59 protein-coding genes and 1 tRNA gene (1 of these 60 running past the window's edge) are annotated in these 55733 nt (G+C 60.3%); 16 read left to right on the forward strand and 44 right to left on the reverse strand.

Annotation, left to right across the window (positions count from 1 at the left end):
• Positions 1–34 precede the first annotated feature (34 nt).
• The 21 genes from ACW9IN_RS10510 to trmJ form a co-directional block, all read right to left on the reverse strand.
• Positions 35–826 (reverse strand): amidohydrolase, encoded by a 792-nt coding sequence (locus ACW9IN_RS10510; protein WP_457365801.1) that lies wholly within the window; start codon positions 824–826, stop codon positions 35–37.
• Positions 814–1962 carry a pyridoxal phosphate-dependent aminotransferase gene (locus ACW9IN_RS10515; RefSeq protein WP_457365802.1) on the reverse strand — a complete coding sequence of 383 codons (1149 nt, stop codon included), beginning with the start codon at positions 1960–1962 and terminating at the stop codon, positions 814–816. The genes ACW9IN_RS10510 and ACW9IN_RS10515 overlap by 13 nt, the downstream gene beginning before the upstream one ends.
• Positions 1963–2097: 135 nt before the next feature.
• Positions 2098–3570 carry a ribosome biogenesis GTPase Der gene (gene der / locus ACW9IN_RS10520; protein WP_457365803.1) on the reverse strand — a complete coding sequence of 491 codons (1473 nt, stop codon included), beginning with the start codon at positions 3568–3570 and terminating at the stop codon, positions 2098–2100.
• A gap of 139 nt (positions 3571–3709) precedes the next feature.
• A complete protein-coding gene (bamB, locus tag ACW9IN_RS10525; RefSeq protein ID WP_457365804.1) occupies positions 3710–4861 on the reverse strand; it encodes an outer membrane protein assembly factor BamB in 1152 nt (383 codons plus the stop codon).
• The gene (locus ACW9IN_RS10530; RefSeq protein WP_457365805.1) at positions 4854–5495 is read right to left on the reverse strand and encodes a YfgM family protein; all 642 of its coding nucleotides are present in this window, start codon (positions 5493–5495) and stop codon (positions 4854–4856) included. Before ACW9IN_RS10530 ends, bamB begins: the two co-directional genes overlap by 8 nt.
• Before the next feature lie 41 nt (positions 5496–5536).
• Positions 5537–6826 carry a histidine--tRNA ligase gene (gene hisS / locus ACW9IN_RS10535; protein ID WP_457365806.1) on the reverse strand — a complete coding sequence of 430 codons (1290 nt, stop codon included), beginning with the start codon at positions 6824–6826 and terminating at the stop codon, positions 5537–5539.
• 21 nt (positions 6827–6847) lie between these two features.
• Positions 6848–7957 (reverse strand): flavodoxin-dependent (E)-4-hydroxy-3-methylbut-2-enyl-diphosphate synthase, encoded by a 1110-nt coding sequence (ispG, locus tag ACW9IN_RS10540; protein ID WP_123715341.1) that lies wholly within the window; start codon positions 7955–7957, stop codon positions 6848–6850.
• A gap of 2 nt (positions 7958–7959) precedes the next feature.
• Positions 7960–8955 (reverse strand): RodZ domain-containing protein, encoded by a 996-nt coding sequence (locus ACW9IN_RS10545; RefSeq protein WP_457365807.1) that lies wholly within the window; start codon positions 8953–8955, stop codon positions 7960–7962.
• On the reverse strand, positions 8955–9713 hold the full coding sequence (pilW, locus tag ACW9IN_RS10550; protein ID WP_457365808.1) for a type IV pilus biogenesis/stability protein PilW: 759 nt from the start codon (positions 9711–9713) through the stop codon (positions 8955–8957). Before pilW ends, ACW9IN_RS10545 begins: the two co-directional genes overlap by 1 nt.
• 12 nt (positions 9714–9725) lie before the next feature.
• Entirely contained in the window at positions 9726–10874 is a 1149-nt protein-coding gene (gene rlmN, locus ACW9IN_RS10555; RefSeq protein ID WP_457365809.1) for a 23S rRNA (adenine(2503)-C(2))-methyltransferase RlmN, read from the reverse strand.
• 29 nt (positions 10875–10903) lie between these two features.
• The gene (gene ndk, locus ACW9IN_RS10560) at positions 10904–11329 is read right to left on the reverse strand and encodes a nucleoside-diphosphate kinase (protein WP_008092560.1); all 426 of its coding nucleotides are present in this window, start codon (positions 11327–11329) and stop codon (positions 10904–10906) included.
• A gap of 91 nt (positions 11330–11420) precedes the next feature.
• On the reverse strand, positions 11421–11621 hold the full coding sequence (iscX, locus tag ACW9IN_RS10565) for a Fe-S cluster assembly protein IscX (protein WP_060754320.1): 201 nt from the start codon (positions 11619–11621) through the stop codon (positions 11421–11423).
• Positions 11622–11635: 14 nt separating this feature from the next.
• The gene (fdx, locus tag ACW9IN_RS10570; protein ID WP_017736823.1) at positions 11636–11977 is read right to left on the reverse strand and encodes an ISC system 2Fe-2S type ferredoxin; all 342 of its coding nucleotides are present in this window, start codon (positions 11975–11977) and stop codon (positions 11636–11638) included.
• Between the two features lie 3 nt (positions 11978–11980).
• The gene (gene hscA, locus ACW9IN_RS10575) at positions 11981–13843 is read right to left on the reverse strand and encodes a Fe-S protein assembly chaperone HscA (protein WP_457365810.1); all 1863 of its coding nucleotides are present in this window, start codon (positions 13841–13843) and stop codon (positions 11981–11983) included.
• A gap of 53 nt (positions 13844–13896) precedes the next feature.
• A complete protein-coding gene (gene hscB, locus ACW9IN_RS10580) occupies positions 13897–14418 on the reverse strand; it encodes a co-chaperone HscB (protein ID WP_457365811.1) in 522 nt (173 codons plus the stop codon).
• 8 nt (positions 14419–14426) lie between these two features.
• Positions 14427–14750, reverse strand: a complete 324-nt coding sequence (gene iscA / locus ACW9IN_RS10585; protein ID WP_003175963.1) for an iron-sulfur cluster assembly protein IscA — start codon at positions 14748–14750, stop codon at positions 14427–14429.
• Positions 14751–14778: 28 nt separating this feature from the next.
• The gene (iscU, locus tag ACW9IN_RS10590; protein WP_010207899.1) at positions 14779–15165 is read right to left on the reverse strand and encodes a Fe-S cluster assembly scaffold IscU; all 387 of its coding nucleotides are present in this window, start codon (positions 15163–15165) and stop codon (positions 14779–14781) included.
• A 99-nt stretch (positions 15166–15264) separates the two neighbouring features.
• Positions 15265–16479, reverse strand: a complete 1215-nt coding sequence (locus tag ACW9IN_RS10595; protein ID WP_016971998.1) for an IscS subfamily cysteine desulfurase — start codon at positions 16477–16479, stop codon at positions 15265–15267.
• Positions 16480–16529: 50 nt separating this feature from the next.
• A complete protein-coding gene (gene iscR / locus ACW9IN_RS10600; RefSeq protein WP_457365812.1) occupies positions 16530–17021 on the reverse strand; it encodes a Fe-S cluster assembly transcriptional regulator IscR in 492 nt (163 codons plus the stop codon).
• Positions 17022–17260: 239 nt separating this feature from the next.
• Positions 17261–18046, reverse strand: a complete 786-nt coding sequence (gene cysE / locus ACW9IN_RS10605; protein WP_457365813.1) for a serine O-acetyltransferase — start codon at positions 18044–18046, stop codon at positions 17261–17263.
• A gap of 2 nt (positions 18047–18048) precedes the next feature.
• Positions 18049–18819: a tRNA (cytosine(32)/uridine(32)-2'-O)-methyltransferase TrmJ gene (gene trmJ / locus ACW9IN_RS10610; RefSeq protein ID WP_457365814.1), complete on the reverse strand. Its 771-nt coding sequence runs from the start codon at positions 18817–18819 to the stop codon at positions 18049–18051.
• A gap of 145 nt (positions 18820–18964) precedes the next feature.
• On the opposite strand from trmJ, the gene suhB reads away from it, so the two are divergent.
• Complete coding sequence (suhB, locus tag ACW9IN_RS10615) at positions 18965–19780, forward strand: type III secretion system regulator SuhB (RefSeq protein WP_457365815.1); 816 nt, start codon at positions 18965–18967, stop codon at positions 19778–19780.
• Between the two features lie 124 nt (positions 19781–19904).
• Here suhB and ACW9IN_RS10620 read toward each other — a convergent pair whose 3' ends face one another.
• From ACW9IN_RS10620 to queA, 6 genes are all read right to left on the reverse strand, one after another.
• A complete protein-coding gene (locus ACW9IN_RS10620; protein WP_457365816.1) occupies positions 19905–20447 on the reverse strand; it encodes a glycine zipper 2TM domain-containing protein in 543 nt (180 codons plus the stop codon).
• A gap of 123 nt (positions 20448–20570) precedes the next feature.
• Positions 20571–21485 (reverse strand): protein translocase subunit SecF, encoded by a 915-nt coding sequence (secF, locus tag ACW9IN_RS10625; protein WP_457365817.1) that lies wholly within the window; start codon positions 21483–21485, stop codon positions 20571–20573.
• A 9-nt stretch (positions 21486–21494) separates the two neighbouring features.
• Entirely contained in the window at positions 21495–23363 is a 1869-nt protein-coding gene (gene secD / locus ACW9IN_RS10630) for a protein translocase subunit SecD (RefSeq protein ID WP_457365818.1), read from the reverse strand.
• Positions 23364–23426: 63 nt separating this feature from the next.
• The gene (yajC, locus tag ACW9IN_RS10635) at positions 23427–23765 is read right to left on the reverse strand and encodes a preprotein translocase subunit YajC (RefSeq protein ID WP_003175975.1); all 339 of its coding nucleotides are present in this window, start codon (positions 23763–23765) and stop codon (positions 23427–23429) included.
• 43 nt (positions 23766–23808) lie between these two features.
• Positions 23809–24924 (reverse strand): tRNA guanosine(34) transglycosylase Tgt, encoded by a 1116-nt coding sequence (tgt, locus tag ACW9IN_RS10640; RefSeq protein WP_010565220.1) that lies wholly within the window; start codon positions 24922–24924, stop codon positions 23809–23811.
• Between the two features lie 5 nt (positions 24925–24929).
• Entirely contained in the window at positions 24930–25979 is a 1050-nt protein-coding gene (queA, locus tag ACW9IN_RS10645) for a tRNA preQ1(34) S-adenosylmethionine ribosyltransferase-isomerase QueA (RefSeq protein ID WP_457365819.1), read from the reverse strand.
• Between the two features lie 108 nt (positions 25980–26087).
• Between queA and ACW9IN_RS10650 the strand changes: the two genes are divergently transcribed.
• Positions 26088–26172 (forward strand) — tRNA-Leu (locus ACW9IN_RS10650).
• An 83-nt stretch (positions 26173–26255) separates the two neighbouring features.
• The gene (locus ACW9IN_RS10655; protein WP_457365820.1) at positions 26256–26585 is read left to right on the forward strand and encodes a hypothetical protein; all 330 of its coding nucleotides are present in this window, start codon (positions 26256–26258) and stop codon (positions 26583–26585) included.
• Positions 26586–26592: 7 nt separating this feature from the next.
• Here ACW9IN_RS10655 and ACW9IN_RS10660 read toward each other — a convergent pair whose 3' ends face one another.
• Entirely contained in the window at positions 26593–27228 is a 636-nt protein-coding gene (locus tag ACW9IN_RS10660; protein WP_457365821.1) for a LysE family translocator, read from the reverse strand.
• 276 nt (positions 27229–27504) lie between these two features.
• Between ACW9IN_RS10660 and ACW9IN_RS10665 the strand changes: the two genes are divergently transcribed.
• Entirely contained in the window at positions 27505–28668 is a 1164-nt protein-coding gene (locus ACW9IN_RS10665) for an S-type pyocin domain-containing protein (RefSeq protein WP_457365822.1), read from the forward strand.
• A 15-nt stretch (positions 28669–28683) separates the two neighbouring features.
• A complete protein-coding gene (locus ACW9IN_RS10670; protein ID WP_457365823.1) occupies positions 28684–28971 on the forward strand; it encodes a colicin E3-like toxin immunity protein in 288 nt (95 codons plus the stop codon).
• 85 nt (positions 28972–29056) lie between these two features.
• On the opposite strand, the gene ACW9IN_RS10675 is transcribed toward ACW9IN_RS10670, so the two are convergent.
• Positions 29057–29431 (reverse strand): c-type cytochrome, encoded by a 375-nt coding sequence (locus ACW9IN_RS10675; protein WP_457365824.1) that lies wholly within the window; start codon positions 29429–29431, stop codon positions 29057–29059.
• 41 nt (positions 29432–29472) lie between these two features.
• On the reverse strand, positions 29473–30414 hold the full coding sequence (locus ACW9IN_RS10680) for a phosphoribosyltransferase family protein (RefSeq protein ID WP_457365825.1): 942 nt from the start codon (positions 30412–30414) through the stop codon (positions 29473–29475).
• Between the two features lie 244 nt (positions 30415–30658).
• Here ACW9IN_RS10680 and ACW9IN_RS10685 point away from each other — a divergent pair, with 244 nt between their 5' ends.
• The 3 genes from ACW9IN_RS10685 (at position 30659) to ACW9IN_RS10695 (ending at position 34082) form a co-directional block, all read left to right on the forward strand.
• On the forward strand, positions 30659–31033 hold the full coding sequence (locus tag ACW9IN_RS10685) for a response regulator (RefSeq protein WP_457365826.1): 375 nt from the start codon (positions 30659–30661) through the stop codon (positions 31031–31033).
• Between the two features lie 194 nt (positions 31034–31227).
• Positions 31228–31842, forward strand: coding sequence for a biliverdin-producing heme oxygenase (locus ACW9IN_RS10690; RefSeq protein ID WP_457365827.1), 615 nt, complete (start codon positions 31228–31230; stop codon positions 31840–31842).
• Positions 31839–34082 carry an ATP-binding protein gene (locus ACW9IN_RS10695; RefSeq protein WP_457365828.1) on the forward strand — a complete coding sequence of 748 codons (2244 nt, stop codon included), beginning with the start codon at positions 31839–31841 and terminating at the stop codon, positions 34080–34082. The genes ACW9IN_RS10690 and ACW9IN_RS10695 overlap by 4 nt, the downstream gene beginning before the upstream one ends.
• Before the next feature lie 53 nt (positions 34083–34135).
• Here ACW9IN_RS10695 and ACW9IN_RS10700 read toward each other — a convergent pair whose 3' ends face one another.
• Entirely contained in the window at positions 34136–35455 is a 1320-nt protein-coding gene (locus ACW9IN_RS10700; protein WP_457365829.1) for a HAMP domain-containing sensor histidine kinase, read from the reverse strand.
• A complete protein-coding gene (locus ACW9IN_RS10705) occupies positions 35452–36162 on the reverse strand; it encodes a response regulator (protein WP_457365830.1) in 711 nt (236 codons plus the stop codon). Before ACW9IN_RS10705 ends, ACW9IN_RS10700 begins: the two co-directional genes overlap by 4 nt.
• 164 nt (positions 36163–36326) lie before the next feature.
• Between ACW9IN_RS10705 and ACW9IN_RS10710 the strand changes: the two genes are divergently transcribed.
• The 3 genes from ACW9IN_RS10710 (at position 36327) to ACW9IN_RS10720 (ending at position 40602) form a co-directional block, all read left to right on the forward strand.
• Entirely contained in the window at positions 36327–37115 is a 789-nt protein-coding gene (locus ACW9IN_RS10710) for an MlaA family lipoprotein (RefSeq protein WP_457365831.1), read from the forward strand.
• 463 nt (positions 37116–37578) lie between these two features.
• Positions 37579–39468, forward strand: a complete 1890-nt coding sequence (locus ACW9IN_RS10715; protein ID WP_457365832.1) for an alkaline phosphatase D family protein — start codon at positions 37579–37581, stop codon at positions 39466–39468.
• Positions 39469–39588: 120 nt separating this feature from the next.
• Complete coding sequence (locus tag ACW9IN_RS10720; RefSeq protein WP_457365833.1) at positions 39589–40602, forward strand: diguanylate cyclase; 1014 nt, start codon at positions 39589–39591, stop codon at positions 40600–40602.
• Positions 40603–40613: 11 nt separating this feature from the next.
• On the opposite strand, the gene ACW9IN_RS10725 is transcribed toward ACW9IN_RS10720, so the two are convergent.
• Complete coding sequence (locus ACW9IN_RS10725; protein ID WP_457365834.1) at positions 40614–41642, reverse strand: amino acid ABC transporter substrate-binding protein; 1029 nt, start codon at positions 41640–41642, stop codon at positions 40614–40616.
• A 143-nt stretch (positions 41643–41785) separates the two neighbouring features.
• Here ACW9IN_RS10725 and ACW9IN_RS10730 point away from each other — a divergent pair, with 143 nt between their 5' ends.
• The 5 genes from ACW9IN_RS10730 (at position 41786) to ACW9IN_RS10750 (ending at position 45470) form a co-directional block, all read left to right on the forward strand.
• On the forward strand, positions 41786–42685 hold the full coding sequence (locus tag ACW9IN_RS10730) for a LysR substrate-binding domain-containing protein (RefSeq protein WP_457365835.1): 900 nt from the start codon (positions 41786–41788) through the stop codon (positions 42683–42685).
• Between the two features lie 83 nt (positions 42686–42768).
• Positions 42769–44019: a 2-aminoadipate transaminase gene (locus tag ACW9IN_RS10735; RefSeq protein ID WP_457365836.1), complete on the forward strand. Its 1251-nt coding sequence runs from the start codon at positions 42769–42771 to the stop codon at positions 44017–44019.
• A 146-nt stretch (positions 44020–44165) separates the two neighbouring features.
• Positions 44166–44420, forward strand: a complete 255-nt coding sequence (locus ACW9IN_RS10740) for a type II toxin-antitoxin system prevent-host-death family antitoxin (RefSeq protein ID WP_457365837.1) — start codon at positions 44166–44168, stop codon at positions 44418–44420.
• A complete protein-coding gene (locus ACW9IN_RS10745) occupies positions 44417–44671 on the forward strand; it encodes a Txe/YoeB family addiction module toxin (RefSeq protein ID WP_135309690.1) in 255 nt (84 codons plus the stop codon). The genes ACW9IN_RS10740 and ACW9IN_RS10745 overlap by 4 nt, the downstream gene beginning before the upstream one ends.
• 82 nt (positions 44672–44753) lie before the next feature.
• Entirely contained in the window at positions 44754–45470 is a 717-nt protein-coding gene (locus tag ACW9IN_RS10750; RefSeq protein WP_457365838.1) for a hypothetical protein, read from the forward strand.
• 10 nt (positions 45471–45480) lie between these two features.
• On the opposite strand, the gene ACW9IN_RS10755 is transcribed toward ACW9IN_RS10750, so the two are convergent.
• From ACW9IN_RS10755 to cyoB, 11 genes are all read right to left on the reverse strand, one after another.
• The gene (locus ACW9IN_RS10755; protein WP_457365839.1) at positions 45481–46599 is read right to left on the reverse strand and encodes an aminotransferase class V-fold PLP-dependent enzyme; all 1119 of its coding nucleotides are present in this window, start codon (positions 46597–46599) and stop codon (positions 45481–45483) included.
• Between the two features lies 1 nt (position 46600).
• Complete coding sequence (locus ACW9IN_RS10760; RefSeq protein WP_457365840.1) at positions 46601–47806, reverse strand: MFS transporter; 1206 nt, start codon at positions 47804–47806, stop codon at positions 46601–46603.
• Positions 47806–49056, reverse strand: coding sequence for an ATP-grasp domain-containing protein (locus ACW9IN_RS10765; RefSeq protein ID WP_457365841.1), 1251 nt, complete (start codon positions 49054–49056; stop codon positions 47806–47808). The genes ACW9IN_RS10760 and ACW9IN_RS10765 overlap by 1 nt, the downstream gene beginning before the upstream one ends.
• A 13-nt stretch (positions 49057–49069) precedes the next feature.
• Positions 49070–50041, reverse strand: a complete 972-nt coding sequence (locus ACW9IN_RS10770; protein ID WP_457365842.1) for a proline dehydrogenase family protein — start codon at positions 50039–50041, stop codon at positions 49070–49072.
• A gap of 3 nt (positions 50042–50044) precedes the next feature.
• Complete coding sequence (locus ACW9IN_RS10775; RefSeq protein WP_457365843.1) at positions 50045–51115, reverse strand: fatty acid desaturase; 1071 nt, start codon at positions 51113–51115, stop codon at positions 50045–50047.
• A 254-nt stretch (positions 51116–51369) separates the two neighbouring features.
• On the reverse strand, positions 51370–52077 hold the full coding sequence (locus ACW9IN_RS10780; RefSeq protein ID WP_457365844.1) for a LuxR C-terminal-related transcriptional regulator: 708 nt from the start codon (positions 52075–52077) through the stop codon (positions 51370–51372).
• A 197-nt stretch (positions 52078–52274) separates the two neighbouring features.
• Positions 52275–53360, reverse strand: coding sequence for a pyoverdine biosynthesis transaminase PtaA (ptaA, locus tag ACW9IN_RS10785; RefSeq protein ID WP_457365845.1), 1086 nt, complete (start codon positions 53358–53360; stop codon positions 52275–52277).
• A 144-nt stretch (positions 53361–53504) separates the two neighbouring features.
• On the reverse strand, positions 53505–54392 hold the full coding sequence (cyoE, locus tag ACW9IN_RS10790) for a heme o synthase (RefSeq protein WP_457365846.1): 888 nt from the start codon (positions 54390–54392) through the stop codon (positions 53505–53507).
• An 11-nt stretch (positions 54393–54403) separates the two neighbouring features.
• Positions 54404–54745: a cytochrome o ubiquinol oxidase subunit IV gene (gene cyoD / locus ACW9IN_RS10795; protein ID WP_457365847.1), complete on the reverse strand. Its 342-nt coding sequence runs from the start codon at positions 54743–54745 to the stop codon at positions 54404–54406.
• Positions 54745–55371: a cytochrome o ubiquinol oxidase subunit III gene (locus ACW9IN_RS10800; RefSeq protein ID WP_058426759.1), complete on the reverse strand. Its 627-nt coding sequence runs from the start codon at positions 55369–55371 to the stop codon at positions 54745–54747. Before ACW9IN_RS10800 ends, cyoD begins: the two co-directional genes overlap by 1 nt.
• Before the next feature lie 3 nt (positions 55372–55374).
• Positions 55375–55733: the end of a cytochrome o ubiquinol oxidase subunit I gene (gene cyoB / locus ACW9IN_RS10805; RefSeq protein WP_457365848.1), read on the reverse strand. 1660 nt of this gene lie beyond the right edge of the window; only the last 359 of its 2019 coding nucleotides appear in the window; the start codon falls outside the window, past its right edge; its stop codon occupies positions 55375–55377.

Here is a 55733-nt window from a genome sequence, read left to right on the forward strand (position 1 = left end):
CTGTGGGAGCGGGCTTGCTCGCGAAAGCGGTGCGTCAGACAAACTGAAAGCTGTCGGCATCCAGGTTCGCCGGAAACCGGGTGCGATACGCCGCCAACTCGGCCGCATCCAGGCTCACCTGAAACACCCCGTCCGCCTCCCCCGCACTCAACAACGTCTCGCCCTGAAAATCCAGCACCTGGCTGTCACCCGTGTAGGCAAAGCCTTTGCCGTCCGTGCCGATCCGGTTCACCGCTGCCACATAGCACAGGTTCTCGATGGCCCGTGCCGGCAACAGCCGGTTCCAGTGCTGGCGCCGAGCCCCCGGCCAGTTGGCGGTATACAACAGCAGGTCGGTGTCTTGGGCATCGCGACTCCACACCGGAAAGCGCAAGTCGTAGCAGATCAGCGGGCGAACACGCCAACCTTTCAGTTCGAACTGCACCTGACGCTCGCCCGGGGTGTAGTGATTGTGCTCACCCGCCATGCGGAACAGGTGGCGCTTGTCGTAATGCAGCACTTCCCCGTCCGGCCGTGCCCACAGCAAGCGGTTACGATGGCTGCCGTCGGCGGCCTGGATGATCACGCTGCCGGTGATTACCGCATCGTACTGTCGGGCTTGGGCCTGGAGCCAGTGATGGGTCGGACCGAACTCTTGTTCGGCAAGGGTCGCCGACTCCATGGAAAAACCGGTGGTGAACATTTCCGGCAACACGATCAGGTCGGCGCCACGGGCCTGCTCCAGCAGCAGCTCGAAATGCTCGAGGTTGGTCTGGCGGTCGTGCCAGGCCAGGGTGGTCTGGACCAGGGCAATGTTCAGGTTGGGCAACGCACTCAGATCACGCATAGTTTTTCCGCTGCCTGCTGCAGCGTCTCCTCGCGTTTGGCAAAACACAGGCGTACTAGACGCTGGCCTTGGGGCGGGCTCTGGTAGAACACCGAGACCGGAATGGTGGCAACGCCGTGTTCACGGGTCATCCACAGCGACATGGCGACGTCATCCAGGTCCGGGCGAATCTGCGAGTAATCCACCAGTTGGAAATAGGTACCGGCGACCCGTGTGAAGCTGAAACGCGACGGCGCCAACAGGTCGCAGAACAGGTCGCGCTTGGCCTGATAAAAGGCCGGCAGTTCATCCACGTGCTCGGGGTGTTCGGCCATGAAGTCCGCCAACGCGTATTGCAACGGCGTCACGCCGCAAAAATTGACGTATTGATGCACCTTGCGCAGCTCGGCAGTGAGCGCCGGCGGTGCGACGACATAGCCGGTTTTCCAGCCAGTAACGTGGTAGGTCTTGCCAAACGAGCTGACCACGAAAGCACGTTGATACAGCTCCTCGTGGGCGAGCACGCTGACATGCGGCACGCCGTCAAACACCAAGTGTTCGTAGACCTCATCGCTGACCAGGTAGATGTCGCGGTCACGGATCAGTTCGGCCAGTTGGTCCAGCTCCGCGCGGCTGATCAGCGCGCCGGTAGGGTTATGCGGCGAGTTCAGGATGATCATGCGTGTGCGTGGCGACAGCGCCGCCCTGATTTTTTCGAAGTCGAGGGCGAAGCCTTGCAGGCTCAATGGCACATGCACGCAACGACCACCGGCCAGCTCGACCGAAGGCTCGTAGCTGTCGTAGCTGGGGTCGAACACGATCACTTCGTCGCCCTGGCGAATCACCGCCTGGATCGCGCAGAAGATCGCTTCGGCGGCGCCCGGCGTGATGGTCACTTCAGTGTCTTGATTGACCGTGGCGTCATAGCTGCGGGCAATCTTGGCGGCCACCTGCTGGCGCAGTATCGGCAAACCGGTCATGGGCGCGTATTGGTTATGCCCCAGGGCGATATGCTTGCCCACGGCATCAAGCAACGCCTTAGGGCCATTGAAATCGGGAAAGCCTTGGGACAGGTTGAGCGCGCCGGTTTCGGCAGCGAGTTGCGACATGGTGGTGAAAATCGTGGTGCCGACATTCGGCAGCTTGCTGGTGATCATGGGAGCCCCCTTCGGGTGAGCTGCAAGTTTTAAGCTGCAAGTTGCAAGCAGGTCAAGGAGCAAACTGGCGCGCACAAAAAAGGGCTCCAAAGGAGCCCTCTCTTGCAGCATGTCGCTTACAACTCGAAGCTGCCGTTATCTCTTGTCCCGGCGCTTCTTGTCGGCCTTTTTGTGGTGACTCATCAAACGACGCTTCTTGTTCACCTGACGGTCAGTCAGTGTGTTCTTGTTGCCTTCGTACGGGTTGTCACTGCCCTTGAACTCGATGCGGATCGGCGTACCGACCAGCTTGAGGACACGGCGGTAGGTGTTTTCCAGGTAGCGCACGTAGGACTTGGGCACCTTCTCCACCTGGTTACCGTGGATCACGATAATCGGCGGGTTGGCGCCGCCCAGGTGGGCATACCGCAGTTTGATTCGGCGGCTGTTGACCATGGGCGGCGCATGCTCGCTCACCGCATCTTCGAGGATCTGGGTCAGGCGGCTGGTCGGCCAGCGGGTGACCGCCGACTTGAACGAGTTCTGCACCGACGCATAGAGGTTGCCCACACCGGTACCGTGCAGCGCCGAGATGAAGTGGATATCGGCGAACTCGACGAAGAACAACCGGCGTTGCAGTTCGACCTTCACGTAGTCGCGCTCGCTCGGGGTCATGCCGTCCCATTTGTTGATCGCGATCACCAGCGCCCGACCAGCCTCCAGGGCAAAGCCCAGCAGGTTGAGGTCGTGGTCCACCACGCCTTCGCGAGCATCCATCACGAAGATCACCACGTTGGCGTCTTTGATGGCCTGCAGGGTTTTCACCACGGAGAATTTTTCGACTTCTTCGTGGATCTTGCCGCGCTTGCGCACACCGGCGGTGTCGATCAGCGTGTACTTTTCCTCGTTGCGTTCGAACGGGATGTAAATGCTGTCGCGGGTGGTGCCGGGCTGGTCATAGACGATCACCCGCTCTTCACCAAGCATGCGGTTGACCAGGGTCGACTTGCCGACGTTGGGACGACCGATGATGGCGATCTTGATACCGTCTTTTTCACTCGGGCCAGGAATGCGCTTGGCTTCCTCGCCTTCGGCAACGATCTCTTCCTCTTCGCCTTCGGCTGGCTCTTCTTCGTCCTTGGGGAAGGTCTGCAGGGCGATTTCCAGCATCTGGTTGATGCCACGACCGTGAGCACCGGCAATCGGGATCGCGTCGCCCAGGCCCATCGGGCTGAATTCGGCACGGGCCAGTTCAGCGTCGATGTTGTCGATCTTGTTGGCCACGACGTAAGAGCGTTTGTTGCGCTTGCGCAGGTGCTCGCCAATCATCTGGTCGGCAGCGGTGTAGCCCGCGCGGGCATCTACCAGGAACAACACGACATCGGCTTCTTCAATGGCGAGCAGCGATTGCTCGGCCATCTTTTCGTCCATGCCATGCTCATCACCGGAAATACCGCCGGTGTCGATAATGATGTAGGAGCGCCCTTGCCACTTTGCCTCACCGTATTGGCGATCACGGGTCAGACCGGACAAGTCGCCGACAATGGCGTCGCGAGTCCTGGTCAGGCGGTTGAACAAGGTGGACTTGCCGACGTTGGGTCGGCCCACCAGGGCGATTACGGGAACCATGCGGCTCTCCACTTCGTTATTTCAGAAAATACAAAAGCCGCTGCAAGGCAGCGGCTGGTGCTCGGGGCAGCATAATCACATGCCGCATGCCCCGCCGAAGCGGGGCCGCCTGGGAGTTACCCCAAGCATAGTCAAACCTTTACTTGATGGTCAGGGCTTCCAGCTTGCCGCTGTTGCCAAACACATAAAGCATGTTACCCACCACCAGCGGACGCGCACGCAGGCCATCGCTGTCGATGCGTTCACGACCGACGAAGCGACCGTCTACCTGGCTCAGCAGGTGCAGGTAGCCTTCGAAGTCGCCCACCGCGACATAGCTGGAAAACACTTCCGGTGCCGACAGTTGACGGCGAGCCAGGGAATCGTTGCTCCACAATGCAGTGGTGGAACGCTCGTCGACACTTTCAACAGTACCGGATGCCAGGCTGACGTAGACGCTGCCGAACCCTTGGGCGACACCGGCGTAGCTGGAGGCATCACGCTGCCAGTTGATGCGGCCACTCTGCAGGTCCAGTGCCGCAACACGGCCTTGGTAGGTGGCTACGTAGAGGGTTTCACCCGACAGCAGCAAACCACCGTCGATGTCCACCACGCGGTCCAGTTCGGAGCGACCTTGCGGAATGGCCACACGGGTTTCCCAGGCCGGCACGCCGTTCTGGGTATCGAGGGCGACCACTTTACCGGTCGACAGACCCGCGACGGCCAGATTGTTGGTCACAACCGGACCACTGGTACCGCGCAGGGTCAGTACCGCAGGGGTGCTGTCGTACAACCAGCGTTGCTGGCCGGTGCTGGCATCCAGGCCGATCACGCGATCATCCTGGGTCTGCACCACCACCACGTCACCGTTGGTGGCAGGCGGAGCGAGTACTTCACTGGTCACGCGCGCGCGCCATTTCTCTTCACCTGTGCTGGAATCCAGCGCCACGACTTCGCCTTTCAGCGTGCCGAGCATCACCAGGCCATAACCCACGCCAACGGCGCCCGACACCGGCAGTTCAAGGTCTTTCTTCCATTTCACATCGCCGTTCATGCGATCCATGGAGATCACCACGCCGGTGACGTCAGCGGCCACAATGTTGTCACCGTCGATCGCCGGTACCAGCATGTTGTAGGTTTCGCCCTGACCGTCACCGATGGAGCGGCTCCACTGCTTTTGCAGGATCACTTCTTCCTTGAAGCTGGTCAGCTCGGCCGGAGGCAGTTCTTTTTTACTGTTGCTGCTGCAACCCGCGGCCAGAACGGCCAGAGCCAGCAATGCTGCATGTTTCCAACGGATCACGTCACGCATCCCCTTTGGCCAAGTCGTCCAGCTTGATTTGTAAGCCACCGACCGCCGCTTCATCCGACAGCGCCGCCTTGGCTTTCTTGTACGCAGCATTGGCTTCGTCGGTACGACCCAATTGGACCAACAGGTCGCCCTTGAGCTCTTCGCGAGTGGCTACAAATGCCTTGTCCGCATCGCCGTCGAGCAGTTTGAGTGCTTCGTCAGCCTTGTTCTGTGCCGCCAGTACCTGAGCCAGGCGTTGTCGTGCGATTTCACCCAGAGTCGGGTTGACCGGCTTGTCCGCAACCGCCTTCAGTTCAGCCGCGGCGTCATCCAGCTTGCCGGAGTCGACCGCGACTTTCGCGACGAACAGGCTGCCGTATTGGGCGTAGGTGCTGCCACCAAATTCGCTCTTCAGCTTGCCGGCCAGGTCTGCGACGTGCGCAGTGTCAGGCTTGCCGTCCGGGGTCAGCGTAGTTTCCAGCAATTGCTGATAGAGGATCGAGGCGCCCTGGGACTGGTTGGCCTGATACTTGTTCCAGGCCTGCCAGCCGAACACCACCACTAACGCCAGCAGACCGCCGGTCACCAGGGGCTTGCCGTTACGCTGCCACCAGTCCTTCAGTTCGGCCAACTGCTCATCATCAGTACTCGACACCCCAATACTCCTTAATCGCTAAATTCGGCTGTTCGACAGCTTCAACCCTGCACGACGCAGGTGGCCAAGTGCGCAGCGAGCGCATCAAAGGCAATGTTCTGTTGCTCACCCTGGCCACGCAGGGGTTTGAAACCTATCACTTGCTGGGCCAACTCGTCATCGCCGAGGATCAATGCGTACAGCGCACCGCTCTTGTCGGCTTTCTTGAACTGGCTCTTGAAACTGCCGGCTCCGGCATTGATCTGCAGACGCAGATTAGGCAATTGGTCACGTACTTTCTCGCTCAAGGCCAGGGCTGCCAGTTCGGCGGCCTCACCAAAAGCGCAGAGGTACACGTCCACCTGACGGGAGATCTCTTCGGGAACCTGCTCCAGGGTTTCCAGCAGCAGGATCAGCCGCTCGATGCCCATGGCAAAACCTACGCCTGTGGTCGGCTTGCCGCCCATCTGCTCGACCAGGCCGTCGTAGCGGCCACCAGCACACACGGTGCCCTGGGCGCCGAGCTTGTCGGTGACCCACTCGAACACGGTCTTGCTGTAGTAATCGAGGCCACGCACCAGTTTTGGATTGATTACGTACGGAATGCCTGCCGCGTCGAGACGCGCCTTGAGGCCCTCGAAGTGTGCACGGGATTCGTCGTCCAGGTAATCGGCCATTTTCGGCGCATCGACCAGGATCGCCTGGGTGTCGGCATTCTTGGTATCAAGGACACGCAACGGGTTGGTTTTCAGGCGGCGCTGGCTGTCTTCGTCCAGCTTGTCCAGATGGGCGCTCAGGTAGTCGACCAGGGCCACGCGGTAGCGGCCTCGGGATTCGCTGGTGCCCAGGCTGTTCAGTTCAAGCTTGACCGCATCGCGGATGCCCAGCAGGCCCCACAGGCGCCAGGTGAGCACGATCAATTCGGCGTCGATGTCCGGGCCATCGAGGTTGAACACTTCCAGGCCGATCTGGTGAAACTGGCGATAACGGCCTTTCTGCGGGCGTTCGTGGCGGAACATCGGGCCGATGTACCAAAGCTTCTGCGGCTGACCGCCCCCGGTGAGGCCATGTTCGAGCACCGCGCGCACGCATGCGGCGGTACCTTCCGGACGCAGGGTCAGGGAGTCGCCGTTGCGATCTTCAAAGGTGTACATCTCTTTTTCGACGATGTCGGTCACTTCACCGATGGAGCGTTTGAACAGCTCGGTGAACTCGACGATCGGCATGCGAATCTGCTTGTAACCGTAGTTATCCAGCAGGCGCGCGACAGTACCTTCGAAATAGCGCCACAGCGGCGTCTGTTCCGGCAGGATGTCGTTCATGCCACGAATGGCTTGCAGAGACTTGCTCACATCAAATCCTTAAATTCGTTCTTAGCCGCGCGCGATCAGCGCTGCGTCGGCGGCGACCTTTTCGGCGGCCTTCTCGCGGATCAACCTTTCGAGCTCATCCACCAGATTGTCATTCGTCAGTTTCTGCGACGGCTTGCCGTCGATGTAAATCAGGTTCGGTGTACCACCGGTCAGGCCTATATGGGCCTCTTTGGCCTCACCTGGTCCGTTGACCACGCAGCCGATCACCGCAACATCCAGCGGCACCAGCAGGTCCTCGAGGCGCCCTTCCAGTTCGTTCATGGTTTTCACCACGTCGAAGTTCTGCCGCGAGCAGCTCGGGCAGGCAATGAAGTTGATGCCACGGGAACGCAAATGCAGGGATTTGAGAATGTCGTAGCCGACTTTCACCTCCTCTACCGGGTCTGCCGCCAGGGAGATGCGGATAGTATCGCCAATTCCTTCGGCGAGCAGCATACCGAGACCCACCGCAGATTTCACCGTACCTGAGCGCAAACCACCTGCTTCGGTGATCCCCAGGTGCAGCGGTTGCACGATTTCCTTGGCCAACAGGCGATAGGCTTCGACGGCCATGAACACGTCGGAAGCCTTTACGCTGACCTTGAAGTCCTGGAAATTCAGCCGTTCAAGGTGTTCAACATGGCGCAACGCCGACTCGACCAGCGCTGCCGGGGTGGGCTCGCCGTACTTCTTTTGCAGGTCTTTTTCCAGGGAGCCGGCATTGACGCCGATGCGGATTGGAATACCCCGATCACGTGCCGCATCCACCACGGCACGCACCCGGTCTTCGCGACCGATGTTGCCCGGGTTGATGCGCAGGCAGTCAACGCCCAGCTCCGCGACGCGCAAGGCGATCCGGTAGTCGAAGTGGATGTCGGCCACCAGCGGCACCTTGACCAGTTGCTTGATACGACCAAAGGCCTCGGCCGCGTCCATGTCCGGCACGGATACACGCACGATGTCCACACCGGCCGCTTCCAGGCGGTTGATCTGGGCAACGGTGGCAGCCACATCATTGGTGTCGCTGTTGGTCATGCTCTGTACCGCGATGGGGGCATCGCCACCCACCGGCACCGAGCCGACCCAGATCTTGCGCGATACGCGACGTTTGATTGGAGATTCGCCGTGCATGACTATTGTCCCAGCTTCAGGCGAGCGGTCTCGCCAGTGGTGAACGGCGCCACGTCCACAGGCTGGCCGTTGTAGGCCACTTGCGCGCCACGGGCAAAGCCCAGACGCAGCGTCAGAGGAGGCTTGCCGCCCTGGTCAAGCGTATCTCCCTTACGCTTCAGACCGCTAAACAGCACTTTGCCATTGCCATCGGTGACCTGCGTCCAGCAGTCAGCGATGAAGGTGATCTGTACACGACCATCACCGGCGATCAACGCTGGAGTGGTGGGCGGCGAAATCGCAGGCGCCGCCGGGGTAGCCGGGGCCACAGGGGCTTGCGTGGCAGGCGCAGCAGGTGTGGCAGGCACATGGGCCTGAGCCTGCGGCGCTGCTGGCGTGGCTGGTGCGGCTGGAGCTGGAGCGGTCACCGCAGGCGCCGTTTCCGGCGCGGGTGTTTCGGCAGTGGCTGGCGCTTCGGACGCCGCTTGACCTTCGGCTACCGCCTGGTCTTCCGGCTCATCCAGTGGGTGAATCTGTGTGGTGCCGTCGGCGCTCTCGACCTCGACGTGCTCCATGGCGTTGCTGACCAGGTCCTTGGTACGCAAGGACGTCTGGTCTTGCCACCAGACAAAACCACCGCCGATCACGGCGATCAGCAGCAGCAGGCTGACAATGCGCAAAATGGTGTGGGAAACCCGTACCGGCTCTTCAATACGTCCCAGGCCATGCACATTGCTGCCCTGGGAGTCGGTGCCGGTGAACTGATCGAATTCCTGGACCAGCACGGCCTGGTCGATGCCCAGCAACTTGGCGTAGGCACGGATATAACCCCGGGCGAAGGTGTGCCCAGGCAGCTTGTCGAACGCGCCGGCTTCCAGGTTGGCCAGGGATGTGGCGGTCAGATTGAGCTTGAGGGCCACCTCTGCCAGGGACCATCCTTTGCTTTCACGGGCCTGACGCAAGGTCTCGCCTGGGTTTACGCGATTAGCTGCTACAACTTCCGGGTGCGCCGCTTTCATCATTGCTCCGACAGGTATTGCTGATATTCCGGCGTACCGGGATAGAGTCGTTCGAGTTGCTGGCCAAATCGTGCGGCCGTGTCGCGTTCTTCATGAACCGTCGCCAGGCGCACACCGAGCAATAGACTACGTGCATTTTGCCCGCTGAGCAGGCTAAAACGCTCGTAATAGTCACGTGCCGGCACATAATGCCTGTCTTCGTAGGACAACTCAGCCATTTCAAGCAATGCCCGTGGCTGGCGACTGTTCAGGTGCAGGGCTTTTTCCAGTTGCTGGCGCGCAACGTCGCGCTGGCCAAGGCGCACCGACGTCACACCGAGGTTCTCGAATACACGCGAGCGCTCAGGATAGAGCGTATCGGCGCTGGCCTGCTGGAAATAACGGGAAGCCTGGTCATAACGTTTCTGCTCGAACAGGAAGCTGCCGTAGTTGTTCAGCAGCCGAGGGTCGGCAGGCCGTGCGGCCAGGGCTTTATTGAAGTATCGATCGGCCAGTTCAGGCTCGGCCTGGGCCTGGAAGACCAAGGCCAGCGCGGCATTGGCGTCGGCATCGTCGCTGTCCAGCTCAAGAGCCTTTTTCAACGGTGCCTTGGCTTGCTCGCTCATGCCCTGGCGCAGGTAACCCAGGCCCAATTGCACATAGGCAACCCGCGCCTCGTCACGACCTTTGCCGGTTTGCAGGGGGCTCTCATGGCCCGATGAAACGCAACCGGTCGCAAGGCCGGTAACAAGCAAAAGCAGCGCAAGGCGCAAGGGCATAGAGATCCTCTCTCAGTTTCGGTTTGCAGCGCTTTGCGGCATGTCGTCAGCTGCGCTCAGTTCACGCACCGCGATATAACGCTCGCTGCGGCGGGTGCGATCCAGCACCTGCCCTACCAATTGGCCACAGGCCGCATCGATGTCCTCACCACGGGTGGTGCGCACGGTGACATTGAAGCCCGCCTGGTGCAGTTGATCCTGGAAACGGCGGATGGCGTTGTTGCTCGGCCGCTCGTAGCCAGAATGGGGAAACGGGTTGAACGGAATCAGGTTGATCTTGCACGGCACGTTCTTGAGCAGCTCGATCATCTCGACCGCGTGCTCGACTTTGTCGTTGATGTCCTTGAGCAAGGTGTATTCGATGGTCAGTACACGCTTTTCGCCCAGGGCCGACATGTAGCGCTGGCAGGAATCGAGGAGCATCTTAAGCGGATACTTCTTGTTGATCGGCACCAATTGGTTACGCAATGCGTCATTGGGTGCGTGCAGCGACAACGCCAGGGAGACGTCGATGTGCTTGGCCAATTCATCGATCATCGGAACCACGCCGGATGTCGACAGGGTCACGCGGCGCTTGGAGATGCCGTAGCCCAGGTCGTCCATCATCAGGCGCATGGCCGAAATGACGTTGTCGAAGTTCAGCAGCGGTTCCCCCATCCCCATCATCACCACGTTGGTGATGGCGCGGTCGATGGTGGCCGGAACGCTGCCGAAGGATTTATTGGCGATCCACACCTGGCCAATGACTTCGGCGGCGGTGAGGTTGCTGTTGAAGCCTTGCTTGCCGGTGGAGCAGAAACTGCAGTCCAGGGCACAGCCTGCCTGGGACGAAACGCACAAGGTGCCGCGCTTGCCCTGGGGAATGTAAACAGTCTCGACGCAGCTGCCGGACGCCACGCGCACCACCCACTTGCGGGTGCCGTCGCTGGAAATGTCCTCGCTGACCACTTCAGGACCACGAACCTCAGCGACAGCCTTGAGTTTTTCACGCAAGGCCTTGCTGACGTTCGTCATGGCATCGAAATCGTCGACGCCAAAGTGGTGAATCCATTTCATTACCTGACCGGCACGGAAACGCTTCTCCCCGATTGAGTCGAAGAATTTCTCCATTTCCGGCTGAGTCAGACCCAGCAGGTTGGTTTTTACAGTCGATGTCGTCATGGATTCACCCTCACTCTTTAAGCCGGTGCTTAGCGAGTGGTTACTTCAGTAGCTGCGAAGAAGTAAGCGATTTCGCGAGCAGCAGCGGCTTCGGAGTCCGAACCGTGTACGGCGTTGGCGTCGATGGACTCGGCGAAGTCAGCACGGATGGTGCCGGCAGCAGCTTCTTTAGGGTTGGTAGCGCCCATCAGCTCACGGTTCAGAGCAATGGCGTTTTCGCCTTCCAGAACCTGAACAACGACAGGACCGGAGGTCATGAAGGCAACCAGGTCACCGAAGAAACCGCGAGCGCTGTGCTCGGCGTAGAAGCCTTCGGCTTCAGCCTTGGACAGTTGCTTGATTTTGGAAGCTACGATTTTCAGGCCGGCTTCTTCAAAACGGGTAGTGATCTTGCCGATGACGTTTTTTGCAACAGCGTCAGGCTTGATGATGGAGAAAGTACGTTGAACAGCCATGGTGTAACTCCAGAAACGGTAATTTACGAAAAATTAAACCCGCGAATTATACGCGGGTTATTGGGTATTGCCTAACTGCGTAAGGGAGGCGTCAGTCCTGTTCTTCTTTCCAGGCAGTCTGGATAGCTTCCAAAACCTTTTCGCCGCCCCGGTCCCGCTCATCTTCAAACCCTGGCAACGCCATGACCATGTCACGCAAAGCGACAAAGTTCAGCGAATAAGGGTCCAGATCCGGATAACCATCAGCCAACAGAATGGCGATTTCTTGTACATCAACCCATTTCAGGCTCATGACATTTCCTTGAATCAATGCGGCGCTTCGGCTGCATGGTTGAGCGAATATTTCGGAATTTCCACGGTGATGTCTTCCGTCCCGACCTTTGCCTGACAGCTTAGGCGCGAATGCGCTTCCAGGCCCCAGGCGCGATCAAGAAAGTCCTCCTCCAGCTCGTCCGCCTCTTCCAGGGTATTGAACCCTTCGCGAATGATGCAGTGGCAGGTGGTGCAGGCGCAGACACCGCCGCAAGCGCTTTCGATCTCGATATGGTTGTCATGGGCGACTTCGAGGATGGACTTGCCGGTCTCAGCCTCCACGACCATACCGTCCGGGCAATGCTCGGCGTGTGGCAGAAAAATGACCTGCGGCATTAATTATTCCTCGATTTCATTCAGGTTGCGTCCCGCCAGGGCGGCTTTTACCGTCTGGTCCATACGGCGGGCGGCAAAGGCATCGGTCACTTGCGACAGACGCTTGGTCTGCTGCTCGATGGCATAACCATCGGTGCCTTTCATCAGTTCGGCCAGTTCCTGCATTTGCAGGTCAATGACCATGCGCTCTTCGGCGTCCAGCAAACGCTCGCCGTCGACCTCGAGGGCGCCCTGCACCGCTTCGATCAGACGCTGGGCATCGACCTGCTGCTCACGCAAGACACGGGCGACCTTGTCGTCACCGGCGTACTGGAACGAATCCTTGAGCATCTTGGCGATTTCGCCATCGGTGAGGCCATAGGACGGCTTGACCTGGATACTCGCTTCCACGCCCGAGCCCAGTTCGCGAGCAGCGACGTTGAGCAGGCCATCGGCGTCGACCTGGAAGGTCACGCGAATCTTTGCCGCCCCCGCGACCATGGCCGGAATACCACGCAATTCGAAGCGTGCCAGGGAGCGGCAGTCGCTGATCAGCTCGCGCTCGCCTTGCAGCACATGAATCATCATGGCCGTCTGGCCGTCTTTGTAAGTGGTGAAATCCTGGGCACGAGCGACCGGGATGGTGGTGTTGCGAGGAATCACCTTCTCCATCAGGCCGCCCATGGTTTCCAGCCCTAAAGACAATGGAATCACGTCGAGCAAAAGCAGTTCGCTACCGTCGCGTTTGTTACCGGCCAGGGTATCGGCCTGGATCGCAGCGCCAATGGCAACGACTTGATCCGGATCGATTTCGGTCAGTGGCTGACGGCCAAAGGCTTGAGCAACCGCTTCGCGAACACGCGGCACACGAGTCGAACCGCCGACCATCACCACGGCGCCGACGTCTTCCAGCTCGATACCGGAATCACGCACTGCACGGCGGCAGGCTTTCAGGCTGCGGGCCACCATCGGTTCGATCAATGCGTCGAAGGCGTCACGGCTCAACCGGGCAGACCAGTTGCCGTAGGAAACTTCTACAGAAGCAGCATCCGTCAGCGCTTCTTTGGCCGCACAGGCGGTTTGCAGCAGGTTACGCTGCGCGCCTGGATCCAGATCCGCCGACAATCCGGCGTTGCTGATGATCCAGCTCGCGATTGCATGATCGAAGTCATCACCACCCAAGGCACTATCGCCGCCGGTAGCAAGCACTTCGAAGACACCACCCGTCAGGCGCAGGATCGAAATATCAAAGGTACCGCCGCCCAGGTCGTAGATGGCGACCAGCCCCTCGGCGTGCTGGTCCAGGCCGTAGGCCACCGCCGCAGCGGTCGGCTCGTTGAGCAGGCGCAAGACGTTAAGGCCAGCGAGTCTTGCCGCGTCCTTGGTGGCCTGGCGCTGAGCGTCATCGAAGTAAGCCGGAACCGTGATCACCGCACCAACCAGTTCACCGCCCAACGTGCTTTCTGCGCGCTGGCGGAGCACCTTGAGGATATCGGCTGACACTTCCACCGGGCTTTTCGGGCCTTGGACAGTGTCGATGAACGGCATGTGGGATTCGCCGCCGACAAAGCGGTACGGCAGTTGGTCGCCCAATTGCTTGACGTCGGACAGACCACGACCCATCAAGCGCTTGACCGAAAGCACGGTATTCAAAGGGTCGGAAGACGCAGCCAGCTTGGCCGATTCACCGACTTCGGTGCGATCGGCGTGGTAGCGCACGGCGGATGGCAGGATCACCCGGCCATCCGCATCGGGAAGCGGCTCGGACAAGCCGCTGCGCAAAGCAGCAACCAGGGAATTGGTGGTGCCCAAGTCAATCCCGACCGCCAGGCGACGCTGGTGCGGTTGAGGGCTTTGGCCGGGTTCGGCGATTTGCAGTAGGGCCATGGTAATCAGGTCTTATCTGTCTATCAGGCGTGCATCACGGGCAGCACACGGGGTTAATCGTCGAGGCGCTCTTCTAGCTGGCGCACTTCGTAGGTGAGCTTGTCCAGGAACTGCATGCGCCGCATCAGGCGTTCGGCCTGTTCGCGTTGCGCCGCATCATCCCAACAGGCCGCGAAACTTTCGTTGAGCGCATCCTGGGCAGTTTTCAGACGACGCTTGAAGACCGCGACACCCGCCAGGTCGGCTTCGTCCTGCAAGTCCTCGAGCTCTTCACGCCACTGCATCTGCTGCATCAGGAAGTCCGGGTCATGCACCGTAACTTCCAGCGGCAACTCACCCCCTTTCATCGCCAGCAGATAGCGGGCGCGCTTGGGCGGGCTTTTCAGGGTCTGATAGGCTTCGTTGAGGCTGGCCGACTGCTCGAGCGCCAGGCGCTGCTCGCGCTCGGACGCATCAGTGAAGCGGTCCGGATGCACCCCACGCGCCAACTCTCGGTAGCGCGTGGCAAGCTGCTCGAGGTCCAGCCGAAAACTCGGCTGCAGCTCGAATAAAGCGAAATGACAAGGAGTACCCACGAATAGCCTCAGATGTTGAAGCTTTCGCCGCAGCCACATTCACCGCGCACGTTGGGGTTGTTGAACTTGAAGCCTTCGTTCAACCCTTCCTTGACGAAATCGAGTTCGGTGCCGTCCAGGTAGGTCAGGCTTTTAGGGTCGATGATCACCTTTTCGCCGTGACTTTCGAACACCTGGTCTTCCGCAACCACCTCGTCGACAAACTCCAGCACATAGGCAAGGCCGGAGCAGCCCGTGGTGCGCACACCCAGACGAATCCCCTCACCCTTACCGCGCCCATTCAGGGAGCGGCGAATGTGCTGCGCAGCCGCTTCTGTCATGCTGATAGCCATCGTTGACTCCTTACTCGTCGCCAAATGCTTAGATCAAGCCTTTCTTCTGCTTGTAGTCGCGAACGGCTGCCTTGATGGCGTCTTCAGCGAGTACGGAGCAGTGGATTTTCACCGGCGGCAGAGCCAGTTCTTCGGCCAGCTGGGTGTTGCTGATGGTGACAGCCTCATCCAGGGTCTTGCCTTTCATCCATTCGGTCGCCAGGGAGCTGGAGGCGATGGCCGAACCGCAGCCGTAGGTCTTGAACTTGGCGTCTTCGATAACACCGTTGTCGTTGACCTTGATCTGCAGGCGCATCACATCGCCGCACGCCGGGGCGCCGACCATGCCGGTGCCCACGTCTGGGTCTTCCGCGTCCATCTTGCCGACGTTACGCGGGTTTTCGTAGTGGTCGATGACCTTTTCGCTGTAAGCCATGGTACTGAATCCTCACTCATCAGGGCCGCTCTGGAACCCTGTAGAAACGCCTGCGTTTTCCGCCACGTTCCTACAGAGCCGGGGTGGCGGCTTCTATAGTTAGTGTGCCGCCCACTCGATCTTGGAAATATCGACACCGTCTTTGTACATGTCCCACAACGGCGACAGGACGCGCAGCTTGTTGACGGCCTCGCAGACTTTCTGCGCGGCGTAGTCGACTTGCTCTTCGGTGGTGAAACGGCCGAACGTAAAGCGGATCGAGCTGTGTGCCAGTTCGTCGTTGCGACCCAGGGCGCGCAGCACGTACGAAGGCTCAAGGGACGCCGAGGTGCAGGCCGAACCGGACGAAACCGCCAGATCCTTGAGCGCCATGATCAGCGACTCGCCTTCGACATAGTTGAAGCTCAAATTCAGGTTGTGCGGTACACGGGCGGTCATGCTGCCGTTGATGTACAGCTCTTCAAGGCCCTCGACCTGCTTGTAGAAGCGGTCGCTCAGGGCTTTGATACGAATATTTTCGGCGGCCATGTCTTCTTTGGCTACGCGGAAGGCTTCGCCCATGCCGACGATCTGGTGGGTCGCCAGGGTGCCGGAACGCATGCCGCGCTCGTGACCGCCACCGTGCATGGTGGCTTCGATGCGCACACGTGGCTTGCGGCTCACGTACAGGGCGCCGATGCCTTTAGGGCCGTAGGTCTTGTGGGCAGAGAACGACATCAGGTCGACTTTCAGTTTCGACAGATCGATATCGACCTTGCCGGTGGACTGGGCAGCGTCGACGTGCAGCAGGATACCCTTCGAACGAGTCAGTTCGCCGATGGCTGCGATGTCGTTGATGGTGCCGATTTCGTTGTTCACGTGAATGACGGAAACCAGGATGGTGTCTTCACGCAGGGCAGCTTCGATCATGGCCGGAGTGACGATACCGTCGGTGGTGGGCTCGAGGTAGGTAACCTCGAAACCTTCACGCTCCAGTTGACGCATGGTATCCAGGACCGCCTTGTGCTCGATCTTGGTAGTGATCAGGTGCTTGCCCTTGGTCGCATAGAAATGCGCCGCACCCTTGATTGCCAGGTTGTCGGACTCGGTGGCACCGGAGGTCCAGACGATTTCGCGCGGGTCTGCACCCACCAGATCTGCGACCTGGCGACGAGCATTCTCGACTGCTTCCTCGGCTTTCCAGCCAAATACGTGGGAACGGGAGGCCGGGTTGCCGAAGTTTCCGTCAACCAGCAGGCATTCGCTCATCTTCTGCGCAACACGCGGATCAACCGGGGTGGTCGCAGAGTAATCAAGGTAAATCGGCAATTTCATGGACTTTCTCCTAAATCAGGCTGGCTGGCGCGCCGTTAGCTCTTCGGCTGTCACTCGACGGCGGACGCTTCAATCTTGTCCAGACGCGGCGCCTTGGTGTTGCAACGGCGCTGGTCCTGACGCTGGGCTACTTCCTGCACCTCACGGCGAGTCACAAGATCAGCCAAGCTGATACCACTCAAAAACTCATGGATCTGCAGGCTCAAGTCACACCACAGGTGGTGCGTCAGGCAGGTGTCACCGGCATGGCAGTCACCCAGTCCCTGGCATTTGGTGGCATCGACGGACTCATTCACCGCATCGATGACCTGCGCCACCTGGATGCCCTTCATGTCACGGGACAATTGATAGCCGCCCCCCGGCCCCCGCACGCTGGAAACCAGATTGCTACGGCGCAATTTGGCAAACAGTTGCTCGAGATAGGACAGGGAAATGCCTTGGCGCTCGGAGATATCGGCCAGGGACACCGGCCCAGTTTGCGCGTGCAAGGCCAGGTCAAGCATGGCGGTCACCGCGTATCGGCCTTTTGTAGTCAGTCTCATGGACAAGTACCAAGGTGTTTCAGAATGGGAGCAAGTATGCGATTCCCGAGTATTTAAGTCAACTATAAGACCTAGTACTTTAGTCAGGATTACCCGTAAAAAGGCGCGCGAATAATAGCAGGATGGGGCGGGATCGAACAGGCGAGAGCGAGCTCAACAAAAAATTGCGGGACCGACCGAGATCAAATGAGGGAGCGGGCTTGCTCGCTCCCACAGGGGCCGACAGTGACCGCCAGGGCTCAACCTGCCTTGGTAGTGGCTGCTTCATCCTTGATTTCGGCGAAGTCTTCTTCGCGCAGTTCTGGCAGATCTTTCGCACAGTAAGGGCTACCCAGATCCTTCAGCGCACCGCACATACCGTCCAGCTTGCCGTCGACTGCCTGCAAATGATCGAGCAACTGGCCAATGGCACGGGCGATCGGGTCAGGCATGTCTTCGCTGACACCATAGGCATCGAAGCCGATTTTCTCGGCCATGGCCTTGCGCTTGGCTTCCTGCTCGTCAGCCACTTCCGGCTTGACGATGATCCGGCCAGGAATGCCCACCACCGTAGCACCCGGCGGCACGGCCTTGGTCACCACCGCATTGGAACCCACTTTGGCGCCAGCACCCACGGTAAACGGACCGAGCACCTTGGCACCCGCCCCCACCACCACGCCATTTTCCAGCGTCGGGTGGCGCTTGCCTTTGTTCCAACTGGTCCCCCCCAGGGTAACGCCTTGATAGAGGGTCACGTCATCGCCGATTTCCGCAGTCTCACCAATAACGATCCCCATACCATGGTCGATGAAGAAACGACGCCCCACTTTGGCACCCGGGTGAATTTCGATACCGGTCAGCCAGCGTCCAAAGTTAGACACCAGTCGCGCCAGCCACTTCCAGCCCATACCCCACAGCGCGCCAGACAGGCGGTGAATCCAGATTGCATGCATGCCCGGGTAGCAGGTCAGCACCTCAAAGGCGTTGCGCGCCGCCGGATCACGGTGGAAAACACTCTGGATATCTTCTCGCAAACGCTCGAACATTTTTAATCCTTCCGCTTAAGAAGCTCACCACGGGCCGCTTTCTGGGTTTCCGTGAGGATGCCACGCAATATATTCATCTCGGCCCGACTGACCGAACTACGTCCGTACAGGCGGCGCAGGCGCGCCATCAAGTGCCGCGGTTTTTCAGGATCGAGGAACTCGATGGACACCAGGGTCTGTTCCAGGTGCTCATAGAACCGCTCCAGCTCATCCATAGTCGCCAGCTCATCGCTTTTCGGCGATGCGACTTCGGTCTTTTCAAGCTTTTCCGGCAGCCCTTCGGCCGCCAGCCATGCCATGCGCACTTCATAACTCAACACCTGCACCGCCGCCCCCAGATTCAGCGAACTGAAATCGGGATTGGAGGGAATGTGCACGTGGTAATGACATCGCTGCAGCTCTTCGTTGGTCAGGCCGGAATCTTCACGGCCAAACACCAGAGCAATTTCAGCGCCGCCCGCCGCTTCCTCCACGACTTTGCTGCCGCACTCGCGGGGCGACAGCAAGGGCCAGGGAATGCGCCGATCACGGGCGCTGGTACCCAGCACCAGGTTGCAGCCCACCAGCGCATCCTCCAAGGTGGCGACGACTTGCGCGTTTTCAAGGATGTCATTGGCGCCCGAGGCGCGCGCATCGGCCTCGTGGTGCGGAAACAGTCGCGGTTCCACCAGTACCAGGCGCGACAGCCCCATGTTTTTCATGGCGCGCGCCGCCCCGCCGATGTTGCCGGGATGACTGGTATTGACGAGGACGACACGGATGTTTTGCAGCAAGGGAGGCGCTCTCGGACACGGGAAAGGGGAGCAAAGCTTACAGAACAGCCTAAGGTTATGCCATGAAAGCGAACGTCATCCTTCACCTGAAGAAAGTTTCTGCTAGAATGCTCGGCTTTCTTTAACAACCTTAGGTGACACATCCATGCAGCCCATGCTGAATATCGCGCTGCGCGCCGCCCGCAGCGCCAGTGAATTGATCTTCCGCTCCATCGAGCGCCTGGATACCATCAAGGTCGACGAAAAAGACGCCAAGGATTACGTATCCGAGGTCGATCGCGCCGCCGAACAGAAAATCATCGAAGCCCTGCGCAAGGCCTACCCGACCCATGGCATCCTCGGCGAAGAGTCGGGCCTGCACAAAGGCAGCGGCGAAGGCGAAGACTACCTCTGGATCATCGACCCCCTGGACGGCACCACCAACTTCCTGCGCGGCATCCCGCATTTTGCCGTAAGCATCGCCTGCAAATACCGCGGTCGCCTGGAACACGCCGTCGTGCTGGACCCGGTTCGCCAGGAAGAATTCACCGCCAGCCGTGGCCGTGGCGCCCAGCTCAATGGTCGTCGCCTGCGCGTCAGCGGCCGCACCAGCCTGGACGGCGCCCTGCTGGGCACCGGCTTCCCATTCCGCGATGACCAGATGGACAACCTGGAAAACTACCTGGGCATGTTCCGCGCCCTGGTTGGCCAGACCGCTGGCATCCGTCGCGCAGGCGCTGCCAGTCTGGACCTGGCCTATGTGGCCGCCGGTCGTTTCGATGCGTTCTGGGAGTCGGGCCTGTCCGAGTGGGACATGGCGGCAGGCGCCCTGCTGATTCAAGAGGCCGGCGGCCTGGTGAGCGACTTCACCGGTGGTCATGACTTCCTGGAAAAAGGCCACGTGGTTGCCGGTAACACCAAATGCTTCAAGGCAGTCCTGACGGCGATCCAACCACACCTGCCAGCCTCGCTGAAGCGCTAAGCGAGCGAGCACAAAAAAGCACCCTTTAGGGTGCTTTTTTGTGCCTGGGATTAGGGTAACGCTGCATTTCCTGCCTCAACCAATACCCGCCCCCACACAATTTGAATTGCACCCCGCTGAGGGATTACTGCTGGTTCTGTCCGAGGATCAGGCGACCTTCTTTGTCGACTGGAATCTGGCTACCCGGATCACGGTCCATGCGTACCGAACCTTCCTTGCCATCCAGGTTGTAACGCACGTCATAACCAACAACCTTGTCACTAATGTCATTGACGGTGTTACAGCGCGTTTGCGTAGTCGTGTAAGTATCGCGGTTCTGCATGCCTTCCTGAACCTTGTTACCGGCATAACCGCCACCGACAGCACCGGCCACGGTAGCCAGCTTCTTGCCATTACCACCACCGATCTGGTTGCCCAGCAGGCCACCGGCCAAGGCACCGACCACGGTACCCACGATCTGATGCTGATCCTGCACCGGACGCTGACGCGTCACGGCGACATCCTTACAGACCTCTCGCGGGGTTTTAATCTGGGTTTTCACCGGCTGCACCGCCAGCACTTGCGCATACTCAGGGCCGCTTTTCACCAAGCTGTAGGTGGCAACAGCACCCCCGGCAGTCACACCGACAGCACCCAATACCGCACCAACCAGCAACGACTTGTTCACGTGAACCTCCTGACCATCACAAACGGACCGATACGTCCGCGCTATACCCAGCCTTGGAGCAAAAAAAAAGGCGCGAGTTCAATACTCGCGCCTTTCTTGTAACAGCGTATCGACAATCACCCATCAAGGGCGGTCGTCGACCTCCTTGCCAGTGCTGGCCGGAGGGATCAGGTCTTCGCTGTTGAGGTTCAGCCAGATCAGCACCACGTTGGCGATGTAGATCGACGAGTAGGTACCCGCCAAAACCCCGATGAACAAGGCCAGGGAGAAGCCCCACAGGTTGTCGCCACCGAAGATCATCAACGCAGCGATCGCCAGCAACGTGGAGATCGACGTCGCCATGGTCCGCAGCAGGGTCTGGGTGGTGGAGATATTGATGTTCTCGATCAACGACGCCTTGCGCAGCACGCGGAAGTTCTCACGAACCCGGTCGAATACCACAATGGTGTCGTTGAGGGAGTAACCGATGATCGCCAGTACCGCCGCCAGCACGGTCAGGTCGAAGGTCACCTGGAAGTACGCCAGGATACCCACGGTCACGATCACGTCATGGACCAGCGACACAATGGCGCCGACACCGAACTTCCACTGAAAGCGGAACGCCAGGTAGATCATGATCCCGACCAGCGCCATCAGCATGCCGAGGCCGCCCTGATCGCGCAGTTCTTCACCCACCTGCGGCCCTACGAACTCGACGCGCTTGACCGACGCCGGGTTATCGCCGCCGACCTTCTGCAAGGCATCGGCAACCTGATGACCCAGTTGCGGGTCTTCACCCGGCATGCGCACCAGCAGGTCAGTGGTCGCACCAAAGCTCTGGACGATGGCTTCGTGATAGCCGGCCTTGACCAACTCGTTGCGCACCAGGGTCACATCGGCCGGCTTCTCGTAGGTCAGCTCGATGAGCGTACCGCCGGTGAAGTCCAGGCCGTAGTTCAGCCCCTTGTGGAACCAGCTGAACAAGGCCAGAACGGTAAGGAGCACAGTGACGCCGAACGCAACGTTGCGAACGCCCATGAAGTTGATTGTACGTAACATGGCAGCCCCTTAAATCCACAACTTCTTGAAGTCACGCCCGCCAAAGATCAGGTTGACCATTGCGCGGGTCACCATGATGGCCGTGAACATCGAGGTAAAGATACCGAGGGACATGGTCACCGCAAAGCCTTTGACGGGGCCTGTGCCCATGGCAAAGAGAATCCCGCCGACCAGCAAGGTAGTCAGGTTGGAGTCGAGAATCGCGGTAAATGCCCGGCCAAAGCCTTCGTTGATTGCACGCTGTACGGTCATGCCCGCCGCGATCTCTTCACGGATCCGCGAGAAGATCAGTACGTTGGCGTCCACCGCCATACCCATGGTCAGTACGATACCGGCGATACCTGGCAGGGTCAGGGTGGCGCCCAGCAGCGACATCAGGGCCAGCAGCATCACCATGTTGCCCGCCAGGGCCACGGTGGCGATGATGCCGAAGAAGCGGTAGATGGCGATGATGAACAAGGATACGAACAGCATGCCCCACAAGGCCGCATCGATACCCTTGGTGATGTTGTCGGCACCCAGGCTCGGGCCGATGGTACGTTCTTCAGCGAAGTACATCGGCGCGGCCAGACCACCGGCACGCAGCAGCAGGGCCAGTTCGGACGATTCCCCCTGGCCGTTCAGGCCGGTGATGCGGAACTGCGCACCCAGCGGCGACTGAATGGTCGCCAGGCTGATGATCTTTTTCTCTTCCTTGAAGGCCTGAACCGGCACATCTTTCTCGACGCCGTTGACCACCTGCTTGGTGTAGGTAGTGACCGGACGCTGCTCGATAAAGATCACCGCCATGCTGCGCCCAACGTTGCTGCGCGTAGCGCGGCTCATCAGCTCACCACCGTGGCCATCCAGACGGATGTTCACTTCAGGGGTGCCGTGCTCGCCGAAACCGGCCTTGGCGTCGGTTACCTGGTCACCGGTAATGATCAGGCTACGCTCGATCAGCGCTGGAGGACGGTTGCCTTCGCGGAATTCGAACTCTTCGGAAGTGGCACGGGTAGCACCCGGCTCAGCCGCCAGACGGAACTCCAGGTTGGCGGTTTTACCCAGGATACGCTTGGCTTCAGCGGTGTCCTGTACGCCCGGCAGCTCGACCACGATACGGTTGGCGCCCTGGCGCTGCACGATCGGCTCGGCCACACCCAGTTCGTTGACGCGGTTACGTACCGTGGTCAAGTTCTGCTTGATGGAGTATTCGCGGATTTCCGCCAGCTTGGCCGGGGTCATCGCCAGACGCAGCACAGGCTGACCGTTCAGGTCGGCCGGTACGATGTCGAAATCGTTGAAGTTCTTGCGAACCAGTGCACGGGCCTGCTCGCGGGACGCTTCATCAGAGAAGCCCAGCTGGATGGCACCGTTGAGCTGCGGCAGGCTGCGATAACGCAGTTTCTCTTTACGCAGCAGACTCTTCACGTCGCCTTCGTAGACTTTCAGGCGCGCGTCGAGGGCTTTATCCATGTCGACTTCCAGCAGGAAGTGCACACCGCCGGACAAGTCCAGGCCCAGCTTCATCGGATGAGCGCCGATCTTGCGCAGCCAGGTCGGGGTGGTCTGTGCCAGATTGAGCGCGACCACATAATCGTCACCCATGGCCTTGCGCACGACGTCTTTGGCCGGCAATTGGTCTTCTGCCTTGGTCAGGCGCAACAAGCCGCCCTTCGCATCAGCCGCCAACGTTGCCGCCTTGACCTGGATCCCCGCATCGGTGAGCGCCTTGCTCGCGCGTTCCAGGTCCGCCTGATTGACCTGCAGCGAAGTGCTGGCGCCAGTGATCTGGATCGCCGGGTCATCAGGATAGAGGTTGGGAGCGGAATAAATAAAACCGATCGCCAGCACCGCCACGATCAGTACGTATTTCCACAGAGGGTATTTGTTCAGCATCACGCCGCCCGCTTATAACGCGGGGCGCCTTGCGCGCCCCGTCGATTGGTAAAGGTTGTTACTTTAGATCGCTTTGAGCGTGCCTTTTGGCAGCGTGGCGGCGATCGCGCCCTTCTGGAACTTCATTTCGACGGTATCGGACACTTCCAGCACCACGAAAGCATCGGAAACCTTGGTGATCTTGCCAGCGATACCGCCGGTGGTCACGACTTCGTCGCCTTTCTGCAGGCTGCCCAGCAGGTTTTTCTGCTCTTTGGCGCGCTTGGCCTGTGGACGCCAGATCATCAGGTAGAAGATGACCAGGAAGCCGACCAGGAAAATCCACTCGAAACCACCGCCCATTGGGCCGGCGGCGGCAGGCGCAGCGGCATCAGCCATGGCGTTAGAGATAAAAAAGCTCATTTAGCACTCCAGTTGCAAATAGTGAATCTTAGGGTCGGAAAACTCAGTCCAAGGGCGGCACGGGCAGCCCGCGCTTGGCATAGAAGGCATCGACGAAGGCGGCCAATGTACCCTGTTGAATAGCCTCGCGCAAACCAGCCATCAGGACTTGGTAGTGACGCAAATTGTGGATGGTATTCAACATGCTACCCAGCATTTCCCCACACTTGTCCAGATGGTGCAGATAAGCACGGGAGAAGTTCTGGCAGGTGTAGCAATCACAGGTGGGATCCAGCGGCGAATCATCATGGCGATGGAACGCGTTACGGATCTTCAGCACGCCTGTATCGATGAACAGATGCCCATTGCGGGCATTACGGGTTGGCATCACGCAATCGAACATGTCCACCCCGCGGCGCACACCCTCTACGAGATCCTCCGGTTTGCCAACGCCCATAAGGTAACGAGGTTTGTCAGCCGGCATCAGGCCAGGCAGATAATCCAGCACCTTGATCATTTCGTGTTTTGGCTCGCCCACCGACAAACCGCCAATGGCCAAGCCGTCGAAACCGATCTTGTCGAGACCTTCCAGCGAGCGCTTGCGCAGGCTTTCATGCATGCCGCCCTGGACGATACCGAACAACGCCGCCGTGTTGTCGCCATGGGCATTCTTGGAACGCTGAGCCCAACGCAGCGACAACTCCATGGAGACGCGCGCGACGTCTTCGTCAGCCGGGTACGGCGTGCACTCGTCGAAAATCATCACGATGTCGGAGCCCAGGTCACGCTGTACCTGCATCGACTCTTCCGGCCCCATGAACACTTTGGAACCGTCCACCGGCGAGGCGAAGGTCACGCCCTCTTCCTTGATCTTGCGCATGGCGCCCAGGCTGAACACCTGGAAACCGCCGGAGTCGGTGAGGATCGGGCCCTGCCACTTCATGAAGTCATGCAGGTCGCCGTGCTTCTTGATCACCTCGGTGCCCGGGCGCAGCCACAGGTGGAAAGTGTTGCCCAGAATGATCTCGGCACCGGTGGCGACGATGTCACGCGGCAGCATGCCCTTGACGGTACCGTAGGTACCGACCGGCATGAACGCCGGGGTCTCCACAGTGCCACGCGGGAACGTCAGACGACCGCGGCGAGCTTTACCATCCGTGGCCAGCAATTCAAAGGACATACGACTCATGATTGTTCCTCAGGGCCGCGCGGCGCCGGGTTACGGGTGATGAACATCGCATCACCGTAGCTGAAAAAACGGTACCCGTTGTCGATGGCGGCCTGATAAGCGGCCATGGTTTCCGGGTAACCGGCAAATGCCGACACCAGCATCAACAGCGTGGATTCCGGCAAATGGAAGTTGGTGACCAGGCAATCGACCACATGGAAAGGCCGGCCCGGGAAAATGAAGATATCGGTGTCACCGCTGAACGGTTTGAGCACACCATCGCGCGCCGCGCTTTCCAGAGAACGCACGCTGGTAGTACCCACCGCTACCACCCGACCGCCGCGCGCCTTGCACGCCGCCACTGCATCCACCACTTCCTGGCTGACTTCCAGCCATTCGCTGTGCATATGGTGGTCTTCGATCTTATCCACACGCACCGGCTGAAACGTGCCGGCCCCCACGTGCAGGGTCACATAGGCAGTCTCGACACCCTTGTTGGCAATCGCATCCAGCAGCGGCTGGTCGAAGTGCAGTCCGGCCGTTGGCGCGGCCACCGCACCGAGACGCTGGGAATACACAGTCTGATAGCGCTCGCGGTCCGCGTCCTCGTCAGGACGGTCTATATAAGGAGGCAACGGCATATGCCCGACGCGCTCGAGCAGCGGCAACACTTCCTCGGCGAACTTGAGTTCGAACAGCGCATCATGGCGCGCCACCATCTCGGCTTCGCCCCCCCCATCGATCAGGATGCTCGACCCCGGTTTCGGCGATTTGCTGGAGCGCACATGGGCCAGCACGCGATGGCTGTCCAGCACCCGCTCCACCAGAATTTCCAGCTTGCCGCCGGAGGCTTTCTGGCCGAACAACCGCGCCGGAATCACCCGGGTATTGTTGAAAACCATCAAATCGCCCGGGCGCAAATGCTCAAGCAAATCAGTGAATTGACGGTGTGCGAGGGCACCGCTCACCCCGTCCAGGGTCAGCAGTCGACTGGCGCGACGCTCGGCCAACGGGTGGCGAGCGATCAGCGAATCAGGAAGCTCAAAAGTAAAGTCAGCAACGCGCATGATGGGGTTCGTCTAGCAGGGCCGGGAAGTCTAGCGGAAATCGTCAAAATTGACCATGAAACGTGATTGACCAACGGTAATCACCTCTCTATACTTCGCCGCCATTGAGCCCTGATGGCGGAATTGGTAGACGCGGCGGATTCAAAATCCGTTTTCGAAAGGAGTGGGAGTTCGAGTCTCCCTCGGGGCACCATCTTAAAGAAAGACCTTGAAATTCAAGGTCTTTTTTTTCGCCTGTCGAAAAGTGGCCGACACACCAGCGGAGGTAGCGGGACCATGGAATTGTTGCTCGAAGCGGTTGCGCTGTTTGCCCTGAAACTCGTACATGAACATGACGATGGCAGCCCACTGCTGCGGGATGATCCGGCAATGGAAGGGTATGACCGCGAGGTGTTTGGGTTGTTGATGCGGCAAGGGAATTTGGCGGGGATTCAGTTGAAGCTCAATGAATGCCTGACATTGGCACTCGACACCCTGGGCGGCGCCGATACTGTGATGGGGCGCGAGTTGCAGCGATTGGTGGCAGAGGTGCGTCAGGCGTCGACATTCGACGAGCTCAGTGCTCCGCTCAGCGCACTCAAGAACTACCTGAAAGCCATCCTGTAATCACAACCTATCGCCGCCCCTCCACCGCCATCCGCACCGCCAACCCCATCAACACCGAGCCCATCAACCAGCGCTGCACCACCTGCCAGCCGGGACGGTTGACGAAAAACACCGCGATGGACCCGGCCATGGCAGCGATCAACGCATTGACGCTTACGCTGATCACAATCTGTGTAAAGCCCAGCACCAGGGATTGCATCAGCACGCTGGCGTGACCGTTGGGGTCGATGAATTGCGGCAGCAACGACAAATACATCACCGCCACCTTGGGGTTGAGCAGGTTGGTCACTAGCCCCATGGCGAACAGCTTGCGCGGGCTGTCCTTGGGCAAGTCCCGCACCTGAAACGGTGAACGCCCGCCCGGCCTGATCGCCTGCCAGGCCATGTAAGCCAGGTACAGCGCCCCGCCGAACCGCAGCGCGTCGTACGCAAAAGGCACCGCCATCACCAAGGCCGTAATGCCCAATGCCGCGCACACCATGTAAACCAGAAAGCCCAGCGCCACACCGCCCAGGGAAATCAACCCGGCTGTGCGCCCCTGGCAGATCGAGCGAGAAATGAGGTAAATCATGTTCGGGCCTGGCGTCAGCACCATACCCAAAGAGATCAAGGCATAGGCCAGCCAACTGGACGTTTCGGGCATGCTGCTGCTCCTGTTTTCAGTTCCGGCCATGGTAGGCCGTTGAAAACACCGGCGTTAGATACAGATCTGCGGGCAAAACGTCATACACCTGCGTTCGGACACCACTCCTGATTCAACGGACACCCTAAAATCGCTCGCCTGAACACTCCCCCTATCACCTCATACACCAGACTTCACCCGCTTACTTTTCCCACACCCACCATCGAACAATGCCAATTCCAGCCCACTGACACCTCCCCGTAGGCTCCCTTCCTCGCACAAGGAAGTGAGTCGGTCATGTCAGAACGTTTGTATCCGCCCACCGAAAAAGAACGGCTCAAACAAAGAATTCTGACCACGCAGCCGGCGCGTCTGCCGCCTTCGGCGCCTGTTGAATTTTTCGAACCATCGCCCTCCCCTGTTTCCCCATTACCTGAACCTCGCGGTTGCACCTTTCTCAAACCCTGCCAGCTACCCAACGGCCTCATTCGCTACAACGACCCCACCGGTTACATACCGCTGGAATTGATCGAGAACTACGGCCATTTCAGCCTGTTGGGCGGACGTGAGGTGGACAGCCAGGGCGCAGTGGCCCTGCACAAAATCAGCGGCAGCACACTGCCGGTTGGGCTGGGGCAGTTGGCGCTGCGGTCGGCGGCTTTCGAGTCGGCTGCAACCGCTGCGGGCTCGGTGGCCGGCGGGCTGCTGACGGGCCTGCTCGCACTGGCTTGGCCTTCGGCGTTGGGTGACAGCGCGCTCTACAGCGACGAGCAGTTGCGTTCGATGCAACAGGCCCGCTCGCAGATGCGGTTGCAGGTTGAGCAAGGTGAGGACGGCACGCTCAAGGGCTATGGGTTTTACACGGGTAGCCATACCGATTGGCAGATGATCGATGTGGCGCAGTTCCAACGCCGTGGCGATCAGTTCGTGGCGGATTTGGGTGAGGGCGTGGCGTTGATCTGGACGCCCGCGATAGATTCGAGCGACACCCCTGGCATCCCGGCCCTGGAGGCTGCGCCGCAAGCGCCGGTGATGTGGATCTATCCGCCGACGGAAAAGGCGGCAGAGATTCTGGTGAACCCGGTTTATCCGCCGGAGTATCGGGACTTTATTCTGGTGTTCCCGGTGGAGTCGGGGGTTCGGTCGTTGTATGTGGTGGTTAACACACCAAGAAAAGGACTAAGAAACCCAGACCATGACTACTTCTCAGCCCCACTAGCCGAAGACATAACAGGCTTTCCCGGTCTGATTCCCCAAAAACCCGTGACTCCAAGACAAGGTGGGGCCGGCTTACGTGACCGGTGGATAGACGCCAAAGGAAGAAAAATCTTTGAATGGGACTCCAAGAAAGGCGAGCTGGAAGTCTATCGAAACAGTGATTTGAAACACCTCGGCGCATTCGACCCTTATACCGCCGAACGTCGAGGACCAGCAGACCCAAAACGTCGAATTTATAGGTAAAGAGGCACTCGGAAAATGGTGATGAAGATCAGATTGCGGTGGTACGAAAAACTCTGCAATGACTTGAAGGCAGATGAGTATTCAGCGCACATAGAAGATCCAGACAGTGTTTTTGAAGCACTGGGTTTAAGTAAAGAGACTGCGATATATGCCGACGTATTCAACGTGCGGCCTGATTGGATATCGATTATTCAACCGTACTTCCAGCACATGATTGAACTCGATCGCTTCGACTACCAAATTTCCTTCCGCTACCAAGGCTCATGGCCCCCACCACCAAAACAACCCAAAAAGGAGTCTTGATGCAATGAGGCATCACCGCCAGACGCCGGAGCAGGCCAGCCTTGTTATGGAGGGATAATGCGACACCACAAAAAAGCACCAGCGCCTACCGGGTTTGAAACGTCTCCAGATACGCCAGGATATTTTCAATTTTTTCCGGATCGCTGATGCCCCAGAAAATCATGCGTGTGCCGCTCACGATCGATTTGGGGTCTTCGATGTAGGCCGCGAGTTTGTCCCGGGTCCAGACCACTCCGGAATTTTTCATCGCATCGGAATACTGATAGTCCGTGGTGGTGCCGGCGGGCCTGCCGATGATGCCGTTGAGCTCCGGGCCGAAACCGCCGCGTGCGCCTTCGCCGATGCTATGGCAACCGCCGCAGGTTTTGGTGAAGAGCTTGCCGCCCGCTTCGACATCGCCGGCGGCATGGGCCGAACCGGCACCGAGAAGCAGGGCGAGGGTGAACAAGGCGAACTTCATAAAGGCTCCACATCGGTAACGGTGAGCCAATTATGCCTGTATCACCCCCACTGCGCCGCCCCCAGCAAACGTCCCTGCCGACTCTGCGCGTCCCACCAGACTACCCGCAGCAAGGGCGCCTGCTGAGCGATCAGGATGGCTTGCACCGGGTCGCTCTCCACAAAGTGGGTGCAGGCCAATTGCAATGTGGCAGTGGCTTTATGGGTGGCCACTTGCTCGGGTGTGTCGATGTAACGCTGAGTGTCACGCATGATCAATGGGGTGTCGCCATAGCCGTGGCGCCTCAGCCAGTCTTCAGTGCGGGCACGGTCCATTTCCGGACGACCCGTGACGATGGCTTTCACGGTGCCCAGCGCCGGCAGGTGCTCGAACGGTGCCAGTTGATCGCGCTGGCGCAGGGCGGCTTGCAGGTCTGCATTGTAGGTCTCTGGCGGGATGTCCGGCAGGAGGATGCCGTCCAGGTCGATGGCGTAGGCGTCGTACTCATGGTCCTGGGCCAAGTGGCCCGTGCGCCCGCCACGGGTTTCCTGCCAATGATCGCGATAGGCTTCAGTACGTGCCTGGCGCTCCCAGGGAAACTGCAGGAAGTAACCACGCCCATCGATGCCGTAGTCGGGACGGGTCGCGCTGAGATCGTCGAAACCCGCCGTCAGGACCTTTACCTTCAAGCCCTGGCGTTGCAGGAAGTTGGAGCAATCCTTGAGCGTATGCCCCGTGCCGGCGATGTCCTCGCACAACAGCACTTTGCTGCCGGGTGGCGGAATCGGGATCGACGAGTCCCATGCCACGCTGCGGTCAGCGCGCTGATAGCGCAGAAACGCCGGAGCCACCCCGGTGACATGGGAGACCATCAGCGCCAGCGGCCCGCCGCCGCGCAAAATGCCAATGACGCTGCTGAATGCTTCGTCCAGCAGCGCCGGTTGCAGGGAGGCAATCCAGCGATCCAGATGCTCGTAGGAGATGGGCAGTACGGGTCGGTTCAAGGGCGCGATCTTTTCGAAAGGAGCGGTGCCGAAGGTCGACACCTGTTTCGGAAAAACGCCTGGCCGCAACGTTTTATTCCCGGTTCACGGGCGATGAGACGCAAAAAATCAGCCTGCCGAAAGCCTGCTTTTCAGGGACATGCCAGCGTCTGAATGACCATCCATCGCCTCGCGTATCTCCAATCGAACCTATTAAAGCTCTCTCGACTCCACCTAACTGGAACCCTGATGGTGGAGAAGGATCATGGCTCAGCCATCGATTTTGGTATTGGAAGACGACGAGATCATTCGCTCGTTGATGGTGGATGTGCTGGAAGAATTCGGGGCGGTCGTGACGTCTTTTCCTTCGGCGGATGAAGGGATGATTTACCTGGAACAGGGCGACGATCCGGTGGACCTGATCGTCACCGATATCCAGATGCCGGGCTTGCTCAATGGTTATGACCTGAGCCGTGTAGTCGCCCATCGCTGGCCGTCGGTGCCGGTGCTGCTCACCTCCGGCAACACCAAACTGGCCTCGCAATTGGGCGGTTCCGTGCGGTTCTTGCCCAAGCCGTGGAGCACCGAACGTTTGCTGGAGTGCGTGCAGACTGCATTGACTCAACCTCCTCTGCATTGATAGCGCTGCGACATCATTCAATCGAACTTCGCGACAGCCTGTGCGGTCAGTGGTAAGGCACGGAGCGACTTTTCTGATCCGCTGGTCAGCCCTTTCGCGTTGCGCGCTCAGTTGACGGCCATGAGTTGTGTAGAATCGTCGCCCATTTCCACGCGTCATTCATGGCCGCAAGGCCCACAGTTCGAGCTTACTGAATGCATTCACAGGCCCATGACGTTAGTGCGCCCTCATTGCTGGAAGCGTTGCGCACAGGCACGGCTCTGCTGCACACCGCGCTGGAAAAGCGCCTGCCGTTCTTTTCGGAGCGTCTGAATGCCGACGGGTATCGGCGCTTGTTGCAGGCCTACTACGGGTTTTATCAGCCCTTGGAAGCTGCGTTGTACGACTCAGGTTTGATCCCTGAAGGCTTCGACCAGGCACTGCGCGTGAAAACGCCTACCCTGCTGAATGATCTTCATGCCCTTGGCCTGAGCGAGACGGATATCCACGCCCTGCCCCGCTGTACCCGCCTGCCGGTTCTCGACTCGGCTGCCGCCTGCCTTGGCACGCTGTATGTGATCGAAGGCGCCACCTTGGGCGGCCAGGTGCTGCGCCGGGAAATGGCCCAACGCCTGAACCTGGATGCGCACAACGGTGCTGCATTTCTTGACGTGTATGGCGCCGAGACCGGTCGGCGCTGGAAGGATTTTCTCGATTATCTGGGCGCCCCGTCGCTGGATACAGCCGCCACACAACACGCGGTGACCGCCGCCCGGTCGACATTCAGCTGCTTTGAGCAATGGCTCGAGCGCCAGGAGGTATTGCTATGAAACCCGAAGATTTTGAAGAGCTGCTTGCCAACTGCGCAGACGAGCCCATCCGCTTTCCCGGGGCGATCCAGCCCCATGGCGTGCTGCTGACGTTGTCGGAGCCTGATTTGCATATCATCCAGGTCAGCGCCAACGTCGGCACCTTGTTCAATCATGCCCCTGAAGCCCTGCTGGGCCAGCCGCTGCACACGCTGATCGGTGCCGAACATGCTCAGGCCGTGCAAACCATGGCCACGCAGAATACGTTTTTCGATGCCCCACCGCTGCACGTCACGCTTAACGGTGGCGAGTTCGAAGGTTTGCTGCATCGCCATCAGGATGTGCTGGTGCTGGAGTTCGAGCCACTGCTCAAAAACTTTCAACCCCGGGCTCTGAATGGCCGCACCAGCAACCTGGGCAAAATGCTGCAACGCCTGCAGTCAGCGAAAACCCTGCAAGCGCTGTACGAAATCAGCGTGACTGAAATCCAGGCCATGACCGGTTACGACCGGGTGTTGATCTATCGCTTCGAAGAAGAAGGCCATGGCCAGGTCATCGCCGAAGCGTCGGCACCGTCCATGGAGCTTTTCAACGGGTTGTTCTTCCCCGCGTCCGACATCCCCGAGCAAGCCCGCGAGTTGTATCGCACCAACTGGCTACGCATCATCCCGAACGCATCTTACGAGCCAGTACCGTTGGTGCCCAAATTGCGTCCGGATACCGGCCAGCCACTGGACTTGAGCTTCGCAACGTTACGCAGCGTGTCGCCGATCCACTGCCAGTACATGCAGAACATGGGCGTGTTGTCGTCCATGAGCATCTCGCTGATGAAGGGCGACAAGCTCTGGGGCCTGATCAGTTGCGGCAACCGCCAGCCGCTGCTGGTACCCAACGATCTGCGCACGGCGTGCCAGACCATTGGCCAGGTACTGTCGCTACAGATCAGCGCCATGGAGGCCCTGGACCTGAGTCGCCAGCGCGAAGAGAAAGTCGAAGCCCTGGCGCTCCTCGATCAAGCGATGAAACGCTCGGATGAAAACGTCTTCGACGGCCTGGCCCAGCAACCACAAGTGTTGATGGACCTGACCCTGTCGGGAGGCGTGGCGATCATCGAAGACAAACAGCTGCACCGCTACGGCAACTGCCCGGAACCGGCGCAGATCCGCGCCCTGCATAAATGGCTGCAAGAAAGCGGCGAGCCCGTGTTCGCCAGCCACAACCTGGTCTCGGTCTACCCGCCTGCCGCCGAATTCCAGCAGGTGGCCAGCGGGGTATTGGCCATGAGCCTGCCCAAGCCGGTGGACAATGGCGTGCTGTGGTTTCGCCCGGAAGTGAAAGAGAACATCAATTGGAGCGGCGACCCGCAAAAGCCGTTGAACCTGGAAAATTCCGAAGCCGGCTTGCGCCTTCGCCCACGCACCTCGTTTGAAATCTGGAAGGTGGAAATGGCCGGTATTTCCACCAAGTGGAGCCATGGCGACCGTTTTGCGGCCAATGACCTGCGCCGTTCCGCGCTGGAAAACGATTTGGCGCGCCAAGTGCTGCGCGAGCAACAGGCCGTACGCGCCCGTGATGAACTGGTGGCCGTGGTGTCCCACGACCTGCGTAACCCGATGACCGTCATTTCCATGCTGTGCGGCATGATGCAAAAGGCCTTCAGTTCTGACGGCCCACACACATCGCGGCGGATTTCCTCGGCCATCGACACCATGCAACAGGCCGCCGGGCGCATGAACGTGCTGCTGGAAGACTTGCTCGACACCTCGAAAATCGAAGCCGGGCGCTATGTGGTCAAACCGGTGGCGCTGGATGTCGGCCAGATTTTCGAAGAGGCCTATTCACTGTTGGCGCCATTGGCGATGGAAAAAGGCATCGACCTGTCGTTCAACGCCGAGCCTGGCCTGCAGATCAATGCCGACCCGGAGCGTCTGTTCCAGGTGTTGTCCAACCTGATCGGCAACGCCATCAAGTTCACGCCACGCCAGGGCAATATCGGCATCAGCGCGATGAACAATGGCGAGGAAATCGTGTTTTCAGTCCGCGATTCGGGCGAAGGTATCGCCCCAGAACAACTGCCCCATGTGTTTGACCGTTACTGGACCCAGGCCGAAAACAACCCCACCGGCAGCGGCCTGGGCTTGTACATCACCCAAGGCATCGTCCAGGCCCACGGCGGCACCATCGTGGCCGAAAGTGAAGTGGGCCGTGGCAGTGAGTTCCGCTTTACAGTGCCGAAGGTGGCGGGGGATTCGCATACCTGACCACCTCCCCTGTGTTGAGCCGGGCTTGCCCGCTCAACACAACAACCTCACGGCTAGACAGGCAACACCACCACCGCTTCCAAGCCGCCGCCCTGGCGTTCGGCCAGGGTCAGGGTGCCACCGTGCTCCAGCACAATTGCACGTGCGGTGGAAAGCCCGAGCCCGGTGCCGCCGGTGCTTTTGTTGCGTGAGCCTTCAAGGCGATAGAACGGCAGAAACACTTGTTCACGATGTTCGGCCGGGATACCCGGGCCACGGTCCAGCACGCGTACTACCACCTCTGTCGAGTTGTGCAGCAGCTCGATTTCAGGGGCCACGCCGTAGTGGATGGCGTTGTCCACCAGGTTGGTCATCACTCGCTTGAGCCCCAGGGGCCGGCCAAAGTAGACCAGCCGCGGCGGGCCGCGAAAGGTGATGTCGATGGCCTGGTCACGGTAGTCATCAATCAGGGTTTGCAACAGCTCCGCCAAGTCCAGTTGGGTCGCCTGTTCCAGGCGTGCATCATCACGGAAGAACGCCAGGGCGGTGTTGATCATCGCCTGCATTTCGTCGACATCACGAAACAAGCGCTGTTGCTGGTCGGCATCCTCGATGAACTCCCCGCGCAGGCGCAAACGCGTCAAGGGTGCGCGCAGGTCATGGGAAATGGCGGCGAGCATCTGGGTGCGGTCCTGGATGAAGTGCCGCAACTGCGCCTGCATGCTGTTGAACGCGAGGATCGCTTGACGGATTTCGTGGGGCCCCACCGGCTCGATGGGCGGGGCGCGAAAATCGGCACCGAAGCGCCGCGCACCTTGGGCGAAGTGTTGCAGCGGGCGCGCCAGGCGACGGGTCGCCACCAGAGTGACCAACGCTGTGGAAATCAACACCAACACCAGCACCACCACACTGCGTGCACCTTCGGACATGCCCCAACTGCGCGCAGAAGCGCTGAACATCAGCCAGGATTGATCCGGCAGTTGCACCAGCAACGCGTAGCGACCGTTATCACCGGGCCAGTCGGCGGGCTCATAACCTTCCATGGGCCGCGGCGGTCCCTGAAGCAGGTGCTTGAAGGCGTTCTCGCCCGAATGGAATTTGGAGTCTTGCAGGACGGGTAAACCAAACACCTCGCGATGAACCGCCCAGTCCACGCCGAACCCCGGGTCGGCCATCGCCTGAGCCAGATGCGTGCGCTGTTCGGGTGGCGATGCCTCGATGGCGCGCACCACCACGGCGATCTTTTCCAGCAGGCCGGTTTCGGTCAAGGGTGGCCGCGCCCAGACGCCCGCCAGTTGCACGAACAAGGCGTTAAAGGCCAGCGCGGTCAACATCGCAATCAGGATGGTCAGCGCGATCCAGCGGGCCACGGTGTCACGCGGTCGCCGGCTCATGAACGGGTCACGCTGGCCGTGAACTGGTAACCGCCGTTGCGCACGGTGCGGATCATCGCCGGACGCTTGGTATCGAACTCCAGCTTGCGGCGCAGTCGGCTGACCTGCACGTCGATGCTGCGGTCGAAGGCGTCGTGACAATGACCACGCGCCAGGTTCAGCAGTTGTTCACGGGTCAGCACCCGCTGGGGATGCTCGACGAACACCAGCAGCAGGTCGAACTCGCCGGACGACAACGGGATCATCACCTGGTCCGGCGAACGCAACTCGCGGCGTGTGAGGTCTAGCTGCCAACCGGCAAAGCGGATCAACGGACGGGCGGCTTCACCCGGCGCAGGCCGGCTTTCACCCGCGCGGCGCAACACCGCACGCACCCTGGCCAGCAATTCGCGGGCGTCGAAAGGTTTGCTCAAGTAGTCGTCGGCGCCCATTTCCAGGCCGACAACACGGTCACTGAGTTCCCCCATGGCGGTAAGCATGATCACCGGCGTGGCGTACTGCTGGCGCAGGCTTTGGCACAGCAGCAGGCCGTTATCGCCGGGGAGCATCAGGTCGAGGATGATCAGGTCGGCGGGCCGGTGCTCCATCGCCGCCCACAGCTCGGCGCCGCAAGCGGCGGTCTCGACCCCGTAGCCATGTTGCAGGAAAAATTTCTTCAGCAGCGCGAGGACTTCAAGGTCATCGTCCACGATCAAAAGGTTGCTCACCGGCAGGCATGCCTCGGGTTGTTCGACGTGTCATCTAAAACCATTCGAGGCGGCCCGTCATATATTTCAATCGTGCAATAAAGCGACGAGCGCGCAATAAACCAGACATCTTTGCGCAAGACTTGGCTGCCAGCATCGGCCTCCCTTTTGCGGAGACTGTGCCCATGCGCTCGCTGACGTACCCCCAGCATCTGGCTCGCCAGGCCGTGCTGTTGCTGACTGTGTCTTACCTGACGGGCTGCGCAAGCCCTGCGCCTGTCACTCCCATCACCCACTGCGCACAGGTAGACCAACCGGTGTATGACCCAGCCGAGCCGGTCAACCGCGGGGTGTTCGCGTTCAACCGGGCTGTGGATAACTACGCCCTGGCACCGGTCGCCCGTGGTTACCGTTACCTGCCGGATTTTTTCCAGCAGGGTGTGCATAACTTTGCGCGCAACTTCAGCGAGCCCAAGGTGTTCATCAACGACCTGCTGCAAGGCAACCCGCGCCGCTCCATCAATACCCTGGGACGTTTTGCAGTAAACACCACCGTGGGCGTGGTGGGGCTGATCGACATGTCGGATCGCCTGGGTATCCCGCGTCATTCCGCAGATTTCGGCCAGACTTTCGGCGTGTGGGGTATCGGCAACGGGCCGATTGTCGAGTTGCCGCTGCTGGGCAGCGGCAACAGCCGCGATGCCGCCGGTAAAGTCTTGAGCTTCCTGGTGTCGCCGCTGGGCGATAGCGATACGGTGCAGACGCTGGGCACCATCAGCCTGGTGGGCGGTACGGTGGACACTCGCGCATCGTTGTTGCCACTGACCGACAGCCTGCAGAAGCTGCCGGACTATTACAGCGCATTGCGCAATGTGGTGGCACACAATCGTGCGGCCTTTGTGCGGGAGGGCAGGGACGGTTTGACCTCGCCCGAGACCGACAACTGCTCAAAAGACGCTGGCGACGACTTCTGAAAGACGGCTGCCTGTGGCCGTCATATCCTGCAGCAGGACGTTTATGGCCGCCCCGATCTGACCTCTATAAGTTTGGCACCACTTCGCTCGACAGAGCGAACCATCCATGACTTATTGAAGGAAACTTCCATGCTTGGCGCAATCAATCACACACTGGGCTACGTTCAATACCCCACACCGCAGCAGGATGATGCGGTGCCCCAGCGCACGAAGCGCAGCATTGATGAGACTCACAGCTTCCTGAGCGACGATAACCTGGGGGCAGAAGCCAACGACCGAGGCCGGGGCACGGGAAGGAACAGGGGCAGGACCACAGGAGGCATCGACTCCCTGGGGCGTGGCAACGTCCTTTAACCCCCAACAAACGAAGGGCTGTGCACAGCCCCTCGTTTGCGCTTAACAAAACGATCACATTCGCCACGCTAACCTTGCCGGCTCAATCCAACAGGGAACCTCTGCCTGCATGCCGTCCTCCGCCCCGCTCCCCGCCGTATTGGCCGGCCCCTTGCTGCGACGTCTGGAACCTCGGCGACTGGTGCTGTGGCTGGTGGGCAGTCGGGCGCTGGAACTGACGCTCGAACTGCATCTGCCGACCAGGCTCCTGTCGATCAACCTCGACCACTGCCGCGTTATCCCCGTGGGACGCCATGCGTTCATTCACCTGGTCGATGTGTTGCTGGACGAGGCCCTGCCCCAGGACGTAGTCCTTGAATATGACCTGCTCATCGACGGCACCGGCATCGCCGAATGGGCCCCGCACCTGCTCTACACCAACACCCCGCGCCCGAGTTTCGTGCTCCACAGTCGCCTTCACCAATTGGTCCACGGCTCCTGCCGCAAACCCCACCACCGTGCCGACGAGGGCCTGCTGTGCGTCGACCGCCTGCTGGCCGAAGTCAGTAGCCCGTCCGAACGCCCTGCCTTGTTGATGATGAGCGGCGATCAGGTGTACGCCGACGACGTGGCCGGCCCCATGCTGCGCGCCATCCATGCGCTGATCACACGCCTGGGTTTATTCGATGAATACCTGGACGGCGCCGTGGTCAGCGACAGCGCCAGCCTCTACGGCCATCGCGCCAGCTACTACCAGCGCGCCGACCTGCTGCCGGCACTGGCCAGTAATGCGACGCTGCGTGAACGCTTCTTCGGTGGCGTGAAAAAACCTATCTTCACCAGCAGCACGGCGGACAACCACCTGGTGACCTTCGCCGAAGTGCTGGCGATGTACCTGCTGGTGTGGTCGCCTGTGCCCTGGAGCCTCATCGCCCCACAGCCACCGATATTGAGTGCCGAAGCACAACAACGTTATGCCCGCGAGCAAGCGCAGCTCGATCACTTTCGCGAGGGCCTGCCAGGGGTCGCACGGGTATTCGCGCACCTGTCGACACTGATGATCTTCGACGACCACGACATCACCGACGACTGGAACCTCAGCGCCCAGTGGGAGCAGACCGCCTACGGGCACCCGTTCTCCAAGCGCATCATCGGCAACGCCTTGCTCGCTTATCTCTTGTGCCAGGGCTGGGGCAACCAGCCGGAGGTGTTCGACGGGTTGCTGGACCAGACACTGGCCTTGACCACCCAGGCCTGCGACAACCATCTGGACGCGAGCACCCAGGATGATCTGCTCGACGCCCTGCTGAAGTTCCAGCAGTGGCACTACGTATTGCCCACCCGCCCGGCCCTGGTGGTGCTCGACACCCGCACCCGGCGTTGGCGCAGCGAGCACGCCTTGCACCAACCCTCCGGCCTGCTGGACTGGGAAGCCTTGAGCGAACTGCAACAGGCACTGCTTGACCACCCGTCGGCCATCATCGTTTCCCCTGCGCCGGTCTTTGGCGTGAAACTGATCGAGACCGTGCAGAAAATCTTCAGTTGGTGCGGCCATCCGCTGCTGGTGGACGCCGAAAACTGGATGGCCCATCGCGGCGCCGCCCAGGTCATCCTCAACATCTTTCGCCACTCCCGTACACCGGGCAACTACGTGATCCTCTCCGGTGACGTGCACTACTCGTTCGTCTACGAAGTGCTGGTCCGCCATCGCAACGCTGGCCCAAAAATCTGGCAGATCACCAGCAGCGGCATCAAGAACGAATTCCCGCCGCGCCTGCTGGACTGGTTCGACCGCCTTAACCGCTGGCTCTACTCACCCCGCTCGCCCCTCAACCGTTTCACCCGCCGACGCCCCTTGCAGGTAGTGCCGTATACGCCGGAACATGCCCGGGCAGGCGAGCGGTTGTGGAATTCGGCGGGGATTGGCCAGGTGTTCTTCAACGAACAGGGCCAGCCTGAAACCATTTATCAGTACAACGCCAATGGCAAACCCCGCACCCGCATGCTGCCACCGCAGTGATCAACAGCACATATGTCCTATCCCAATCGCCTTGCACCCGTTGTACAGTAGCCCCAGCCACGGAGTATCGGCATTAAAACTGACAGGCGCTGGAGCCCCGCTCACGCAAGGAGCATGCGAATGGACGATATTCCCGATACCCCGCCATTGAGCCACGACTGCGCTCATCTCAATGCCGACATGCTGCACACCATCCTCGAGCTGGTCAGCGACGGCATCTGGGACTGGAACGCCAATACCGGATTCGTCTACCGCAACCCTGGCTGGTACGAAATGCTGGGCTACCCCCGCCATGCCCTGGCCAACACCGTGTTCACCTGGGAAAACGTGATCCATCCCGATGACTATCCTCAGGTCATGGCACTGTTCGATGACTACATCCACCGTCGCGCGCCCCATTACCAAATCGAATACCGCTGCCGCAAGAAAGATGGCACCTACCTGTGGATCGAAGACCGTGGCTACGTCATTGCACGCAACGCCGACGGCTCAGTGGCGCGCATGGTCGGCGCCCACCGGGATATCCATGCACGCAAGCACTCCATCGAACTGCTCGAACAGCGCAATCAGTCCCTGGAAGCGCTGGTGGCCGAGCGCACGCGCGAGTTGTCGCGGGTCAACCTGCAACTGCAATTGCAACTGGACGAGAACCGCTTCCTGGCCGAGCGTGATGCCCTGACGCGCGTGGCCAACCGCTATCGCCTGGAAAAGGTTCTGCTGGAGGCCACTGATCGAGCCGAGCGCTTTCGCTTGCCACTGGCACTGATCGCCATGGACATCGATGATTTCAAACCGATCAATGACCGCTATGGCCACAGCGTCGGTGACCAGACGCTGATACGGGTTGCAGAGGCCCTGGAAAGCCGCATGCGCCCCGACGACCTGCTGGCCCGTTGGGGCGGCGATGAATTCATGGTGGTGCTGCCTGACAGTTCACTGGAGGACGCCCGCGCGCAGGCTGAGACGCTTCGCCGACAGGTCAGGAACACCCCGGTGTCCAGCGATTTCCGGGTGACCCTGAGCCTGGGCGTGGCCGAGCGCCGTCCGGGAGAGTCCCCCGTCGACCTGATGGCGCGCGCCGATCAGGCGTTGTACCGCGCCAAGGCAAAGGGCAAGGACAGCGTGTCCGTGTAACGCCTGCAGGCTTATCGAACCGGCGGCGCGTACTGGATGCCGCCATCGCTCCACAACGCATTGAGCCCGCGCTTGATCTTCAGCACGCTGCCCTGGCCAATGTTGCGCTCGAAGACCTCGCCATAGTTCCCCACCTGCTTGACGATCTGCACTACCCAGTCCTTGCGCAGCTTGAGGTCCTTGCCGTATTCCCCGTCGGCGCCCAACAGTCGCGCGATGTCCGGGTTCTTGGTGGTTCTGGCCTGTTCTTCGACGTTCTGAGAGGTAATGCCCATCTCCTCGGCGTTGATCATCGCGAACAGGGTCCACTTGACGATGCTGAACCACTCGTCATCGCCCTTGCGCACCAGCGGCCCCAAAGGCTCCTTGGAGATGACTTCCGGCAGCACCACAAACTCATCGGGGTGGGCCATCTTGATGCGTTGCGCGTAGAGGCCTGATTGGTCGGTGGTCAGCACATCGCAGCGCCCCGACTCCAGGCCCTTGGCGCTTTCATCGGCAGTGTCGAAAGTGATCGGCGTGTACTTCATGCCGTGGGTGCGAAAGTAATCAGAAACATTAAGTTCAGTGGTGGTGCCGGCCTGCAGGCACACGGTGCCGCCGTCCAGTTGTTTGGCCGCCGTGACACCCAATTTGGTGTTCACCAGAAAGCCGATACCGTCGTAATAGGTCACGCCGGTGAACACCAGGCCCATGCCCGCATCGCGGGAGCTGGTCCAGGTGGTGTTGCGGGATATCACGTCGACCTCGCCCGATTGCAGCGCAGTGAAACGCTCCTTGGCGGTCAACTGACTGAACTTGACCTTCGAGGCATCGCCGAACACGGCAGCGGCGACGGCATGGCACACGTCCACATCGATACCGATCATCTTGCCCTTGCTGTCCGGCACGCCGAAGCCCGGCAGACCGTCGCTGACGCCGCACTGGATGAAACCCTTTTTCTGGATGGCGTCCAACGTTGTACCCGCCTGGGCGCCGGCAGCCAGGCCCAGGGTTGCGGCGGCGATAATGGCGGCCAAGGTGGTCTTGAGGTTTTTCATGCGAGGCACTCCCTGCGAACTTTATTATTCGGCGCTGCACAGCCCGCGCCGGTTTATAGTGCTGGCGGGCAGTATCGACGGCTTTACACCGCTGCCACAAACGACCTTTAGGCAAAGGCTCCTTCCGATTTGGAATGAACTGCATGATTTCAAAACGCTTGACCCCTTCGATGACGGCCTTGCAGTGCTTCGAAGCCGCCGCCCGCCACCTGAGTTTCACCCGCGCCGCCGAAGAGCTGCACCTCACCCAGAGCGCGGTGAGCAAGCAGGTGGCCCAGTTGGAAGAAATGCTCTGCCACAACCTGTTCGAACGGGTGCGCCAGCGCCTGTACCTGTCGCCGGCCGGCGCGCTGTACCTGGCCGAAGTGCGCAAGATCCTCAATCAGGTGGATATCTCCAGCCGCTATATCCTCACCTACGGCGGCGAGACCGAAGTGCTGCGCATCGCCACCCAACCCACCTTCGGTGATCGCTGGCTGGTGCCCAAGCTCAAGGACTTCGCCGCCCGGCACCCGACCATTCACCTGGACGTGCGCAACGAGCTGGAGCCCTTCGACGTACTGCAAGCCAAGGCCGATATTGCGTTTTTCTTTGGCCAGGGTGCGTGGCCGGGTGCGACGTGCATCGAGCTGTTTCGCGAAGCCGTGGTACCGGTGTGCGCGCCGGGTTTTGTCGCGCCGGGCAGCGACGCCTCGTCCCATCACACCCTGTTGCAATGCACTTCACGCCCGGAGGCCTGGCATGAATGGTTCCTGGAGCAGGGCCTGCATTCGCAGAACAGCTACCACGGGCCGCGCTTCGACACGTTCTACATGTGCATTCGCGCCGCGCAATCGGGATACGGCGTGGCGCTGGTGCCGCAATACCTGGTGGCCGAAGAACTGGCCGCGGGCAGTTTGACGATCCCCTGGGACTACGCGATGCCCAGCGCCGGTGCGCACTTCATCGCCCATGCCGAGCATGCCGGCGACATCCCCAAGGTGAAGGCTTTCCTGAAGTGGATGGTCGACTATGTGAAGGCACATCCCGACTTTCAGTCATGACCCGGCGACTTTATTTCGTTTGCGGCAAGGGCAGGCGCCCGGCTTAGATAAAAAGAAGCCCGCCCTTGCCGAGTCCGAGAGTCATGAGCCGCGAAACCATCAGCCAGTCGATTTCCATCGTTCACCCCATCAGCCTCAGCCACGGCAAGAACGCCGAAGTCTGGGACACGGCGGGCAAGCGCTACATCGACTTTGTCGGCGGCATTGGGGTGCTCAACCTCGGGCATTGTCACCCGGGCGTCGTGGAGGCGATTCGCGAACAAGCCACCCGTCTGACCCACTACGCCTTCAACGCTGTGCCCCATGCGCCCTACCTCGAACTGATGGATCGCCTGACGGGGTTCATTCCGGTGAGCTACCCGGTCAGCGGCATGCTCACCAACAGCGGGGCGGAAGCGGCGGAAAACGCCTTGAAGATCGTGCGCGGCGCTACGGGCCGTACGGCGGTGATCGCCTTCGACGGCGCCTTCCACGGCCGCACCCTGGCCACCCTCAACCTCAATGGCAAGGTCGCTCCCTACAAGCAAAAAGTCGGCGTACTGCCCGGCCCGGTGTACCACCTGCCCTACCCCAGCGCCGACAACGGCGTGACCTGCGCTGAAGCGCTCAAGGCCATGGACCGCCTGTTCAGCGTGGAACTGGATGTCGACGATGTAGCCTGTTTCATCATCGAGCCGGTGCAGGGCGAAGGCGGTTTCCTGGCCCTGGACGTCGAGTTCGCCCAGGCCCTGCGGCGCTTCTGCGACGAGAAAAACATCCTGTTGATCGCCGATGAAATCCAGTCGGGGTTCGGTCGCACCGGCGCGCGTTTCGCCTTCTCGCGCCTGGGCATCGAGCCGGACCTGCTCCTGCTCGGCAAAAGCATTGCCGGCGGCGTGCCACTGGGCGCCGTGGTGGGCCGCAAGACGTTGCTCGACAACCTGCCCAAGGGCGGCCTGGGTGGCACCTACTCGGGCAACCCCATCGCGTGCGCGGCGGCGCTGGCCACCCTCGATGCAATGACCGACGAGCACCTGAGCGCCTGGGGCTCGCAGCAGGAAGAAGCCATCGTCAGCCGCTATGAACAATGGCATGCGCAAAGGCTGTCGCCCTACCTGGGTCGTCTTACCGGTGTCGGTGCCATGCGCGGCATCGAACTGGCCCACGCCGACGGCAGCCCCGCGCCCCGGCAACTCAGCCAGCTGCTCAGCCTGGCACGGGACGCGGGGTTGCTGCTGATGCCCAGCGGCAAGTCGCGGCACATCATCCGCCTGCTGGCGCCACTGACCATTGAGCTGGCGGTGCTGGAAGAGGGGTTGGATCGGCTTGAGGCGTGCCTCAGGCAATTGAGTTAACAACGGGCATCAACAGGGCGACTGCCGTGGACTTGCAAGTCAGAACCGAATGGCTGATCGAGCAGAGCACTTGACCGTTGATAAGATGCCGCTTGAGAACATGTACTTATTTCTGTACGTTCCGCTCATCAACCTAGGACATGATTATGGAAACCATCAACTACACCAAAGCCCGCGCTCATCTATCCGACACGATGGATCGGGTAAACGAAGATCACATCCCGCTGCTGCTGACCCGACAAAAAGGCGAACCCGTAGTGATGATTTCCCTATCAGAATTCAATGCGCTCGAAGAGACGGCTTATCTGTTGCGCTCGCCTAAAAATGCCGAGCGCCTCATCAACTCGATCAACAGTTTGCGAGGCGGTAAAGCCAAACCAAGGCGGTTGATAGAAGAATGAAAATTCTGTTTACCCCCGAGGGATGGGACGACTATCTCTGGTTTCAACAAAACGACAAAGCAGGGCTCAAGCGAATAAACCTGCTGATCAAGGCTATCCAAAGAGATCCGTTTGACGGCGTTGGCAAGCCCGAACCCCTCAAACACAACCTGAGTGGTTTCTGGTCACGACGAATCACTGCCGAGCATCGCCTTGTGTATGGAATCGAAGACGATGAGGTGCAAATCCTGATGTGCCGCTATCACTACTGACAGCCGGCTGCCTTGACCTGACTCCCCTCCCCCCTGAAAATGCCCGACACTTTTTTCCGTTTACTGAAGTAGTGAAATTTCAATGTCCGATTCGTACACCGAAGAATCCGCCGAAGCCCTCGTGGTCACCTTGCAATCCAAGGCCCAATACGAAAACGCCATCAATCTTTCACAGCATGTGCCTGCGGCCAAGATCATCAGTGAGATGGTGCTGGACGCCTTTCACACCTCCAAAGAAAGCGACCAGATCCGCGAACTGCGCGCGGCCATTCGCCAGGCCCATGACGCCTTCGATGACGACAAGGCCTACGAGCTGATGGGCCAGCTCAAGCAATTGAAGGACGCCGAAGCCGCCGACAACGCCGCCCTGGAAAACCTCAGCAGCCAGTTCTCGATCAGCCGCATCCTGTCCAGCTTCAAGGACGACCCGGCATTTCAGGAACTGGTCTACGGCCTGGCCCTCAAGGTGCTGAACCAGAGCCACCTGGCCATCAGCAACCCGAGCGCCGGCAAGAGCAAGGCCGCACGGGCCAAGAAAGACACCGAAGTGTTCGTGATCAGCAAGGATGGCATCAGCGTCACCCTGCCGCTGCGCACGCCACGCTCCAAGCCCAGCGTCGACCGCGAAGCCTTCGAGTTCCTCGGCTTCGCGTTCGTGGGTGAAGGCAACGACGCCGAGCTGGAAAGCGAAACCTTCGTCGACAACAGTGGCGTGGAGCAGCCGGTCACCCGCAAGAGCATCATCACCGCCCTGCAACAGCAAAGCGCCTTTGACGGTTACGCCATCGCCGCTCAGTAACCTGTTGACGCTACAACGTGCGCAGGATGCTCACGGCCTGCTCCACCTGCTGTAGCGTCACGTGCCGACCCACCGAAGCGCGCACGAAATGTGTCGCGCCCAGGTCCTTGAGCAATAACGGCGTATGGGCGGCGGTGCCCGCCCACAGGTTGAGGCCCAACTCGCGGGCCTGGCCGACAAACGCCTTGGCCGCCAGGTTGCGCGGTACGAACGAGGCAATCCCGGTTTGCCGAAACTGGTCGCACATCAGTTGCAACCGGGGCATGCGCCAGAGCTCCTGCACCAGCAGGGCATAGGGCTCGGTGTTCACCTCGGCCTCCACCTGCGCGAACTCCTGCAATGCCGTGTGCAACCCCACCAACGCCGAAAAACTCTTCTCGGCAATCTCCAATACCCGCGCCCCCGCTACCTCCACCCGGTTGACCTGACCGTCGGTGCTGGCTGCGTGCAGGTCGGCGAAATTCAATCGCAGCCGGTTGAGCAAGCGCGGCGAGACATAAGCAATGCCGCTGCCACGCGGACCGCAGAGAAACTTGCGACCGGCGCCGGTCAGCAGGTCACAGTGGATATCCCGCACGTTAAGCGGCAATTGCCCCAGGGACTGGCAGGCATCCACCACATACAGCGCGCCGGAGTCCTTGAGCAGCGCGCCCAACGCTTGCACCGGGTTGATCACCCCGCAGCACGACGGCAGGTGCGACACGCTGACCAGAAACACCTCGTCATCCAGGTGGCGGCGCACCCAATCCAGGTCCAGGGGGCTGGTCGGCGTGGTGGGGATCACTTCGACGCGAATCTCGCGCGACTGCTTGAGGTAATTGAAAAAGATCAGGTTCGCCGCGTATTCCGACGTCGACACCCACACCCGCGCGCCCCTTGGAAACTCCAGCTTGCCAAGGATGCTGGTCCAGGCTTCGGTGGCACTGCTGAAGAACGCGATGTCCGACGGCTGCGCATTCAGCAGCCCGGCAGCGACACGGTACAGGTCGACATTGAGCAACGTGTCGTAGGCCAGTTCAGTCTCGTAGCTGCCGATACGCGCCTCACTGGCGGTGAAACGCTGCATGGCGTCCAGAGTCGCCGGGGACATCAGGCCCGCGCCGGCGGTGTTCAAATGCACAAGGTTCATCTCAGGCTTCCTTGTTCCACAAAAGAGTCGAGCTTTTCATCACCCCCACCGCCACGGCGAACAGCAACAGCACGGTACCGGCCAGCAGCCAGGGCGAGGGCAGTTCAGGCCGTGACACCAGCATGAAGGCCAGCGACGGTGTGATCATCACCCCGATATTGACCCCCGCCGAGTAGTAGCCGAGGTTGCGGTCCACGGTGTGGCGGCTGGAGATACTGCTGACGTAGTGGGTAATGCCCGGAAACACGATCATCTCGCCCAGGCTCCACAACACGGTGGCCACCAGCAACAGCGCGCCAAGGTGGCTGAAGCCCATCAGGAAGAACCCGACGCCCGCCACCAGGAAGCCCGCCACCAGCGAGCGGCTGCTCGACAGGTGCGCCATGCGCTGGTTGATCGGCACTTCGAAGAGGATCACCAGCAGCGCATTGATGAAAAAGATGACGCCGACGTAATACGCCGGCAGCTCGGTGTAATTGATGATGTAGGCCGACAGAAACGTCGGCGGCAGCGCGTAGGCCACATGCACCGGCAAGGCGGCCAGCAGGATCACCAGCAAGCGCGAGCGCTCGAACGGTGCGGTCTCGGGCAAGCCGTTGCCCTTGCCCACCACGGCCGCGCCCTGCCCTGCGACCGCCGGCACCGCACGCCCGAACCACAGGCACGCCGCGAACGCCACCAAGGACAACCCGGCATTGAGGTAGAACACCGCGTCGGCATTGCTCAGGAAAATCAGGCTGCCCAACAGTGGCCCGATCGCCATGCCGATATTGATCGCCAGACGGTTGCACGAGAACGCCACTTTGCGTGTCTCGCTGCTGCTGTGGGTTACCGTCTCGGAGAACGTCGCCGGGGTGAACGCCTCGTAGCAGCCGCCCCAGAGGAACGACAACACGAACAGCGCGGCGGTGTTATCCACCGACGGGATCACCAGCAGGAGCACGGCGTTGAGCAACAGCGAGCCGAGGATCACCCGGCTGGCGGTGAAGCGCTTGATCACTGCGCCGATGATCAGGTCCACGAACAGCGCACCCGCGCCATACACTCCCACCAGCAAGCCGGCGGTGCCCGCCGACACGGCGTGCTGGTGAATCAGGTACGCCGCGTAGAAGGGAAACGCCATGGTGCCCATGCGGAACACCAGGGTGATCAGGAACAGCGACTGCAGCCGAGCGTTGAGCCCGCGTAACGCGCGATAAGTACCCATCAGCGGATCACATAGACGTTGTCTTTGTACTGACGGATCTGTTCATAGTCCTGGTCGATTTCACGCTGGTTCTCCGACAACAGGAACACCCGCAGCGGGCTGCTGAGCAGGTCCACGGTCTTCTTCATCAGCTTGCCGGCCTTGTACTTCACGCTCAGCTTGTGCACCGATGGCAATGCTTCGATAAGGTGGATGGCCGCTTCGTTGAAGCCCGTCACCTCGCCTTGCAGCGTGGTGTCGGTGTTGATCACGCACGCTTCCTTGAGCTTGCGATAACGCTTGCCGGCATAACGGGCCTTGAAGGTTTCACCGTCGCAATAGGCCAGGTACGTCAGTTGCGCCTGGTTGGCGCCCAGGCTGATGTCGTGGAAGTTGGGCTCCATGTTGCCGTTCAGGCGCGCGCCCACTTCCACCAGCGCAGGGCCGCCCTCGGTGAGGATCACTTCGGAGTGGGCCGGGCCGTTGTCGATGCCCAGCGCCTTGAGCACCTGCACGATGTAGTGCACCAGCGCATTGGCTTCGGGGCTGTCTGAGGCGATCAGCACGTCGCGGTCATAGATGTTCTTGCCGCCGCTGATTTCACGCTTCACGTAGCGCCAGATACCGCACACGTAGGTCTGCCCGTCGCGGCTGACGGTGTCGACGATGTATTCCGGGCCCTTGAGGTACGACTGGCAGAGAATTTCAGTGTTGGCCAGCCCGAAGATGTCCAGGTTGGACACCACTTCGGTGCAGGCTCGCTTCACATCGTCGAGGGTGTGGCAGATCGAAACCCCATCGGTCGACGCCGAACTCAGCGGCTTGATCACACACGGAAACACTTGCCCGGCCTCCACCCACGCCAGCAGTTCGGCAGGGTCGGCGGACTTGATCTGCCGCGCGGTCAGCAGGCCGGCGGCAGCGACCTTATTGATCATCTCGAACTTGTCGCGACGGGCCCGGGAGCCGGCGCTGCCGTTGGAGGTCGGCAGTTGCAGCTGCTCGCTCAAGTAGTCGGCGAACGGCACGCCCGGCTCCTGGCCGGCGATCACCGCGACTACGTTGAAATCGCGCAGGCGGCGCACGACCGCATCGGCGCTGCCGTTGAAAATCAGGTTGTGTTCGAACTCGGCCAGATTCGGTCCGAGCATGCTGGGCATCAGCTCGGGCGTGCTTTGCACATGAATCAGCCCCACACCGGCCTCGCGAAAGAATTGCGGCAGGAAGTTACCGCTCGAGTAGACGTCAACCAGGGCAACGTACGGCTTCATGAGGATGTCCTCTTCAGTAAAAAGTGGCGGTTTCGGAAGGTCGTGGCGACGCCACGTCGTCCAGCGCCAGGAAAATGTTCTGCGGGAACTCGGCCACGCGATGCAGCAAGTGCAGGTACCATTTGGTGCCGTAGACCGCGGAGACGCGCGTCTTGACCTTGCCCTGGTCCTTGACCGCCTTGATCAGCTCGGGGCGCACGCCGTGGAGCATCTCCAGCTCGCCACGGTGGGCGATGCCACTGGCGAGAATCTCCTCGACCAGCAGTGGGTCCTGGGTGGCGAAGGCGTAGCGCGGGCTGGCGCCGTTGATGCGGTCCAGCAGCCCGAGATATCGCTCGTTCAGTTGCGCGCCACGGGGCAAGGCAATGGCTGCCGGCTCGGCATAGACGCCCTTGACCAGGCGCACCTTGCAGCCGGTCTCAAGGATGGCGCCGAGGTCATCCGGGGTACGGTTGAGCTGCGCCTGAAGGGTGATGCCCAGGTTGGGAAAGCGCGCGCTCAGGTGCAGGAAGATGTCCAGGATCGAGTCGGTCCATTGCGAACGTTCCATGCTGAGGATCACGCCGACATCCTTGTCGGCGGCATGGGTAAGGATTTTCGAGCAGTTCTCGATCGCCAGATCACGGGAAATAATGGTGCCGACGTTGGACAGGTCGAAGCCCAATTGCGGCGGTTCGGCCAGCGTGGGGTGCAGCGCCATCAGGTCGATCAGCTTGAGGTATTCCTCAGTGGCCGTGGTGACTTCGGCCAGGGTGGTGGCCTCTTCGCCGACGTATTCGACGCCCGTGCGGTAGCCCTTGCCTTGCAGAGCGGCCAGTTTGTCGAGCATCTCCAGGCGGTCTTCGGAAATGATGTAGCGCAGGGCCGCCGGACGCAGGAAATCGCGCAGGGTGTCGCTGGCCAGAAACAGGTCGCGGTAGGTCTTGTTGGCCGCGAGTTTTTTCAGGGCCAGGGTCGCCAGCAGGCTGTTATCGATGTCGGTCATGGCTTAAACCCCGTAGGCCTGGTTGAGCATACGCCGGGCGAAACTCGAGTCGTCGGCGTGGTTGGCGAGCTTGTGCGCGCGGAACTTGGCGGCGTAGCTGAGCATGGTTTCCTTGTGGCGGCTCTGACGGTCACGGGTGAAGATCCCGGCCCAGAGGTTGTCCCAACGGGCGTACTCGGGGTGCGACATCAGCAGCTCATGGGCCTTGCGCATGTTCCAGTGGGGAATGGCCGGGTGCAGGTGGTGCACCAGGTGGTAGTTGTCGTCATGGCGGCCGAAGAAGAAGTTCTCCAGCGCGTTGCCTTTGCGGTTGCGGGTCAGCAGCAGCTTCTCGGTCTCGGCGGCCGGCAGCGGGTAGTGTTCGGCCAGCTCGATGATCCAGCCCACCGCCACGGCGGTGGTGAACAGCGGCACCAGCCAGAACAGCAGCAGTTCAGTGACCACGCCGAATGCGACAGCGACAGCGAAGATCACCGCCCAGTAGGTCCAGAGCATGAGGCGTTCGTTGCGGATGATCCTGTCCGAACCCTGGGCTTTGACGCGGTCCTTGATGATGTAACGGATGTATTGCACGGTGCGGTAGCCGGACAGTGCCAGCAGCACGTTTTTCAGGAAGAACTCGCGCTCACTCTGCCGAACGTCGTACAGACCGCACTTGAGGTGGAAGTTGTAGTCGGGGTCTTTTTCCGGGTGGCCCAGGTGCACATGGTGGTTCTTGATGTGCGAATTGCTATAGGACTGGTGCAGGTGGAAGATCAGGTAACCGGACAGAAAGGTACCGGAGACCCAGTTGATAAAGCGGTTCTGCGCCAACAGCTTGTGGGCCGATTCGTGCAACACATTGGCCAGGGCACGCTGCGTGGTGCCAATCAAAAACAGTGAAACCGGGTAGAACCAATAGCTGATCCCCAGCGAGAGGTAGATGGCAAAGGCGATGATTGCGTAGTCCTTGCCCAGCGCGATAGCCCAGTGATAGTTGTCTTTTTTGCACAGGTGTTTGAGCATCCCGAAGGTCTCCCGGGAAATGCCCGCGGCGTATTCGCCAACAGGTGCTTTGTTCTGATCGACCAGCATAATCACTCCATAATTAAGCGGCACGCTGCAACACCCCGCCCGGACAAAAGGCTCATTGCCGGTCCGGGCATTTTTTTGGGGGTTGCGGCTAACGTTTTTTTGGCCTGAGCTAAACTCATCGGCTGCAAAAAAAGCTAAAGCACCGCCCTATCGCTAACAAGCTGCCCTTTTAGACAGGTAGGCCAGCGTGACGCGCACACGCGAACGCCCGCCTGCGCAAGGGCGCAGGCGGGCGTTGGGTCAAACGGAAGGGATCAGGCTTGTTCGCGGATATAGCCCAGTTGCAGGGCCTTGCGAATGGCGGATTTGCCGTTGGTAACGTCCAGTTTGTCGAAGACGTTTTTCATGTGGAACTTGACCGTGCGCGGGCTCATGGAGGTCAACAGCGCGATCTCGTTATATGTTTTGCCCAGGCTGGTCCATGACAGCACTTCGGTTTCGCGCGGGGTCAGCACGCTTTGCTGGGACGCAGGAGGCGCACAGTTCTCCAGCGCTTCGTCGTAGACCGAAACCAGCAACATTTGCAGCTCGCTCTTGTTCGCCAGCACGGTGTCGCGAAACTGCTGGCCTTCGCCGAAGCTGCACAGGTTGAGGATGGAGTAGAACCCACGGTTGCCGTGCACGATGAAACTCGCGCCCTCCTCCACCGGTGCGCAAGGGCCAGGGACCGGCACGGCTTGCTCGGCAGGGGCCAGCAGGTTTTCGTCGCTCCAGAAAAACGGTTTGACCCGCCCCTTGGACAAAGAGAGCAACTGGCCGCGCTGGTAGAAGTCGTCGGCCGAGTCGGCACGGTCCAGGGCATCGGGATAATTGGTGATGATCTCGGCCTCGTCCAGCGTCGGCCCGCACTGGTAGACCTCGAAGTGCCCCAGGCCGCGTCGGGTCAGCTCCGCATCGAGCAATTGACGCACGTCGGCGGGCTGAAGTGGGGAGGTGTTGTCGGGTTGGCCATTGCTTCGCATGAATCTCGTCCCTGATGAGTGACTACGGGTGAGGCTAGCGTTCTGCCGGGACCACATCAATCCCAAAGCGCCCCGCCCGGAGCCGACTCACACCGTAGGAAATATCCTTACGCAACAACGAGAATGAAACACGCCCTACAGACCTTGTCCAGTGCTTCCCATGGCGGGGCGACCATGGGGCAACGCAATCCGTCGAATCAAGCCACCTGCGACGCGAACACTTCGCGGAACCGCTGCATTTGCTGCGCACTGCCCACGGTGACGCGTACCCACTGCGGCCAGTTTTTCCACACCCGCCCGACCAGCACGCCCTGGGCCGCCAGTTGCTCGATGACCTCTTCGGCAGGGCGTTTCACGTCGATCATGAAGCAGTTGCTGTGGGACCGCGTGCAGGTGAAACCGCGAGCCTGCAGCCAGGCGATGGTCTCGTCGCGCGCCTTGGCATTGAGCGCCTTGCGCTGGGGCAGCAGTTTGACGTCGTCGAGACTCGCGCGGGCGGCGAGCAGGCTGGGGCCGGCGGGCACGTTGTCACCACCGAACACCGCCAGGCGCTCCAGCAGTGCCGGGTGACCGATCGCCAGGCCTACACGGGCGCCGGCCATGCCGTAGATTTTCGAAAAGGTACGCAGCACCAGCAGGTCGTCATGCGCCTTGACCCAACTCACGCAGCTGGGTGCGTCGGAGAAATCGATATAGGCCTCGTCCACCACCAACACGCTGCCCTTGGGTTTGTTTGCCAGTGCCTCGCGGAGGGCCTCGGTTGGGGTCAGGGTGCCGGTGGGGTTGTTGGGGTTGCAGAGGTAGAGCATGCCGGCCTGGGGATCGGCAGCGAGCATCGCCGGCACGTCGTGGGCGTGTTCGGCGGTGAGGTTCACTTCCTGTACCGGTGCCTTCCAGGCTTCGGCCGCCTGGCGCGGCACTTCATAGGACGGCGTGCCCATCACCAGGCCTCGGGTCTGGCTGGTGAACGCCAGCACCGCATAGCGCAGGGCGGCCATCGAGCCGGAAAACACGGCGACCTGATCTTCATCGATTCCTTGCAGACGAGCAAACTGCGCGGCCAGGGCGTACATGTGTCCGTAAGGGTAGAGGCCGGCCGTGGCAATGCCGCGCTGCATCGCCTCGCGCGCGGTGGCGGACGGGCCATAGGGGCTTTCGTTGTAGTTCAGGCGCACTTTGTCCGGGGTGGCCGGCGCCGGGCCGGCCACGGCCAGGTCCAGGCGGCCGAGCAACGGCAGGGCTGCGCCCAGGGCAAGCAGAGAACGACGACTTACGCTGACCATGGTGACTGCTCCTTGAGCCGAGTGATGGATTCGCACAGCGCGTACAGAGGGGTATGACGAGAAAAACCTCGACGGATTTAACCCGTGCCCAAGAAAAAGCCCCGCGCTTCTCTCGAAGGCGGGGCTCTTTCACTGCGTCATCACTCAGTGTGCGTAGGTCAGCAACAGCTCCTTGGGCACCTGGAAATCCACCGACATCATCACGCTCAGCGCGGTGATGGTGAAGATCGAGAACACGAACAGCTTGCGCGCCCAGACGGTGTCGTCCACCGCCTTGTAGCCGGTCCAGGCCATGTACAGCCAGTACATGCCCATGGCGGCGGCAACGGCGAGGTAGCTCATGCCGGCGTAGCCACTGAAGGTCAACATCAAGGTCGCCACGAGGAAGGCCAGGATGTAGAGCAGGATGTGTTTCTTGGCCACGCGGATACCACGCTTGACCGGCAGAACCGGAATCGAGGCAGCCAGGTAGTCATTGAAGCGGAAGATCGCAATGGCATAAGAGTGCGGCATCTGCCACAGGCTGAACATCACCAGTAGCGTCAGCGCGGCCATGTCGAAGCTATTGGTCACGGCCACGTAACCAATCACCGGCGGCATCGCCCCCGACAGACTGCCCACCAGCGTGCCGTGAACCGACTTGCGCTTGAGGTACAGGCTGTAGAGGCCGACGTAGATGACAAAGCCGATCACGGCAAACAGCGCCGCCAGCGGGTTGGCCACCTGGTACAACAACGCCACACCGGCAACGCCCAGGACGGTCGCGTAGATCAGCGCCAGCTTCAGGGAGATGAGCCCCTGGACCAGCACCCGATTCTTGGTGCGCTCCATCTTGAAGTCGATGTCGCGGTCGATGCAGTTGTTGAACACGCAACCGGAAGCTACCACCAGGGACGTGCCGATCATCGCGGCCAGGAAAATGGCCAGATCGACATGTCCCTTGGAGGCCAGGAAGAAGCCGCCTGCCACAGAAAGCACGTTACCGAAAATGATCCCCGGTTTGGTGATTTGGATAAAGTGCTTAAGCGACATCGGGTCTTACCTCACTTCGCCATCATGTAGGTGTGGATGCTGAACATGATCCATATCGACAGACCAACCAGCAGCACGATTACGATCCCTGCGAACACGAAGGCAACCACGTTATCGCGCTGTTCCTTGGAACGATCCAGGTGCAGGAAGTACACCAGGTGAACCAGAACCTGAATCACCGCGAATGCCAGCACGATCATCAAGGTGATCGACTTTGGCAGGGTCGGGTACATCACCAGACCAAACGGGATGAGCGTCAGGATGACCGACAGGATGAAGCCGATAGCGTAGGACTTAACGCTGCCGTGGCTTGCATCATGGCTGTCATGGTCATGGGAGTGTGCATTAGCCATTACAGAGTCCCCATCAAGTAAACGACGGTGAATACGCAGATCCAGACCACGTCCAGGAAGTGCCAGAACAGGCTCAGGCAGGTCAGGCGAGTCTTGTTGGTGTTGGTCAGGCCGTGCTTATTGACCTGATACATCATCACCGCCATCCACAGCAGGCCAGCCGAAACGTGCAGACCGTGGGTGCCTACCAGCGTGAAGAACGCCGACAGGAAGCCGCTACGGTGCGGGCCATAGCCTTCGGAGATCAGCAGGTGGAACTCGTTGATCTCCATGCCGATGAAGCCCAAGCCGAACAGGAAGGTCAGTGCCAACCAGCTCAGAACGCCTTTCTTGTTGCCTTTGTAGAAGGCCAACATGGCGAAGCCGTAAGTGATCGAACTGAACAACAGCAAGGCGGTTTCGCCGAGCACGTAAGGCAGTTCGAAGATGTCGTGGCCCGACGGGCCACCCGCTACGTTGTTTACCAGTACCGCGTACACCGCGAAGATCGACGCAAACAGGATGCAGTCGGTCATCAGGTAGAGCCAGAAACCGAAAACGGTCATTGGCCCCGAGTCGTGGTGATGGTCATCGTGCCCATGGTCATCGACATGGGCGTGTCCAGCATTGGTCACTAAGTTCGACATGGTTTAAGCCTGTTCCAACGAGGTTTCTACACGGTTGGCCGGAATCTTCTTCTCGGCTACCAGGCGAGCGTGCTGCTCGGCTTCGATGCGCTCGATCGTTTCGACCGGCACCATGTAGCCTTGATCATCACGGGCAGCGTGAATGATGAAGTAACCGATAGTGCCCACCAGGCTCACGATTGCCAGCCACCAGATGTGCCAGATCATCGCGAAACCGAATACGGTCAGCAGGCCGCCCATCACCACGCCAGTGGCGGTGTTGTTTGGCATGTGGATCGGTTCGTAGTGCTTCGGCTTCTGGTACGCAGTACCGTCTTCCTTGGCTTCGGTGAACGCATCGACGGTGTTCGCAGTCGGGATCA

Source organism: Pseudomonas sp. SDO5271_S396, assembly GCF_054071795.1.

Excerpts from the sequence above, each read along its gene's own strand:
- ACW9IN_RS10510 (WP_457365801.1), bottom strand. The coding sequence starts at position 826 with ATGCGTGATCTGAGTGCGTTGCCCAACCTGAACATTGCCCTGGTCCAG.
- ACW9IN_RS10515 (WP_457365802.1), bottom strand. The coding sequence starts at position 1,962 with ATGATCACCAGCAAGCTGCCGAATGTCGGCACCACGATTTTCACCACC.
- der (WP_457365803.1), bottom strand. The coding sequence starts at position 3,570 with ATGGTTCCCGTAATCGCCCTGGTGGGCCGACCCAACGTCGGCAAGTCC.
- bamB (WP_457365804.1), bottom strand. The coding sequence starts at position 4,861 with ATGCGTGACGTGATCCGTTGGAAACATGCAGCATTGCTGGCTCTGGCC.
- ispG (WP_123715341.1), bottom strand. The coding sequence starts at position 7,957 with ATGCACGGCGAATCTCCAATCAAACGTCGCGTATCGCGCAAGATCTGG.
- ACW9IN_RS10545 (WP_457365807.1), bottom strand. The coding sequence starts at position 8,955 with ATGAAAGCGGCGCACCCGGAAGTTGTAGCAGCTAATCGCGTAAACCCA.
- pilW (WP_457365808.1), bottom strand. The coding sequence starts at position 9,713 with ATGCCCTTGCGCCTTGCGCTGCTTTTGCTTGTTACCGGCCTTGCGACC.
- rlmN (WP_457365809.1), bottom strand. The coding sequence starts at position 10,874 with ATGACGACATCGACTGTAAAAACCAACCTGCTGGGTCTGACTCAGCCG.
- ndk (WP_008092560.1), bottom strand. The coding sequence starts at position 11,329 with ATGGCTGTTCAACGTACTTTCTCCATCATCAAGCCTGACGCTGTTGCA.
- iscX (WP_060754320.1), bottom strand. The coding sequence starts at position 11,621 with ATGAGCCTGAAATGGGTTGATGTACAAGAAATCGCCATTCTGTTGGCT.
- fdx (WP_017736823.1), bottom strand. The coding sequence starts at position 11,977 with ATGCCGCAGGTCATTTTTCTGCCACACGCCGAGCATTGCCCGGACGGT.
- hscA (WP_457365810.1), bottom strand. The coding sequence starts at position 13,843 with ATGGCCCTACTGCAAATCGCCGAACCCGGCCAAAGCCCTCAACCGCAC.
- iscA (WP_003175963.1), bottom strand. The coding sequence starts at position 14,750 with ATGGCTATCAGCATGACAGAAGCGGCTGCGCAGCACATTCGCCGCTCC.
- iscU (WP_010207899.1), bottom strand. The coding sequence starts at position 15,165 with ATGGCTTACAGCGAAAAGGTCATCGACCACTACGAAAACCCGCGTAAC.
- ACW9IN_RS10595 (WP_016971998.1), bottom strand. The coding sequence starts at position 16,479 with ATGAAATTGCCGATTTACCTTGATTACTCTGCGACCACCCCGGTTGAT.
- iscR (WP_457365812.1), bottom strand. The coding sequence starts at position 17,021 with ATGAGACTGACTACAAAAGGCCGATACGCGGTGACCGCCATGCTTGAC.
- cysE (WP_457365813.1), bottom strand. The coding sequence starts at position 18,046 with ATGTTCGAGCGTTTGCGAGAAGATATCCAGAGTGTTTTCCACCGTGAT.
- suhB (WP_457365815.1), top strand. The coding sequence starts at position 18,965 with ATGCAGCCCATGCTGAATATCGCGCTGCGCGCCGCCCGCAGCGCCAGT.
- secF (WP_457365817.1), bottom strand. The coding sequence starts at position 21,485 with ATGTTACGTACAATCAACTTCATGGGCGTTCGCAACGTTGCGTTCGGC.
- secD (WP_457365818.1), bottom strand. The coding sequence starts at position 23,363 with ATGCTGAACAAATACCCTCTGTGGAAATACGTACTGATCGTGGCGGTG.
- yajC (WP_003175975.1), bottom strand. The coding sequence starts at position 23,765 with ATGAGCTTTTTTATCTCTAACGCCATGGCTGATGCCGCTGCGCCTGCC.
- tgt (WP_010565220.1), bottom strand. The coding sequence starts at position 24,924 with ATGTCCTTTGAATTGCTGGCCACGGATGGTAAAGCTCGCCGCGGTCGT.
- queA (WP_457365819.1), bottom strand. The coding sequence starts at position 25,979 with ATGCGCGTTGCTGACTTTACTTTTGAGCTTCCTGATTCGCTGATCGCT.
- ACW9IN_RS10655 (WP_457365820.1), top strand. The coding sequence starts at position 26,256 with ATGGAATTGTTGCTCGAAGCGGTTGCGCTGTTTGCCCTGAAACTCGTA.
- ACW9IN_RS10660 (WP_457365821.1), bottom strand. The coding sequence starts at position 27,228 with ATGCCCGAAACGTCCAGTTGGCTGGCCTATGCCTTGATCTCTTTGGGT.
- ACW9IN_RS10665 (WP_457365822.1), top strand. The coding sequence starts at position 27,505 with ATGTCAGAACGTTTGTATCCGCCCACCGAAAAAGAACGGCTCAAACAA.
- ACW9IN_RS10670 (WP_457365823.1), top strand. The coding sequence starts at position 28,684 with ATGGTGATGAAGATCAGATTGCGGTGGTACGAAAAACTCTGCAATGAC.
- ACW9IN_RS10675 (WP_457365824.1), bottom strand. The coding sequence starts at position 29,431 with ATGAAGTTCGCCTTGTTCACCCTCGCCCTGCTTCTCGGTGCCGGTTCG.
- ACW9IN_RS10685 (WP_457365826.1), top strand. The coding sequence starts at position 30,659 with ATGGCTCAGCCATCGATTTTGGTATTGGAAGACGACGAGATCATTCGC.
- ACW9IN_RS10690 (WP_457365827.1), top strand. The coding sequence starts at position 31,228 with ATGCATTCACAGGCCCATGACGTTAGTGCGCCCTCATTGCTGGAAGCG.
- ACW9IN_RS10695 (WP_457365828.1), top strand. The coding sequence starts at position 31,839 with ATGAAACCCGAAGATTTTGAAGAGCTGCTTGCCAACTGCGCAGACGAG.
- ACW9IN_RS10700 (WP_457365829.1), bottom strand. The coding sequence starts at position 35,455 with ATGAGCCGGCGACCGCGTGACACCGTGGCCCGCTGGATCGCGCTGACC.
- ACW9IN_RS10710 (WP_457365831.1), top strand. The coding sequence starts at position 36,327 with ATGCGCTCGCTGACGTACCCCCAGCATCTGGCTCGCCAGGCCGTGCTG.
- ACW9IN_RS10715 (WP_457365832.1), top strand. The coding sequence starts at position 37,579 with ATGCCGTCCTCCGCCCCGCTCCCCGCCGTATTGGCCGGCCCCTTGCTG.
- ACW9IN_RS10720 (WP_457365833.1), top strand. The coding sequence starts at position 39,589 with ATGGACGATATTCCCGATACCCCGCCATTGAGCCACGACTGCGCTCAT.
- ACW9IN_RS10725 (WP_457365834.1), bottom strand. The coding sequence starts at position 41,642 with ATGAAAAACCTCAAGACCACCTTGGCCGCCATTATCGCCGCCGCAACC.
- ACW9IN_RS10730 (WP_457365835.1), top strand. The coding sequence starts at position 41,786 with ATGATTTCAAAACGCTTGACCCCTTCGATGACGGCCTTGCAGTGCTTC.
- ACW9IN_RS10735 (WP_457365836.1), top strand. The coding sequence starts at position 42,769 with ATGAGCCGCGAAACCATCAGCCAGTCGATTTCCATCGTTCACCCCATC.
- ACW9IN_RS10740 (WP_457365837.1), top strand. The coding sequence starts at position 44,166 with ATGGAAACCATCAACTACACCAAAGCCCGCGCTCATCTATCCGACACG.
- ACW9IN_RS10745 (WP_135309690.1), top strand. The coding sequence starts at position 44,417 with ATGAAAATTCTGTTTACCCCCGAGGGATGGGACGACTATCTCTGGTTT.
- ACW9IN_RS10750 (WP_457365838.1), top strand. The coding sequence starts at position 44,754 with ATGTCCGATTCGTACACCGAAGAATCCGCCGAAGCCCTCGTGGTCACC.
- ACW9IN_RS10755 (WP_457365839.1), bottom strand. The coding sequence starts at position 46,599 with ATGAACCTTGTGCATTTGAACACCGCCGGCGCGGGCCTGATGTCCCCG.
- ACW9IN_RS10760 (WP_457365840.1), bottom strand. The coding sequence starts at position 47,806 with ATGGGTACTTATCGCGCGTTACGCGGGCTCAACGCTCGGCTGCAGTCG.
- ACW9IN_RS10765 (WP_457365841.1), bottom strand. The coding sequence starts at position 49,056 with ATGAAGCCGTACGTTGCCCTGGTTGACGTCTACTCGAGCGGTAACTTC.
- ACW9IN_RS10770 (WP_457365842.1), bottom strand. The coding sequence starts at position 50,041 with ATGACCGACATCGATAACAGCCTGCTGGCGACCCTGGCCCTGAAAAAA.
- ACW9IN_RS10775 (WP_457365843.1), bottom strand. The coding sequence starts at position 51,115 with ATGCTGGTCGATCAGAACAAAGCACCTGTTGGCGAATACGCCGCGGGC.
- ACW9IN_RS10780 (WP_457365844.1), bottom strand. The coding sequence starts at position 52,077 with ATGCGAAGCAATGGCCAACCCGACAACACCTCCCCACTTCAGCCCGCC.
- ptaA (WP_457365845.1), bottom strand. The coding sequence starts at position 53,360 with ATGGTCAGCGTAAGTCGTCGTTCTCTGCTTGCCCTGGGCGCAGCCCTG.
- cyoE (WP_457365846.1), bottom strand. The coding sequence starts at position 54,392 with ATGTCGCTTAAGCACTTTATCCAAATCACCAAACCGGGGATCATTTTC.
- cyoD (WP_457365847.1), bottom strand. The coding sequence starts at position 54,745 with ATGGCTAATGCACACTCCCATGACCATGACAGCCATGATGCAAGCCAC.
- ACW9IN_RS10800 (WP_058426759.1), bottom strand. The coding sequence starts at position 55,371 with ATGTCGAACTTAGTGACCAATGCTGGACACGCCCATGTCGATGACCAT.